Source organism: Vagococcus coleopterorum (assembly GCF_011303955.1).
Lineage (GTDB): Bacteria > Bacillota > Bacilli > Lactobacillales > Vagococcaceae > Vagococcus_D > Vagococcus_D coleopterorum.
In genome coordinates this window covers 403,037-460,707 of record NZ_CP049886.1, presented here as the reverse complement: position 1 = coordinate 460,707, position 57,671 = coordinate 403,037, and the positions used below count along the sequence as shown (strand labels likewise).

General features: G+C 35.2%; 54 protein-coding genes and 1 other annotated feature (2 of these 55 running past the window's edge). Of the genes, 33 read left to right on the top strand and 21 right to left on the bottom strand.

The window, feature by feature from the left end:
• Both G7081_RS02295 and serS read left to right on the top strand, forming a co-directional pair.
• Nucleotides 1–1,246: the 3' portion of a serine hydrolase gene (locus G7081_RS02295; RefSeq protein ID WP_166007072.1), read on the top strand. The gene continues 35 nt to the left of window position 1, outside the view; only the last 1,246 of its 1,281 coding nucleotides appear in the window; the start codon falls outside the window, past its left edge; it ends in the stop codon at nucleotides 1,244–1,246.
• 45 nt (nucleotides 1,247–1,291) lie between these two features.
• Nucleotides 1,292–1,507 (top strand) — a binding site (T-box leader).
• 63 nt (nucleotides 1,508–1,570) lie between these two features.
• Nucleotides 1,571–2,848 (top strand): serine--tRNA ligase, encoded by a 1,278-nt coding sequence (serS, locus tag G7081_RS02290; RefSeq protein WP_166007070.1) that lies wholly within the window; start codon nucleotides 1,571–1,573, stop codon nucleotides 2,846–2,848.
• 38 nt (nucleotides 2,849–2,886) lie between these two features.
• On the opposite strand, the gene guaB is transcribed toward serS, so the two are convergent.
• From guaB to rpmH, 14 genes are all read right to left on the bottom strand, one after another.
• Nucleotides 2,887–4,371: an IMP dehydrogenase gene (gene guaB / locus G7081_RS02285; RefSeq protein WP_166007068.1), complete on the bottom strand. Its 1,485-nt coding sequence runs from the start codon at nucleotides 4,369–4,371 to the stop codon at nucleotides 2,887–2,889.
• A 137-nt stretch (nucleotides 4,372–4,508) separates the two neighbouring features.
• Entirely contained in the window at nucleotides 4,509–5,204 is a 696-nt protein-coding gene (locus G7081_RS02280) for a DUF1129 domain-containing protein (protein WP_238786654.1), read from the bottom strand.
• 39 nt (nucleotides 5,205–5,243) lie between these two features.
• Nucleotides 5,244–6,344, bottom strand: coding sequence for a redox-regulated ATPase YchF (ychF, locus tag G7081_RS02275; protein WP_166007064.1), 1,101 nt, complete (start codon nucleotides 6,342–6,344; stop codon nucleotides 5,244–5,246).
• 41 nt (nucleotides 6,345–6,385) lie between these two features.
• Complete coding sequence (locus tag G7081_RS02270; RefSeq protein WP_166007062.1) at nucleotides 6,386–6,571, bottom strand: DUF951 domain-containing protein; 186 nt, start codon at nucleotides 6,569–6,571, stop codon at nucleotides 6,386–6,388.
• Between the two features lie 21 nt (nucleotides 6,572–6,592).
• Complete coding sequence (locus tag G7081_RS02265; protein WP_166008368.1) at nucleotides 6,593–7,480, bottom strand: ParB/RepB/Spo0J family partition protein; 888 nt, start codon at nucleotides 7,478–7,480, stop codon at nucleotides 6,593–6,595.
• On the bottom strand, nucleotides 7,470–8,237 hold the full coding sequence (locus G7081_RS02260; RefSeq protein WP_166007060.1) for a ParA family protein: 768 nt from the start codon (nucleotides 8,235–8,237) through the stop codon (nucleotides 7,470–7,472). The genes G7081_RS02265 and G7081_RS02260 overlap by 11 nt, the downstream gene beginning before the upstream one ends.
• A 119-nt stretch (nucleotides 8,238–8,356) precedes the next feature.
• Entirely contained in the window at nucleotides 8,357–9,076 is a 720-nt protein-coding gene (gene rsmG, locus G7081_RS02255) for a 16S rRNA (guanine(527)-N(7))-methyltransferase RsmG (RefSeq protein ID WP_166007058.1), read from the bottom strand.
• Nucleotides 9,077–9,086: 10 nt separating this feature from the next.
• Complete coding sequence (gene mnmG, locus G7081_RS02250) at nucleotides 9,087–10,985, bottom strand: tRNA uridine-5-carboxymethylaminomethyl(34) synthesis enzyme MnmG (RefSeq protein WP_166007056.1); 1,899 nt, start codon at nucleotides 10,983–10,985, stop codon at nucleotides 9,087–9,089.
• Nucleotides 10,986–10,995: 10 nt separating this feature from the next.
• The gene (mnmE, locus tag G7081_RS02245) at nucleotides 10,996–12,384 is read right to left on the bottom strand and encodes a tRNA uridine-5-carboxymethylaminomethyl(34) synthesis GTPase MnmE (protein ID WP_166008367.1); all 1,389 of its coding nucleotides are present in this window, start codon (nucleotides 12,382–12,384) and stop codon (nucleotides 10,996–10,998) included.
• 208 nt (nucleotides 12,385–12,592) lie between these two features.
• Nucleotides 12,593–13,747 (bottom strand): NAD(P)-dependent malic enzyme, encoded by a 1,155-nt coding sequence (locus tag G7081_RS02240; protein ID WP_166007054.1) that lies wholly within the window; start codon nucleotides 13,745–13,747, stop codon nucleotides 12,593–12,595.
• 188 nt (nucleotides 13,748–13,935) lie between these two features.
• Nucleotides 13,936–14,637, bottom strand: coding sequence for an RNA-binding cell elongation regulator Jag/EloR (jag, locus tag G7081_RS02235; protein ID WP_166007052.1), 702 nt, complete (start codon nucleotides 14,635–14,637; stop codon nucleotides 13,936–13,938).
• Between the two features lie 40 nt (nucleotides 14,638–14,677).
• Nucleotides 14,678–15,505, bottom strand: a complete 828-nt coding sequence (locus G7081_RS02230; protein ID WP_166007050.1) for a YidC/Oxa1 family membrane protein insertase — start codon at nucleotides 15,503–15,505, stop codon at nucleotides 14,678–14,680.
• Nucleotides 15,506–15,518: 13 nt separating this feature from the next.
• Nucleotides 15,519–15,863, bottom strand: coding sequence for a ribonuclease P protein component (gene rnpA, locus G7081_RS02225; RefSeq protein WP_166007048.1), 345 nt, complete (start codon nucleotides 15,861–15,863; stop codon nucleotides 15,519–15,521).
• A gap of 123 nt (nucleotides 15,864–15,986) precedes the next feature.
• The gene (gene rpmH / locus G7081_RS02220; protein ID WP_166007046.1) at nucleotides 15,987–16,121 is read right to left on the bottom strand and encodes a 50S ribosomal protein L34; all 135 of its coding nucleotides are present in this window, start codon (nucleotides 16,119–16,121) and stop codon (nucleotides 15,987–15,989) included.
• Between the two features lie 482 nt (nucleotides 16,122–16,603).
• Here rpmH and dnaA point away from each other — a divergent pair, with 482 nt between their 5' ends.
• The 12 genes from dnaA to G7081_RS02160 all read left to right on the top strand — a co-directional run bounded on the left by dnaA (nucleotide 16,604) and on the right by G7081_RS02160 (nucleotide 29,973).
• On the top strand, nucleotides 16,604–17,953 hold the full coding sequence (dnaA, locus tag G7081_RS02215) for a chromosomal replication initiator protein DnaA (protein WP_166007044.1): 1,350 nt from the start codon (nucleotides 16,604–16,606) through the stop codon (nucleotides 17,951–17,953).
• 168 nt (nucleotides 17,954–18,121) lie between these two features.
• Nucleotides 18,122–19,252: a DNA polymerase III subunit beta gene (gene dnaN / locus G7081_RS02210; RefSeq protein ID WP_166007042.1), complete on the top strand. Its 1,131-nt coding sequence runs from the start codon at nucleotides 18,122–18,124 to the stop codon at nucleotides 19,250–19,252.
• Between the two features lie 206 nt (nucleotides 19,253–19,458).
• Nucleotides 19,459–19,719 (top strand): S4 domain-containing protein YaaA, encoded by a 261-nt coding sequence (gene yaaA, locus G7081_RS02205; protein WP_166007040.1) that lies wholly within the window; start codon nucleotides 19,459–19,461, stop codon nucleotides 19,717–19,719.
• Nucleotides 19,706–20,830, top strand: a complete 1,125-nt coding sequence (recF, locus tag G7081_RS02200; RefSeq protein WP_166007038.1) for a DNA replication/repair protein RecF — start codon at nucleotides 19,706–19,708, stop codon at nucleotides 20,828–20,830. The genes yaaA and recF overlap by 14 nt, the downstream gene beginning before the upstream one ends.
• A complete protein-coding gene (gyrB, locus tag G7081_RS02195; RefSeq protein WP_166007036.1) occupies nucleotides 20,830–22,782 on the top strand; it encodes a DNA topoisomerase (ATP-hydrolyzing) subunit B in 1,953 nt (650 codons plus the stop codon). The genes recF and gyrB overlap by 1 nt, the downstream gene beginning before the upstream one ends.
• A 19-nt stretch (nucleotides 22,783–22,801) precedes the next feature.
• Complete coding sequence (gene gyrA / locus G7081_RS02190; RefSeq protein WP_166007034.1) at nucleotides 22,802–25,297, top strand: DNA gyrase subunit A; 2,496 nt, start codon at nucleotides 22,802–22,804, stop codon at nucleotides 25,295–25,297.
• 130 nt (nucleotides 25,298–25,427) lie between these two features.
• Nucleotides 25,428–25,727 carry a 30S ribosomal protein S6 gene (gene rpsF / locus G7081_RS02185; RefSeq protein ID WP_166007032.1) on the top strand — a complete coding sequence of 100 codons (300 nt, stop codon included), beginning with the start codon at nucleotides 25,428–25,430 and terminating at the stop codon, nucleotides 25,725–25,727.
• Nucleotides 25,728–25,769: 42 nt separating this feature from the next.
• Entirely contained in the window at nucleotides 25,770–26,291 is a 522-nt protein-coding gene (gene ssb, locus G7081_RS02180; RefSeq protein WP_166007030.1) for a single-stranded DNA-binding protein, read from the top strand.
• Between the two features lie 21 nt (nucleotides 26,292–26,312).
• The gene (rpsR, locus tag G7081_RS02175; RefSeq protein WP_166007028.1) at nucleotides 26,313–26,558 is read left to right on the top strand and encodes a 30S ribosomal protein S18; all 246 of its coding nucleotides are present in this window, start codon (nucleotides 26,313–26,315) and stop codon (nucleotides 26,556–26,558) included.
• 151 nt (nucleotides 26,559–26,709) lie between these two features.
• Nucleotides 26,710–27,162, top strand: a complete 453-nt coding sequence (gene rplI / locus G7081_RS02170; RefSeq protein WP_166007026.1) for a 50S ribosomal protein L9 — start codon at nucleotides 26,710–26,712, stop codon at nucleotides 27,160–27,162.
• Between the two features lie 30 nt (nucleotides 27,163–27,192).
• The gene (gene dnaB / locus G7081_RS02165) at nucleotides 27,193–28,557 is read left to right on the top strand and encodes a replicative DNA helicase (protein WP_166007024.1); all 1,365 of its coding nucleotides are present in this window, start codon (nucleotides 27,193–27,195) and stop codon (nucleotides 28,555–28,557) included.
• 123 nt (nucleotides 28,558–28,680) lie between these two features.
• Entirely contained in the window at nucleotides 28,681–29,973 is a 1,293-nt protein-coding gene (locus G7081_RS02160; RefSeq protein ID WP_166007022.1) for an adenylosuccinate synthase, read from the top strand.
• A gap of 37 nt (nucleotides 29,974–30,010) precedes the next feature.
• On the opposite strand, the gene G7081_RS02155 is transcribed toward G7081_RS02160, so the two are convergent.
• Nucleotides 30,011–31,639: an ABC-F family ATP-binding cassette domain-containing protein gene (locus tag G7081_RS02155; protein ID WP_166007019.1), complete on the bottom strand. Its 1,629-nt coding sequence runs from the start codon at nucleotides 31,637–31,639 to the stop codon at nucleotides 30,011–30,013.
• A gap of 144 nt (nucleotides 31,640–31,783) precedes the next feature.
• On the opposite strand from G7081_RS02155, the gene yidA reads away from it, so the two are divergent.
• Entirely contained in the window at nucleotides 31,784–32,590 is an 807-nt protein-coding gene (gene yidA / locus G7081_RS02150; protein WP_166007017.1) for a sugar-phosphatase, read from the top strand.
• A gap of 25 nt (nucleotides 32,591–32,615) precedes the next feature.
• Here yidA and G7081_RS02145 read toward each other — a convergent pair whose 3' ends face one another.
• From G7081_RS02145 to G7081_RS02135, 3 genes are all read right to left on the bottom strand, one after another.
• The gene (locus G7081_RS02145; RefSeq protein WP_166007015.1) at nucleotides 32,616–33,599 is read right to left on the bottom strand and encodes a polyprenyl synthetase family protein; all 984 of its coding nucleotides are present in this window, start codon (nucleotides 33,597–33,599) and stop codon (nucleotides 32,616–32,618) included.
• 38 nt (nucleotides 33,600–33,637) lie between these two features.
• On the bottom strand, nucleotides 33,638–34,168 hold the full coding sequence (locus G7081_RS02140; protein WP_166007013.1) for a Gx transporter family protein: 531 nt from the start codon (nucleotides 34,166–34,168) through the stop codon (nucleotides 33,638–33,640).
• A 99-nt stretch (nucleotides 34,169–34,267) separates the two neighbouring features.
• Complete coding sequence (locus G7081_RS02135) at nucleotides 34,268–36,187, bottom strand: NAD(P)/FAD-dependent oxidoreductase (protein ID WP_166007011.1); 1,920 nt, start codon at nucleotides 36,185–36,187, stop codon at nucleotides 34,268–34,270.
• A 311-nt stretch (nucleotides 36,188–36,498) separates the two neighbouring features.
• On the opposite strand from G7081_RS02135, the gene pplA reads away from it, so the two are divergent.
• The 15 genes from pplA to G7081_RS02060 all read left to right on the top strand — a co-directional run bounded on the left by pplA (nucleotide 36,499) and on the right by G7081_RS02060 (nucleotide 52,068).
• Entirely contained in the window at nucleotides 36,499–37,437 is a 939-nt protein-coding gene (gene pplA, locus G7081_RS02130) for an extracellular electron transfer flavoprotein PplA (RefSeq protein WP_166007009.1), read from the top strand.
• A gap of 140 nt (nucleotides 37,438–37,577) precedes the next feature.
• Nucleotides 37,578–38,639, top strand: a complete 1,062-nt coding sequence (locus G7081_RS02125; protein WP_166007007.1) for an FAD:protein FMN transferase — start codon at nucleotides 37,578–37,580, stop codon at nucleotides 38,637–38,639.
• 15 nt (nucleotides 38,640–38,654) lie between these two features.
• Complete coding sequence (gene menA, locus G7081_RS02120) at nucleotides 38,655–39,596, top strand: 1,4-dihydroxy-2-naphthoate polyprenyltransferase (RefSeq protein ID WP_166007005.1); 942 nt, start codon at nucleotides 38,655–38,657, stop codon at nucleotides 39,594–39,596.
• 118 nt (nucleotides 39,597–39,714) lie between these two features.
• Nucleotides 39,715–40,743, top strand: a complete 1,029-nt coding sequence (locus G7081_RS02115) for a LacI family DNA-binding transcriptional regulator (protein ID WP_166007003.1) — start codon at nucleotides 39,715–39,717, stop codon at nucleotides 40,741–40,743.
• Nucleotides 40,744–40,868: 125 nt separating this feature from the next.
• Entirely contained in the window at nucleotides 40,869–42,170 is a 1,302-nt protein-coding gene (locus G7081_RS02110) for a pyrimidine-nucleoside phosphorylase (RefSeq protein ID WP_166007001.1), read from the top strand.
• An 18-nt stretch (nucleotides 42,171–42,188) separates the two neighbouring features.
• Nucleotides 42,189–42,836, top strand: coding sequence for a deoxyribose-phosphate aldolase (gene deoC, locus G7081_RS02105; protein WP_166006999.1), 648 nt, complete (start codon nucleotides 42,189–42,191; stop codon nucleotides 42,834–42,836).
• A gap of 8 nt (nucleotides 42,837–42,844) precedes the next feature.
• Nucleotides 42,845–43,240 carry a cytidine deaminase gene (locus G7081_RS02100; protein ID WP_166006997.1) on the top strand — a complete coding sequence of 132 codons (396 nt, stop codon included), beginning with the start codon at nucleotides 42,845–42,847 and terminating at the stop codon, nucleotides 43,238–43,240.
• Nucleotides 43,241–43,300: 60 nt separating this feature from the next.
• Nucleotides 43,301–44,353 (top strand): BMP family lipoprotein, encoded by a 1,053-nt coding sequence (locus G7081_RS02095; protein WP_166006995.1) that lies wholly within the window; start codon nucleotides 43,301–43,303, stop codon nucleotides 44,351–44,353.
• Between the two features lie 70 nt (nucleotides 44,354–44,423).
• On the top strand, nucleotides 44,424–45,974 hold the full coding sequence (locus tag G7081_RS02090; RefSeq protein ID WP_166008366.1) for an ABC transporter ATP-binding protein: 1,551 nt from the start codon (nucleotides 44,424–44,426) through the stop codon (nucleotides 45,972–45,974).
• The gene (locus G7081_RS02085; RefSeq protein WP_166006993.1) at nucleotides 45,967–47,025 is read left to right on the top strand and encodes an ABC transporter permease; all 1,059 of its coding nucleotides are present in this window, start codon (nucleotides 45,967–45,969) and stop codon (nucleotides 47,023–47,025) included. Before G7081_RS02090 ends, G7081_RS02085 begins: the two co-directional genes overlap by 8 nt.
• Before the next feature lies 1 nt (nucleotide 47,026).
• Complete coding sequence (locus G7081_RS02080; RefSeq protein WP_166006991.1) at nucleotides 47,027–47,980, top strand: ABC transporter permease; 954 nt, start codon at nucleotides 47,027–47,029, stop codon at nucleotides 47,978–47,980.
• Between the two features lie 70 nt (nucleotides 47,981–48,050).
• Nucleotides 48,051–49,217, top strand: a complete 1,167-nt coding sequence (deoB, locus tag G7081_RS02075) for a phosphopentomutase (RefSeq protein WP_166006989.1) — start codon at nucleotides 48,051–48,053, stop codon at nucleotides 49,215–49,217.
• Nucleotides 49,218–49,241: 24 nt separating this feature from the next.
• Nucleotides 49,242–50,063 (top strand): purine-nucleoside phosphorylase, encoded by an 822-nt coding sequence (locus tag G7081_RS02070; protein WP_166006987.1) that lies wholly within the window; start codon nucleotides 49,242–49,244, stop codon nucleotides 50,061–50,063.
• A 30-nt stretch (nucleotides 50,064–50,093) separates the two neighbouring features.
• Nucleotides 50,094–50,798: a purine-nucleoside phosphorylase gene (gene deoD / locus G7081_RS02065; RefSeq protein ID WP_166006985.1), complete on the top strand. Its 705-nt coding sequence runs from the start codon at nucleotides 50,094–50,096 to the stop codon at nucleotides 50,796–50,798.
• Between the two features lie 97 nt (nucleotides 50,799–50,895).
• Nucleotides 50,896–52,068 carry an iron-containing alcohol dehydrogenase gene (locus G7081_RS02060; protein ID WP_166006983.1) on the top strand — a complete coding sequence of 391 codons (1,173 nt, stop codon included), beginning with the start codon at nucleotides 50,896–50,898 and terminating at the stop codon, nucleotides 52,066–52,068.
• A 27-nt stretch (nucleotides 52,069–52,095) separates the two neighbouring features.
• Here the strand turns inward: G7081_RS02060 and gpmA are convergent, their stop codons facing one another.
• From gpmA to rpiA, 3 genes are all read right to left on the bottom strand, one after another.
• Nucleotides 52,096–52,782: a 2,3-diphosphoglycerate-dependent phosphoglycerate mutase gene (gpmA, locus tag G7081_RS02055; RefSeq protein WP_166006981.1), complete on the bottom strand. Its 687-nt coding sequence runs from the start codon at nucleotides 52,780–52,782 to the stop codon at nucleotides 52,096–52,098.
• 76 nt (nucleotides 52,783–52,858) lie between these two features.
• Nucleotides 52,859–53,623 carry a formate/nitrite transporter family protein gene (locus G7081_RS02050; protein ID WP_166006979.1) on the bottom strand — a complete coding sequence of 255 codons (765 nt, stop codon included), beginning with the start codon at nucleotides 53,621–53,623 and terminating at the stop codon, nucleotides 52,859–52,861.
• A 114-nt stretch (nucleotides 53,624–53,737) separates the two neighbouring features.
• Complete coding sequence (rpiA, locus tag G7081_RS02045) at nucleotides 53,738–54,424, bottom strand: ribose-5-phosphate isomerase RpiA (RefSeq protein ID WP_166006977.1); 687 nt, start codon at nucleotides 54,422–54,424, stop codon at nucleotides 53,738–53,740.
• Nucleotides 54,425–54,710: 286 nt separating this feature from the next.
• Here rpiA and rpsL point away from each other — a divergent pair, with 286 nt between their 5' ends.
• The 3 genes from rpsL to fusA form a co-directional block, all read left to right on the top strand.
• Nucleotides 54,711–55,133 carry a 30S ribosomal protein S12 gene (gene rpsL / locus G7081_RS02040; RefSeq protein WP_166006975.1) on the top strand — a complete coding sequence of 141 codons (423 nt, stop codon included), beginning with the start codon at nucleotides 54,711–54,713 and terminating at the stop codon, nucleotides 55,131–55,133.
• Nucleotides 55,134–55,179: 46 nt separating this feature from the next.
• Nucleotides 55,180–55,650, top strand: a complete 471-nt coding sequence (gene rpsG / locus G7081_RS02035; protein WP_166006973.1) for a 30S ribosomal protein S7 — start codon at nucleotides 55,180–55,182, stop codon at nucleotides 55,648–55,650.
• An 89-nt stretch (nucleotides 55,651–55,739) separates the two neighbouring features.
• On the top strand, nucleotides 55,740–57,671 hold the 5' portion of the coding sequence (gene fusA / locus G7081_RS02030) for an elongation factor G (protein ID WP_166006971.1). The gene runs 153 nt beyond the window's last position; 1,932 of the gene's 2,085 nt are visible here — the first part of the coding sequence; its start codon is at nucleotides 55,740–55,742; its stop codon lies beyond the right edge, outside the window.

Sequence of the window (57,671 nt, the reverse complement as noted above, 5' to 3'; positions counted from 1 at the left end):
TGCAGTTTTTGTTATTTCTGCAACATCACTCGTACCTTTTATTAGTTTTGCCGAGGAAGATAACTTCAATGTTGAAGCTAAAGCAGCAATCGTAATTGATGCTGATACAGGGAAAATTTTTTACGAAAAAAACTCAGATCAACCTCTTCCAATTGCATCAATGACAAAATTAATAACTCTCTACATTGCTATGGAAGCAATTGAAAATGGGAAATTAAACTGGGATGATCAAATAGAGATTAGTGATCACTTATTAAAAATTAGTCATAATATGGAGCTATCCAACATTGCTTTTACTAAAGGACAAACCTATAGCGTTCGTGACTTGTTTAATGCCAGTGCAATTGTATCTGCCAACGCAGCTGTAACTGCCTTAGCAGAAAAGATCGCAGGGACAGAAAAAGATTTTGTTGATTTAATGAGAAAAAAAATGGCTATTTGGGGAATCACAGATTCCTACTTAATATCTACTTCTGGAATTAACAATGACTCCGCAGAAGGTCGTATTTATCCCGGAAGTAAAGCAGATGAAGAAAATCTTGCCTCTGCAAAAGATATGGCTATTGTTGCAAGACATTTAATAAACGACTTTCCTGAAATTCTAGATATAACTAAAGAGCCACAAGTTGTATTTGCCAAAGATACTGACGATGAAACAATCATGGAAAGTACAAATTGGATGTTGCCGGAAAAACCTAACTACCGACCTGGTGTTGATGGTCTTAAAACCGGTACAACAGACTTAGCTGGCGAGTGTTTTGCTGGAACGTTTACCGATGGCAATACAAGAATCATTACTATTATTATGAATTCTGATAATTCTGAAGAACAGGAAGATGCAAGGTTTATTGAAACAGATAAATTAATTGATTACGTATATAACAATTGGGAATTCAAAGTTTTATACAAAAAAGGAGATGTCGCTGGTTCTCAACATGTTAAGGGTGGCATTGACAGATTAACCCCTGTTCTACTTGATGAAGAGATTTCAAGTTGGGTTAGAATAGGAACAGATAAATCTACCTACCCAATTGAAATAAATAAAACCGAATTAAGTGCCGGCTTAGATAAAGGTAAGTTTGCAGGAACAGCAAGAGTTGATTTAAATGATAACGAATTGGGATCGGTTGAATCACAAAATAATGAAAAAAACTTTAAATTAATTACCAAAGAGCCAGTTGAAAAAGCTCCTTGGTACACACTAGTTGGTCGTTCGATTAGCGATTTCTTTAAAAAGCTAATCTAGCAAATTGACTTTTATTAAATACTTAGGTATTCTTAAGTCAATCAGATATTTCAATTCTTTGAGAATTAGTAATTTGAATTTCTTTTACAGAGAGCTAGCGGTTGGTGTGAGTTAGTATTGAAACCAAATGAATCCATCTCATTATAGTAAACGAAGAAATAATTCGTTTCGGCAAACAACCGTTATCCGTTAATCAAGTGCAATATAAAATATTATATTGAATTTGGGTGGTACCGCGAATAAAGTCTTTTCGTCCCAAGGAAGTAACATTCCTTTTGACGTGAAGACTTTTTTAATACACTTAATTAAATAGGAGGAAATAATATGTTAGATACTAAATTAATTCGCCAAAATCTTGAAACTGTTACACAAAAATTAAAAACTCGTGGGGTTGATGAAGCCGTCTTAACAAACTTTATTGATCTTGATAAAGAACGCAGAAATCTTCTAGTACAAGTAGAAGATAAAAAGAAAACTCGTAATGAAGTTTCTGAGCACATTTCAACATTAAAACGCCAAAAAGAAGATGCTCAACAGTTTATTAACGAAATGAAAACGTTGAGTGAAGAAATTAAAGAAATGGATGCTCGCTTAACCGAACTTGACAAAAAAATTGAAGATATTGCAGCAGGTCTTCCAAACATTCCCCACGATTCAGTTCCTGTTGGTGTCGATGAAGAAGACAATGTTGAAGTACGTAAATGGGGAACACCAAAAGAGTTTCCATTTTTAGCTAAGCCACACTGGGAAATTGCTGAAGAATTAGATATTCTTGATTTTGAACGTGGAGCAAAAGTATCTGGAAGCCGGTTCTTATATTACAAAGGAATGGGTGCTCGCTTAGAACGTGCTATTTATAATTTCATGTTAGATACACACACTAGTGAGCATGGTTATAAAGAAATGTTAACTCCATATATGGTTAATAGTGCTTCAATGTATGGTACTGGGCAATTTCCTAAATTTAAAGAAGATGTATTCCAGCTAGAAAATAGCGACCTTACTTTAATCCCGACGGCAGAAGTCCCATTAACAAACTTTTATCGTGATGAAGTTATTCCAACTGAAGACTTACCTGTTTATTTCACAGCGCTTAGCCCTTCATTCCGTTCAGAAGCTGGTAGTGCTGGTCGTGATACTCGTGGACTAATTAGATTACACCAGTTCAACAAAGTTGAAATGGTTAAGTTCACAGACGCTGACACATCTTATGATGAATTAGAAAAAATGACTGAAAACGCTGAAAATATCCTTAAAAAATTAGACTTACCATACCGTGTGTTAGCACTATGTACTGGCGATATGGGGTTCAGTGCCGCAAAAACTTATGACTTAGAAGTTTGGATTCCGGCTCAAGATACTTATCGCGAAATTAGTTCTTGTTCTAACTGCGTTGATTTCCAAGCTCGTCGTGCTAAAATTCGTTACCGTAACACCGATGGTAAGTTGCAATTAGCACACACACTAAACGGATCTGGATTAGCCGTTGGTAGAACCGTGGCAGCAATTTTAGAAAATTACCAAAATGAAGATGGGTCTGTAACAATTCCTGAAGCTCTTGTTCCATACATGGGCGGCGTAACAAAAATCACTAAAAATTAATACAAAAAAAGCTGACTAATTAAAGTCAGCTTTTTTTATTATGATTCAACAGAATAATTAGGTGCTTCTTTTGTAATATACACATCATGTGGATGAGATTCTTTCAAACCAGCACCACTCATTTGTACGAACTGAGCATCATCACGTAAACTTTGTAAATTAGCCGCTCCAACATAACCCATACCAGATTTTAATCCACCAATTAATTGGAAAATAATATCAGCCACACTTCCTTTATAAGCAACACGACCTTCAATTCCTTCTGGTACTAATTTATTGGCTTCATTTGTACCGCTTTGGAAATAACGGTCACTTGACCCTTTTTCCATAGCACCTAATGAACCCATACCACGGTATGTTTTAAAACGACGTCCTTGATAAATTTCGAACTCACCTGGTGATTCATCAGTTCCAGCTAACATACTACCCAACATTGCAGCATGTCCACCAGCAGCTAAAGCTTTAACTACATCACCAGAATACTTAATACCACCATCAGCAATAATCGTACGATTATACTCACGTGCAACTTCAGCGGCATCATAAATCGCCGTCAATTGTGGCACCCCAACACCTGCAACAACACGTGTTGTACAAATCGAACCTGGTCCGATACCCACTTTAACGACATCTACGCCAACCTCATATAAAGCACGTGTTCCCTCTGCTGTTGCAACATTACCTGCGATTAAAGTAGTATCAGGGAATGTTTCACGGATTTCTTTGATTTTACGAATAACACCAGCACTATGACCATGTGCTGTATCAATGATAATAGCATCTACTCCTGAGTCTATTAATGCTTGAGCACGCTCAAATGTATCTGTTGTGACCCCAACAGCTGCAGCTACTAACAAACGACCATGTTCATCTTTCGCAGCATTTGGAAATTCAATGACTTTTTCAATATCTTTAATTGTAATTAATCCACTTAAACGATTTTGATCGTCAACAATTGGCAATTTTTCAATTTTATGTTTTTGTAGAATTTTTTCAGCATCACGTAAGTTTGTCCCAACTGGTGCAGTTACTAAATTTTCTTTAGTCATGACATCTGCAATCAATTGTTGATAATCAGTAATGAAACGTAAATCACGATTTGTTAAAATACCTACTAATTTACGACTCTCTAAGGATTCTACTACTGGAACACCACTAATTTTGTATTTAGACATTAATTCTTCAGCATCGGCAACTAAATGTGAAGGTGTTAAATAAAAAGGATCAATAATAACGCCACTTTCAGAACGTTTAACTTTTCTAACTTCTTCAGCTTGTTGCTCAATACTCATGTTTTTATGAATAACACCTAACCCACCTTGTCGTGCCATAGCAATTGCCATTTTACTGTCGGTTACTGTATCCATACTCGCACTGATAAACGGAATATTTAAGGTAATGTTTTTCGCTAATTTAATACTCATATCCACTTCATTTGGTAATACATGACTCTCTGCAGGAATTAATAAAACATCATCAAATGTTAGACCTTTTTTAACAAATTTCGTTTCCCAATTAGACATTTACCCATCTACCCCTTTGTTTTTATTTTTAATTAAAAAAATACCAAATTTTTGACCATTAGTCAAGTTGTTTTACTGTTTCTTCTGATTAATAAACGTTATAAAAAAAGTCTCATATTAAATATGAGACATTCAACCTATCTTGTTAGAATACTACCTCTAATACCAAATTTTTTCTTTATTAAATATCTTACTAAAAATACTGCTGCAGCAAGAACAATATAAGCCACATTAGACAGGGTTATATTAATACTTGGTGGAATTAATCCTGCAAACATAAAAATTGTAATCCAGACTAAAAGAATCGCAACCATAATAAACATTGACTTTAATGCTCCTGGGCGACCTGTTTGATCTGCACCTGGACGGTCAAAACGATAAACAAATTTATAAATTAAATAGAACGCATAACCACCTGATATTGAAGCCACTAAAATAGTTAATAAGCCTTGATTTTGACTATTAGCCGGTGTTTTAGAAAACATCGGGATTACTCCTGCCATAAATGTTAAGAAAACAAATAATAGCAAACTATTATCTAACCACATTTCTTTTAAACTTGATTCTTTTTGTGATTTTGGTTTATTGATAATCAAGTCAGACCGCTCAGTAACCGTTCCAAACAACTGGCGAGCCGTTTGACCTGTTCTTTGCCCATTTACTAATTCTGGGAGAATTACATTTAGTTCCTTAGCCAGATCAATTTCTGAAAGATTGGCTGCTATTAGAGCTTTTTTTAAATCAAAAACATATTGTTCATTTCTTTTTGTTAACTGTTTTTCTAACTCTCTATTCTCAGCAACCTGATCTCTAATTTGTTCTATTTCCATCATTTTCCCTCCTGATTCAAATGATTAGCAAATTCATTCAGATTAAACATTAAAACGGAATAACATAACATCGCCATCTTGAACGACATAATCTTTACCTTCAAGACGCACACGTCCAGCTTCTTTGGCTGTTGACATACTTCCATGTTCCTTTAAATCTTCATAAGAAACTGTTTCAGCTCTAATAAACCCTCGTTCAAAATCTGAATGGATAACACCCGCACATTGAGGTGCTTTCATGCCTTTTTTAAAAGTCCAAGCACGAACTTCTTGCACACCAGCTGTAAAATAAGTGGCTAGTCCCAGCAAGTCATATGCAGCACGAATTAGTTGATCCAAACCGGATTCTTCAATTCCTAAAGCTTCTAAAAACTCAGATTTATCTTCATCATCAAGTTCAGCAATTTCTTCTTCGGCTCTTGCACAGACAGTAATGACTTCAGAGTTTTCACTAGCTGCAAACTCTCTTACTGTCTTAACATAATTATTATTTTCAACATCTGAAACTTCATCTTCTGCAACGTTAGCTACGTATAAAACCGGTTTCGTTGTTAAAAGGAATAAGCTACTTACTAATGGTTTTTCATCTTCTGTAAATTCAATGCTGCGTGCTGATTTACCTTCCTCTAAAACTGGTTTAATTTTATCAAGAATCGCTAATTCAGCTAATGCATCTTTATCTTTTGTTCTTGCAATTTTAGATACTCGCGCATGACGTTTTGAAACAGAGTCTAAATCGGCTAAAACTAACTCTAAGTTAATTGTATCGATATCTGCTAGTGGGTCAACACGACCTTCAACGTGAGTGATGTTTTCATCATCAAAACAACGAACAACATGACAAATGGCATCTACTTGGCGAATGTGACTTAAAAACTGATTCCCCAACCCTTCACCTTTACTTGCACCACGGACAATTCCTGCGATATCAGTAAATTCAAATGTTGTTGGCACTGTTTTTTTAGGTTGTACTAATTCTGTCAATTTTTGTAAACGCTCATCTGGTACTTCTACCATTCCAACATTCGGGTCAATTGTTGCAAACGGATAGTTTGCTGCTTCTGCTCCCGCTTTAGTAATTGCGTTAAATAATGTTGACTTTCCAACGTTAGGTAAGCCAACAATTCCTGCTGTTAATGCCATCTGTATTCCCACTCTTTCATTATTTAATCAAAAGGTCCTAACTAATCAGCCTTTTTTTCTAATACTTTTTTTATTTTTTTATCAAAATCACGCCTCGACATCATCACAATATGCTGACATTGAACACATTTGATTTTAATATCCATCCCCATGCGAATAATTTCCCAACGATTTGTTTGGCAGGCATGTGGTTTTCTCATTTCTACAATGTCGCCCAATTGATACACGTTGTATCCTCCACTCACATATTAGTCATCAAAATGAACATCTAAAATATCTAAAATTCTCGTTAAATCATCTGAAGATAAGTATTCAATTTCAATTTTACCTTTACCCGCTTTTTCTTGAATCAATACAGCTGTACCAAACTTATCCATTAATCGCTCTTCGCTTTCACGAATATAATATGGTTTTGGCTTAGCAATTTTAGGTTTATTAGACGCTGGTGCTCCTGCTTCGTCATTCATTCGGGATACTAGTTCTTCTAGTTGTCTAACTGTTAATTCTTCTTTAATCGCTTTGTTTGCTACGACTACAATTTGTTCTCTATTTTTCAGCCCAAGCAAAGTACGCGCTTGTCCCATAGATAAATCTTCTTGTTGCAACATTTTTTTCACTTGATCTGGTAAAGAAATCAAACGTAAATGATTGGCAATATATGGTCGACTTTTACCAAGTTTTTCGGCAAGTTCAGCTTGTGTTAAATTAAGGTTTTTCATTAGCATATCATATGCTTCAGCTTCTTCAAGCGGGTTTAAATCTTCACGTTGTAGATTTTCTAAAACGGCCACTTGCATCATTGACGCTTCATCAAATTCACGAATAATCGCCGGAATCGTTTCTTTACCAGCTAGTTTAGAGGCTCTAAAGCGACGCTCACCAGCAATTATTTCATATCCTTTAACCCCAGATTTTCTAACAATAATCGGTTGAAAGACACCGGTTTGTTTGATTGATTGTGCTAACTCATCCAGAGCGGCTTGGTCAAATGTTTTTCGTGGCTGGTATGGATTTGGACGTAGTTCTGAAATGTTTAATTCCTGAACATTATCTTTTTTCACATCCACATCTTCTAATGCAGAAAAATCTTGAAATAGTGCGTCAATACCCCGACCTAGTCCTTTATTATTTTTCACCATGAGCCAACACTTCCTTTGCTAAAGATTGATAAGCTTCTGCTCCTTTAGAGCGTTCATCATAGTCAATAATTGACAGACCATGACTAGGTGCTTCTGATAACCGGACATTTCTAGGAATCATTGTATCGTAAACTCTTTCAAGAAAATATTTACGAACTTCTTCAATGACCTCGGCACCTAAGTTTGTGCGCGCATCATACATCGTTAATAAAACACCTTCAATTTTTAAGTTTGCATTAAAGTGTTTTTGAACTAAACGTACTGTATTCAATAATTGGCTTAATCCCTCCAATGCATAATACTCGCATTGTACTGGAATCAAAATTGAGTCGCTTGCTGTAAACGCATTTATTGTTAAATGCCCCAAAGATGGTGGACAGTCAATTAAAATAAAATCATATTTATCTTTAATTTCATCAATTGCAGATTTCAACCGTGTTTCACGTGCCATCATTGGTGTTAATTCAATTTCTGCCCCAGCTAATTGAATCGTAGCTGGCACAATATCCAAACCTTCACGAGATGTTGCTTGAATAACCGTTGACATAGGTGTTTCATTAACTAAAACATCATAGACATCTTCATCTACATCTGATTTTTTTACACCAATCCCGCTTGTTGCATTCCCTTGTGCATCGATATCAATAATCAAAACTTTTTTATCATTATGTGCTAAGGCTGCTCCTAAATTAACGGTTGTCGTTGTCTTACCAACACCACCTTTTTGGTTCGCCACTGAAATGATCCGTGCCATACTTTTTCCTCCGATTCTCGCTCAAAAAATATTATAGTTATTTTGTAGTCTTTATTAGGTTAATTGTATCATAAACCCAACCATATTACCTAGTACTCACTAATCAAGAGACTTGTTTTTTAAACAAGTGGTTGTTTGTTAGGCGTTCCGGGTTTACGAGGGTATTTGTTCGGTGTTTCTTTCTTTTTGCTAATGGTAATAATATGTCTTTTATCACCACTAATTGGTAAAGTTACATCTTCTTCACTACTAACTTTTCCACCAAGTAAATCGATTGCTTTACTTGCCTCATTTAATTCTTCTTCACTTTTAGCCGCTTTTAATGCAAAAAATAAGCCACCTTTTTTTACTAATGGTAAACAAAGTTCTAATAAAACATTTAATCTTGCTACAGCTCTAGCTGTAACAAAATCATATTGTTCTCTGTGCATTTTATTCTTTCCAAAGGTTTCTGCTCGATCATGATATAGATTAACCTTATCTAACTCAAGTTGTTCAACTAAATTAGTTAAAAACGTAATCCGTTTGTTCAATGAATCGACAATGGAAATTTCTAAAGTTGGAAATAAAATTTTTAAAGGAACACTAGGAAATCCTGCTCCTGAACCTACATCACATAATTTTAAACCAGGCTTACTAAAATCATAGATCATTCCTAATGTTAAAGAATCATAAAAATGTTTTAAATAGACTTCTTCTTTGTCTGTGATAGCTGTTAAATTCATTTTTTCATTCCACTCAACAAGCAACTTAAAATATATTTCAAATTGTTTCATTTGTTGATCTGATAATTCAAAGCCTTTTTCTAACAATAACTGTTTAAATTCTTCAGGTTTCATACGAGCTCCTTTATTTATCTTTTTTGACAACTCTTCCTTGTTCTAAATAGACCATTAAAATACTAATGTCAGCTGGGTTTACACCACTTATGCGACTCGCTTGAGCAATTGTTTCAGGTTCAATTTTGATGAGCTTTTGTTTCGCTTCAGTCGCTAAACCATTAATTGCTTCATAATCAATATTTTCTGGGATACGCTTAGCTTCCATTCGTTTTAACTTTTCAACTTTATCAAGTGCTTTCTTAATATAGCCTTCATATTTCAGCTGAATTTCAATTTGTTCAATTACTTTGTTAGGCAATACAACATCCGATACAGGAATAAATTGACTCAGTTCTTTGTACGATATTTCGGGACGTCTTAAAAAATCATTCGCAAGAATGCCATCGCGTAAAGGTGGCATCTCTTTTGTTGCAAGGAAAGCTTGAACTTCTTCCGTAGGTTTTAAACGAATTTGCCCAAGTCTTTTCATTTCATCAATAATCAATTGATTTTTAGTAATGTAAGCCTCATATTGATCATCTTTAACAAGTCCTATTTCACGCCCTTTTTCTGTAAGGCGTAAGTCAGCATTATCATGGCGTAAAATTAAGCGGTATTCTGCGCGTGATGTCAATAACCGATAGGGTTCGTTTGTCCCTTTGGTTACTAAATCATCAATCATCACACCGATATAACCATCACTGCGTTGAAGAATTAATGGATCTTTTCCTTGAATCTTCAATGCCGCATTAATTCCTGCGATTAAACCTTGTCCCCCGGCCTCTTCATAACCACTAGTACCATTTGTTTGTCCAGCGGTATATAAATTCTCAACCAATTTAGTTTCTAACGTTGGCCTTAATTGATGTGGTGTCACAACATCATATTCAATTGCATAACCACTTCTCATCATCTCAGCTTTTTCTAATCCCACAACAGACCGTAGCATTTTTTCTTGAACATCTTCTGGCAGGGATGTTGATAAACCTTGAACATAAATTTCATCAGTATGTTCACCTTCTGGTTCAAGGAAAATTTGATGACGTGGTTTATCACTAAAGCGAACAACTTTATCCTCAATAGAAGGACAATAGCGCGCGCCCACACCTTCAACAATCCCTGTAAACATTGGTGCTCTATGTAAGTTCTCACGAATAATTTCATGCGTCCCTTCATTGGAATACGTTAACCAACAGGGAAGTTGTTCCGTGTTATAGGCACTATCTGGTGTAGCAAAACTAAAATGATTAGGTTGTTCATCTCCTGGTTGTATTTCTGTTACAGAGTAATCGATAGAACTTCCTTTAATCCTTGGTGGTGTCCCTGTTTTAAAACGATCAATTTCGAAGCCTAATGATTTCAAACTATCACTTAATTTTAAAGAGGGTTGTGAGTTATTTGGTCCTGATGAATATTTTAACTCCCCAATAATAATTTCTCCACGCAAAGCTGTTCCAGCTGTGATAATTACCGATTTACTCGAGTAATATGCTCCAGTAGATGTGACAACACCTTTACAAGTACCGTCTTCAACCACAATATCATCAACTAACCCTTGTCTTAGTGTTAGGTTTTCTTGCTTTTCAATTATCTTCTTCATCTCTTCAGCGTAGCGGTTTTTATCTGCTTGTGCTCTTAATGCTCGCACGGCTGGTCCTTTACCAGTGTTAAGCATTCTCATTTGAATATATGTCTTATCAATATTATGACCCATTTCTCCACCAAGAGCATCAATTTCACGAACAACCACACCCTTTGCTGGACCACCTAAAGACGGATTACACGGCATAAAGGCAACCATATCCAAGTTAATCGTTAGTAGTAATGTTTTAGCACCCATACGTGCTGAAGCAAGTGCTGCTTCTGACCCTGCATGACCTGCACCAACCACAATTACATCATATTCTTCTGCATGATATCTTTCCATTATTTTCTCCTTACTTTCCTAGACAAAATTGACTAAACAATTGTGTAATTAATTCATCTTGAACACTATCTCCAATGACTTCACCTAAATAATCCCAAGCTCGCGTCATATCAATTTGTACTAAATCAACAGGCATGTCTGCTTCAATCCCATTTATCACTTCAGATAATGCTAATTCTGCTTGTTCTAAAAGAGCGATGTGTCGATTGTTTGAAACGTAAGTCGCATCTTTCTCAGCCGAGCCACCTTCATAAAACATGTCAGCAATTCCTTGTTCTAAAGCATCTAAGCCTTCTGTATTTTGAACTGAAATAGATAAAACTTGGTCGTTTGTTAACTCTGTTAATTCACTTACATCAAGATTTTTATCTAGGTCCGTTTTATTTAATAGAATAATTCGTTTCATGCCTTCCGTCGCTGTTAATAAATCTTTGTCAGCTTGTGTTAAACCTTCATTTTGATTCAATACCAATAAAATTAAATCGGCTTCGGCTAAAGCTTTACGACTTCTTTCAACACCAATTTTTTCTACAATATCTTCCGTTTCACGAATTCCTGCAGTATCTACTAATTTCAGTGGAACACCACGAACATTAACAAATTCTTCAATCACATCGCGTGTCGTTCCTGCGATATCAGTCACGATTGCCTTATCTTCTTGTAAAAGGTAATTTAACAAACTCGATTTTCCAACATTAGGTCGCCCAATAATTGCTGTTGATAAACCTTCACGTAAAATTTTCCCTTGTTTTGCTGTTTGTAACAATTTTTTAATATCTTGTTTAACAAGTGTTGCTTTCTCTAATAATAATTTTGATGTTAGTTCCTCTACATCATCATATTCCGGATAATCAATATTAACTTCTACCTGTGCTAATGTTAATAAAATTTCTTGTCTAAGAGATTTTATTAACTTAGATAAATTCCCATCCAATTGTTTTATCGCAATTGACATTGCTTTGTCTGTTTTAGCCCGAATCACATCCATAACTGCTTCAGCCTGAGATAGATCCACACGACCATTTAAAAAAGCTCTTTTAGTAAATTCCCCTGGTTCAGCTAATCGTGCGCCTTCTCTTAATAATAATTGTAATACTTGGTTAGTAACTACTATTCCACCGTGACAATTGATTTCGACAACATCTTCACGGGTAAATGTTCTAGGTTCTCTCATTACAGAAACCATTACTTCATCAATTATTCGTTTATTTTTCGGATCTTCTACGTGTCCATAGTGAATGGTATGGGAAGGCACATCTGATAAATTTTTATTTGATTTAAATACTTTTTGACTAATATCTAGAGCTTGATCACCACTTAGTCTCACAATACTAATAGCACCTTCTCCTGAAGCGGTTGAAATAGCCGCAATTGTATCAAACTCAGCCGTAATATTCATCTTCATCACACCCTATCTTTTATTTTTAGACATAGAAAAAAGTGCCCACTCCACCCCTTGTCCTTCAAGAAGTAGACTTAGCACTTTGACTGCGTTTATCTAATGTTTAGTTTTTAACTTTCTACCTACACTATTTTACAAGAAAACCTCATCCATATCAAGTTTATAGGGTAAATAAAAACCACTATCTGAAATAGTGGTTAAATTATTATTTAACTGCATTTTTAACGCTATTGGCAACTGTTTCTGAAACACCAGGTTTAAATACATCAGGTAAAATGCGTTCTGGATTTAATTCCTCATCACTCACCATTGCAGCAATACCTTCTGCTGCAGCAATTTGCATTTCGACTGTAATGTCGTTAGCACGTGCATCAATCGCTCCACGGAAAATCCCAGGGAAACATAATACATTATTAATTTGGTTAGGGAAATCACTACGTCCAGTTCCAATAATATACGCTCCAGCAGCTTTAGCTTCATCGGGCATAATTTCTGGTGTTGGATTAGCCATAGCAAATACCATTGATTTTTCTGCCATTGTTGATACCCATTCTGGTTTTAGTGCACCTGGGCCAGAAACTCCAACAAAGACATCTGCTCCCACTAAAGCGTCAGCAGCCGTCCCAGTATCGCGATTTGGATTTGTAATTTCAGCAATTGCTTTATGATGATCAGGTAAATCTGGGTTATCAGCACAAATGATGCCTGTACGATCTAATACTTGAACATTTTTTGCTCCGGCTGATAAGAATAAGCGTGCAATTGCTAATCCGGCAGCACCTGCTCCCATAATAACAATTTTAATATCTTCAATCTTTTTATCTGTTAAACGTAGCCCATTTAATAATGCTGCTAATACAACGATAGCTGTACCATGTTGATCATCATGGAATACAGGGATATCTAACATTTCTTTTAAGCGTGTTTCAATTTCAAAACAGCGTGGAGCACCAATATCTTCTAAATTAATACCTGCAAATGAAGGAGCAATCGCAGCTACAGCTTGAATAATTTCTTCAGTATCTTGAGTGTTTAATGAAATCGGTATAGCATCGACATCAGCAAAGCGTTTAAATAATGTTGCTTTACCTTCCATAACTGGAATAGCAGCTTCCGGTCCTATATTACCTAATCCAAGTACCGCTGAACCATCAGTTACAACTGCAACCATATTTTTTTTAGTAGTGTATTCATAAGCTTTTTCTTTATCTTCGGCGATTTCCATACACACTGCACCAACACCTGGTGTATAAGCAATTGCTAAATCCTCCATCGTATCGATTGCTACTTTTGATACAATTTCCATTTTACCACCATGTTTACGAGCTTGTTCAATTGCTAATTCTTTTACATCTGTCATGTTGAAACACTCCTTCAAGTAATTTTATATTATTTAAGGTTTATTAAACCTTCTGACTATATCAGTTTACCACTAACTAAAAATAATATCTCTGATAACCGTTAAAATGAATTGTTTCCATAGTAGACTTTTATGTTGCTCATATACTCATCACATTATTCTCTAATAAAAGAAAAAACTCTCAAAAATTAGAGAGTTTTTTCTTTATTATATTCAACTACTAAATATCTAAATGGCTCATCACCTTCTGAATGAGTTTTCACTTCATCAAATTCAGATAAAAAGGCATGAATAAATTTTCGTTCAAATGCAGGCATCGGATCTAAGAAAACAGGTTGTTTGTATTCACGAACTTCTTTTAATGTTTCATTAGCAATACGAGATAATTTTTTCTCTCTTCTTTGTCGATAATCGCCAACATCGACTACTACAGAAATACGCTCTTCCGAAACACGATGCATATATACTTGAGAAATATATTGAAGTGCATTTAAAACTCTGCCGTGCTTACCTATAATTAAACCTGGATTTGTAACTGCAATATCTAAAATCACTTTATTATTTTCTTTATTAACATTGATTTTTGCGTCTTCACCTAGTCCCGTAATAATTTCTTCTATGTAGGTAACTAAATTGTTTATTGCAGTGTTTTCTTCATTTTTTATTAATTTAGATTCTGATACATTCGATTCAGACGTTGTTTTAGACGTTACTTCTAAATCTAGTTGTTTCTCCGTTATATCAACAACTGCTTGTTGTTTTCCTATGCCTAAAAAACCTTTTTTAGCATCCTGAATAACAACAACCTCTGCTGTTTCATCCGAAAGATTTAATTCCTTAAGCCCTTTTGAAATTGCTTGTTCTACTGTGATCCCATCAAATTTGGTCATTGAACTAGCCCCCTTAAAATAATTAAACAGCAACGATCAACTATTTTTTGTTACGTTTTTTCTTAGATTTATGTGCTTTCGCAACGGCTCTTTCTAAATCCCGTTTTCGCTTAGCTTCTTCTTCACGTTCTTTACGAATTTTAAACGGGTTATTAATCATTAATGTTTGAATAACTTGGAACGCATTTCCTACTACCCAGTATAATGATAACGCACTTGGGAAGTTTAATGCCATGAAGAAAATCATAACTGGCATAAAATAAGTCATGGCTGTCATTGCAGGGTTCGATTCAACCTGACTCATGCTTGATAATTTTGTACTTAAAAATGTAAATAAAGCAGCTAAAATTGGTAAAATAATATACGGATCTGGTTCAGCCAATTTCATCCATAAGAATGAACCTGTTTTTAATCCATCTACTCGTGAAATAGCTTGGTAAAGCGCCATTAAAATTGGCATTTGAATTAACAATGGTAAACAACCGGCAAATGGATTCACACCATGTTCACTATAAAGTCGTTGTGTTTCTTCTTGCAATTTACGGCGTGTTTCTGGATCTTTTGCCGCATATTTTTCTTGTAACACTTTAATTTTAGGCTGTAACTCTTGTGTTTTTCGCATTGATTTCATTTGATAGTTCATCAACGGGAATAAAATCACTCTGACAATAAGTGTAAATAAAATAATCCCCAAACCTGCACTCGCAGAAAATGATAATGCTTTAATAGCACGACCAAAATTATAAACAATATAATGATCCCAAATTCCTGTTGAGCTACTTGTAATTTCACTCGTACCACAACCTGTTAATACAAGAGTGATAGTTAATAATGATAACGTTAATAAAAGTTTTTTCTTGTTTTTCAATTTCAAATCTCCTTTATTCCACTTTTTTTAATATGTTAGCTAATTTAAATACATGTAGTAAATTTTTTTTAATTTCTTCAAATGATAAATTTACAATGTTAGGTCTAGCAATAATGATTACATTATAATTTTGGTTAATTTGGCTATCTAATTGATTTAAATTATTTCTTATAACACGTTTAATATAATTTCTTGTTACAGCATTGCCAATTTTTTTACCCACAGATAAACCAACACGAAAATGCTTTTGATCAAAAGGTTCTATATAGATAACAAAATTTCTGTTAGCAAACGTGTTTTTAAGTTGCATTATCTTTTGAAATTCAGTTTCTTTTTTTATACGATAAGACTTTTTCACTGTTTACTCCCTTCAGATTGTTAAACACATCAATACTGTGTTTAATTCTAACATAAAATTCATATATTTATTAACCGCTTGCAAAAAAAAAATCAAAAAAAAACCACTGAACAGGTCAGCGGCTTATGAGCATAAAACTTTTCTTCCTTTACGACGTCTTGAAGCTAAAACGCGACGACCGTTTTTAGTGCTCATGCGTTTACGGAAACCATGAACTTTAGCATGTTTACGATTATTTGGTTGGAATGTTCTTTTCATATTGTGGCACCTCCTATAAATATCAGTGTTATCTACTTAATAGTTAGACAGACTCCAATAGTATACGAAAGACTGGCTGTTCTGTCAACCTTTCATCAAATATATTTATTACCAGTTATCCACAATTTTTGCTGATGTTAAGTGAGTCTTTTTGTTTATACTTTTTTAAAGAAAATTATGAATCATTTTTAAAGACGGTGTTATCAACAATTACACACACTGTTAATTATTATCCACAATTTAAAAACATTTGTGGATAAAGCATAACAAACCTTACTATCATTAACTTTTTAGTTCATTGTGTTATGTGAATAACTTTTTTAAATCCAAGTTATTCACATTTTTTAAAATTATTGTTGATAACTTTATGCCTGTCTGTTCATTTTTTTTCCACAACACACAATAATCAGTGGAAAACTTTTTTTTTTAATGATAAAATAAAGTCTAATTGGTATTTTATATCAGCAAAAGGAGGAGTATCGATGCCAGATATTGCATATATATGGTCTGAATTAGTTTCTACTTATAAGGCAATTATGACTACACCTAGTTTTAATGCCTGGATTGAACAAGCTAAGCCAATCGAATTAACTGATGGTCAATTAACTATTGAAGTGCCATCTAGTTTACATAAAGAGTATTGGGAAAAGAATTTATCAACAAAGATTGTTGAAACTGGTTTTCGTTTAACTGGCTCTGAAATCACTCCTAGATTTATTATAAAAAGTGATGTTAAAGAAGAGTTAATTGATCAAGTTGAAACTAAAAAAATAGAAAAAAGTTCCACACTTTCTAAAGAGAATAGTCGTAAAGCTTTATTGAATCCTAAATATAGTTTTGATACTTTTGTTATTGGAAAAGGGAACCAAATGGCTCATGCAGCTGCACTAGTTGTTGCTGAAGATCCTGGTTCGACTTATAACCCATTATTTTTCTATGGTGGTGTCGGTTTAGGTAAAACCCATTTGATGCATGCTATCGGCCACCAAATGCTACTAAATAATCCAAATGCTAAAGTAAAGTATGTCAGTAGTGAAACATTCGCAAATGATTATATTAATTCTATTCAAAATAAAATGTCTGAAGAATTTAGACAAGAATATCGTAATGTCGATTTATTATTAGTAGATGATATTCAATTTTTTGCTAATAAAGAAGGTACACAGGAAGAATTCTTCCATACTTTTAATGCCCTTTATAATGATGGTCGACAAATTGTTTTAACAAGTGATCGATTACCTAATGAAATTCCAAAACTTGAGGAACGATTAGTATCACGTTTTGCTTGGGGGCTTTCTGTTGACATCACACCACCTGATTTAGAAACTAGAATTGCAATTCTTCGGAAAAAAGCTGACGCTGAGCGTCTTGAAATTCCTGATGATACATTAAGTTATATTGCAGGCCAAATTGATTCAAATATTCGTGAACTAGAAGGGGCACTTGTGCGTGTACAAGCCTATGCAACTATGAATAGTCAAGATATTACAACAAGCCTAGCAGCTGATTCTTTAAAAACTCTTCGTTCTGCAAGTACTAACAGCCAACTTTCAATCCTAAAAATCCAAGAATCTGTATGCAATTTCTATCATATTCAATTAAAAGATTTAAAAGGAAAAAAACGTGTTAAAACGATTGTTTTACCACGACAAATTGCAATGTATTTAGCTAGAGAATTGACTGAAAATTCGCTTCCAAAGATTGGTGCTGAATTCGGGGGGAAAGATCATACTACTGTGATACACTCTCACGAAAAAATTCAACAACTAATTGAAACTGATCCAACAATCCAAAAAGAAGTCAATGAAATTAAACAAAACCTTATTTCTTAGATGTGGATAAGTATTTAAAAATGATTACTTTATCCACAGTTTATTAACAGGTGTGTAACTCTTGATAAATAACAGCTTATATCTAATATCCACATTAATAACAGGACCTACTACTACTATTATTTTATTAATAATATAATTATATATACTTGAAAGGACTCAACTCTAATGAAAATTACAATAAATAGAAATTCTTTTTTAAATGAACTAGCAACTGTTCAACGTGCTATTTCTTCAAAAACAACTATTCCAATATTGACAGGTGTTAAAATTAATCTAACCGATGAAGGTTTAACTTTAACGGGAAGTAATGCTGACATTTCTATTGAAACTTTTTTGTCCGTTAAAGATGAAAAAGCACAAATGTTAATTGAAGAAACAGGAGCAATTGTTTTACAAGCTCGCTTCTTTAATGAAATTATTCGTAAATTACCAGAACCTACTGTTACATTAGAAGTAATGGATAATAATCAAGTTGCTATTACTTCTGGAGCAGCAGAATTTATTGTAAATGGTCTTGATGCAGAAAATTATCCTCATTTACCTGTTGTTGATGAAAAAAAACAATTAGAAATTCCAGTACGTGTATTAACTAAATTAATTAATGAAACAGGTTTTGCTATATCTAGTCAAGAAAGTCGTCCAATTTTAACTGGAGTTCATTTTGTTTTAGAAAATCAAACTCTTAAAGCTGTTGCAACAGATAGTCATCGATTAAGTCAAAGAGTTATTAATCTAGAAAATTCAAATAATGATTTTGATATTGTTGTACCAGGAAAAAGTCTACAAGAACTATCTAAATCGTTCCAAGATGAAGAAGAAATGGTTTCTATTAGCATCATGGAAAATCAAGTCTTATTTAAAACTAGCAACATGTATTTCTATTCAAGATTGTTAGAAGGTAAATATCCTGATACTAATCGTTTAATCCCAACAGAGTTTACAAGTGAAATTACTTTTAATGTAGCAAAATTATCAGCAGCCATTGATCGTGCATCATTACTATCACACGAAGGCCGTAATAATATTGTTAAATTATCATTAGCAGATAATAAAGCAATAATTTTTGGTAATTCGCCTGAAATTGGAAATGTTCAAGAAGAATTAACCTATGAATCAATAACTGGAGAACCATTGGAAATATCATTCAATCCAGACTATATGAAACATGCTTTGAAAGCTTTTGGAAATATAGATGTTGTAATTAAATTTATTTCACCTATCAGACCATTTACTTTAGAACCAACAGATTCTGATATTTCATTTATTCAATTAATTACTCCTGTTAGAACTAACTAATTAAACTAAAACAGCCATATATAATGTATGGCTGTTTTTTTATTTCTTAAATTTAACGTGTTTTAAGCCTTTTTTAAGAAAATAGACAAATCTATCGAAAATATTATCAAATATCTTAAACGATTAAATATTGTGGTTTATTTGTTTTTTAGCCTAAAAAAAGGTATAATAATTAATGATATTATGTTCTAAAAGAAGGTGAAAATTTGAAAGAAAAATTTATTTTAAAAACTGAATTTATTACATTAGGACAATTTCTAAAAGAAATCACTATTATCAGTAGTGGTGGTCAGGCAAAATGGTATTTACGCGAAAATGTTGTGTTTGTCGATGGAGAAGAAGAAACTAGAAGAGGTCGAAAACTTTACGCTGGAATGATGATTGAAATTCCAGGTGAAGGTACTTATTTTATGGAAGAATCAAATGGAAACTTAACCGATGAGGTTGTTACTGATGAGATTAACTAAACTATCTTTATTAAATTTTAGAAATTATAAAGAATTATCTTTAAAATTTGATAATTCTTTAGTTATTTTTTTAGGTGAAAATGCACAAGGTAAGACAAATTTGTTAGAAAGTATTTATGTTTTGGCAATGACGAGAAGTCACCGGACAACCACTGATAAAGAATTAATTGGTTGGTCAGATGATTTTGGCCGAATTGAAGGCGATATTTTAAAACATAATAAACAACTTACCTTAGAGATGGTTGTAAGTAATAAGGGAAAAAAAACAAAAGTAAATCATTTAGAAAAGAAACGTTTAAGTGAATATGTTGGTGAATTAAATGTTGTTTTATTTGCTCCTGAAGATCTTTATTTGATAAAAGGTGCACCGCAATTAAGAAGACGTTTTATCGATATGGAATTAGGGCAAATTAATCCACATTATCTGTATCATTTAACTATCTATCAAAAAGTATTAAAACAAAGAAATAAATATTTGAAACAGCTTGCTAGTGATAAAAAAAATAGTGATCAATATTTAGATGTTTTGACAGAACAATTGGCAAACTCGGGTAGTTATGTATTATATTTGCGATATCAATATCTAATAAAGTTAGAAAAGTGGTCACAAGAGATACACGATGGTATTACTAATGGCCGTGAAATACTTGAAATAAAATATGAAACAAAGCTAGATATTAATTCTAGTATGGAAAGACCAGAGTTTGAAGAATATTTGTTAGCTGAGTTAAAGAAAAATTATAATAAAGATATTTTTAAACAATCAACTAGTGTTGGCCCTCATAGAGATGATTTGAGTTTTTACATTGATAAAAATAATGTGCAAAATTTTGGTTCTCAAGGTCAACAACGAACAACAGCTTTAAGTTTAAAATTAGCCGAAATTGAATTAATAAAAGAAGAAACAGGGGAATACCCAGTACTTTTATTAGATGATGTTATGAGTGAATTAGATGATGATCGTCAAATTCATTTATTAAAAACTATCGAAAATAAGGTGCAAACATTTATAACAACAACAACTTTAAAACATTTAGAAGATCGAATGTTGAGTCAACCTGAAATTTATCAGGTACGAAACGGTCAAGTAGAGAGGAAGAGTGATTCATAGTGACAGAAGAAAAGAAAAAATATTCTGATGATAAGGCTAATGAATATGATGCCAGTCAGATACAAGTACTAGAAGGTTTAGAAGCAGTCCGAAAACGTCCAGGAATGTACATTGGTTCAACAAGCGGACAAGGTTTACATCATTTAGTTTGGGAAATCGTTGATAATTCAATCGATGAGGCATTAGCTGGATTTTGTACAGAAATTAATGTTGAAATTGAAAAAAATGGCAGTATTACTGTAATTGATGATGGTCGTGGTATTCCAGTTGGAATTCAAGAAAAAACGGGACGTCCCGCAGTTGAGACCGTTTTTACTGTTCTTCATGCTGGTGGTAAATTTGGTGGTGGAGGTTATAAAGTTTCCGGTGGACTCCATGGTGTTGGTTCATCAGTAGTTAACGCTCTATCTACACAGTTAGATGTTAAAGTTTATAAAGATGGTAAAATTCATTACCAAGAGTTTAAACAAGGAAAAGTAGGCGATGATTTAAAAGTCATTGGTGAAACAGACCGACATGGTACAACTGTGCATTTCACTCCAGATCCAGAAATTTTTACAGAAACAGTCGTTTATGAATTTGAAAAATTAGCAACACGTATGCGTGAATTAGCCTTCCTAAATCGTGGTTTAAAATTAACGATTGAAGATAAACGTGATGGAATGGAAGAAAAACGAGATTTCTTCTATGAAGGCGGAATTAAAAGCTACGTAGAACATTTAAATACGAATAAAACTGTGCTTTTTGATGATCCAATTTATACAGAAGGCGAACAACAAGATATTATGGTTGAAGTAGCTATTCAATATACAGATGGGTACCACTCGAATATTTTAAGTTTTGCCAATAATATCCACACATATGAAGGTGGAACTCATGAATTTGGTTTTAGAACAGCTTTAACACGTGTAATTAATGATTATGGTCGTAAACAAAAAATCATTAAAGAAAATGAAGAAAATTTAAGTGGTGAAGATGTTCGTGAAGGAATTACTGCAGTTATTTCTATTAAACATCCTGATCCACAATTTGAAGGACAAACTAAAACTAAACTTGGTAACTCTGAAGTCAGAACGGTTACTGATCGTTTATTCTCAGAAGCTTTCAATAAGTTTTTATTGGAAAATCCAACAGTCGCTCGTAAAGTGATTGAAAAAGGTGTTCTAGCTGCAAAAGCCAGAATGGCTGCTAAACGAGCAAGAGAAGTAACGCGTCGTAAAGGTGCTTTAGAAATCAGTAATTTACCTGGTAAATTAGCAGATTGTTCAAGTAAAAATCCTGAAGTTTCTGAATTATTTATCGTTGAGGGTGATTCTGCCGGTGGATCTGCAAAACAAGGACGTGACCGTGAAACACAAGCTATCTTACCAATCCGTGGTAAAATTTTGAACGTTGAAAAAGCAAGCATGGATAAAATTCTTGAAAATACAGAAATTCGTTCGTTATTTACTGCTATGGGTACAGGTTTTGGAGACGAATTTGATATTTCAAAAGCTCGTTATCATAAATTAGTAATCATGACTGATGCTGATGTCGATGGAGCTCATATTCGTACATTATTATTAACATTATTCTATCGTTTCATGCGACCTGTTGTTGAAGCAGGCTATGTTTATATTGCTCAACCGCCATTATATGGTATTAAACAAGGTAAAAATATTACATATATTCAACCTGGGAAAAATGCTGATGAGGATTTAGCAAATGCTATGAAAGAATTGCCTGCGACACCTAAGCCGAATATTCAACGTTATAAGGGTCTTGGGGAGATGGATGATCATCAGCTATGGGAAACAACAATGGACCCTGAGAGACGCATGATGTTGCGTGTAACAGTGGATGATGCAATTAAAGCCGATCAAGTATTTGAAATGTTGATGGGTGATAAAGTTGAACCACGCCGTAATTTTATTGAAGAAAATGCTAGATACGTTAAGAATTTAGATATCTAATAAAGAAGGAGATACATTCATGTCTGAGGAATTAAATAAAAATGTAAAAGACGTTGATTTAACCAATGAAATGCAAGACTCATTTATAGACTATGCAATGAGTGTTATTGTCTCACGTGCCTTGCCTGATGTTAGAGATGGTTTAAAACCCGTTCATCGTCGTATTTTATACGGAATGAACGATCTTGGCGTGACGCCAGATAAACCACATAAAAAATCAGCTCGTATTGTTGGTGATGTCATGGGTAAATATCACCCACATGGTGATAGTGCGATTTATGAATCAATGGTTCGTATGGCACAACCATTTAGTTATCGCCAAATGTTAGTTGATGGTCATGGTAACTTTGGTTCTGTTGATGGTGACGGAGCAGCTGCTATGCGTTATACAGAAGCAAGAATGAGTAAAATAGCATTAGAAATGTTACGTGATATAAATAAAGATACAGTTGATTTTGGTTTTAACTATGATGAAACAGAAAAAGAACCGTTAGTATTACCAGCAAGATTTCCTAACTTACTAGTAAATGGTACAACAGGGATTGCTGTTGGGATGGCAACAAACATTCCACCACATAATCTGGGAGAAGTTATTGAAGCAACTAAGTTATTGATGGATAACCCAGAAGTTACAACAATGGAGTTAATGGAAGCTTTACCAGGACCAGATTTCCCAACTGGCGGATTAGTCATGGGTAAATCAGGTATCCGTAAAGCCTATGAAACAGGTAAAGGTTCTATCACTGTTCGTGCTAAAGTTGATATTGAAGAAATGAAAAACGGTAAGGAAAGAATTATCGTTACTGAATTACCTTATATGGTCAATAAAGCAAAATTAATTGAAAGAATTGCTGAATTAGGAAGAGAAAAACGTGTTGAAGGTATGACTGATTTACGTGATGAGTCTTCACGTGAAGGTATGCGTATCGTGATTGAAGTCCGTCGAGATGTGAGTGCTTCAGTTATTTTGAACAACTTATATAAAATGACTGCGTTACAAACATCGTTTGGCTTCAATATGTTAGCAATTGTTGATGGCGAACCTAAAATTTTAAGCCTAAAATCAATTCTTAGTCACTATATAGCTCACCAAGAAGAAGTGATTAGACGTCGTACAGAATTCGATAAGAATAAGGCTGAAGCTCGTGCTCATATCCTAGAAGGGTTGCGAATTGCTTTAGATCACATTGATGAAATCATTAAATTAATTCGTTCATCTGAATCTGATGATGTTGCGAAAGCTGGATTAATGGATAAATTTGAATTATCTGATCGTCAAGCACAAGCTATCTTAGATATGCGTCTTCGTCGTTTAACAGGTCTAGAACGAGATAAAATTGAAAAAGAATATCAAGAATTACTTGAATTGATTGCTGACTTAAAAGATATTCTTGCAAATCATCATCGTGTTGTTGAAATTATCAAAACAGAATTACAAGAAGTAGAAGATAAATTTAACGATCCAAGACGAACTGAATTATTAGTAGGTGAAGTTTTAAGCCTAGAAGATGAAGATTTAATTGAAGAAGAAGATATTGTTATTACCTTAACGCACAATGGGTACATTAAACGTGTTGCGAACACAGAATTTAGAGCGCAAAAACGTGGTGGACGTGGTGTTCAAGGTATGGGTATGCATGATGATGACTTTGTTGAGAACTTAGTTTCATGCTCAACTCATGATAATTTATTATTCTTTACTAATAATGGTAAAGTTTATCAAGCTAAGGGATATGAAATTCCTGAATATAGCCGTACAGCAAAAGGTATTCCTATTATTAACTTACTAGGTATTGACTCATCGGAAAGAATTGAAGCTATTATTAGTGTGGATGGCAAAGCTGAAGACGATAACTACCTATTCTTTACAACTAGAAAAGGAATCGTTAAACGGACAACAACTAAAGCGTTTGCGAATATTAGAAGTAATGGTTTGATTGCTATTGGCTTACGTGAAGACGATGAGTTAATTAACGTATGTGTAACGGATGGCTCTAAAAATATTATTATCGGTACACACTTAGGTTATTCTGTAACCTTCTCTGAAACAGCCGTTCGAGATATGGGTAGAACAGCAACTGGTGTACGTGGTGTCAAATTGCGTGACGATGATTTTGTTGTTGGTATGTCAATATTAGGGGCAGAAGATGAAGTTCTTATTATTACAGAAAATGGTTATGGTAAACGGACTTCCGCAGCCGAATACCCAGTTAAGGGTCGTGGTGGTAAAGGAATTAAAACAGCTAACATCACAGATAAAAATGGTCCGTTAGCAGGACTTACAACTGTAAACGGAGAAGAAGATATTCTTTTAGTTACTAATAAAGGTGTTATTATTCGTTTTAATGTGGATTCTGTTTCTCAAACAGGTCGAGCAACTCAAGGGGTTCGTTTAATTAGATTAGAGAGCGGTGCTAATGTTTCAACTATGGCTAAAGTCGAACCTGAAGAAAAAGATGATGACTCTGAAGTAAAAGAATCAACAAATGATTCTAATGAAGAAAAATCAGAATAGATTAGTCTAAAAATATATTGCTTTCATTTTAAAATAAGAGTATAATAGCAAGATGTGAGTGGTCTATTTAGAACACTCTCCTTGCTCTACATATGTGAGAGCCTAAAGTCCATAAGGAGGTGAAATATCAATGAACAAATCAACGAATTACGAAATCATGTACATTATTCGTCCGAACATTGATGAAGAAGCTAAAACTACATTAGTTGCTCGTTTTGATGCTATTTTAAAAGACAACGGTGTTGAAGTTTTAGAATCAAAAGATTGGGAAAAACGTCGCTTAGCGTACGAAATTAAAGATAACCGTGAAGGTATCTACCACATCGTGAAAGTTTCTTCAACAAATGCTGATGGTATCAATGAATTTGATCGTTTAGCTAAAATCAATGATGACATCTTACGTCACATGATCGTTAAAGAAGAAAACTAAAATGTTTCACATGAAACATTTTTCTGAGAGGAGATGAAGATAATGATTAACAATGTTGTACTTGTCGGTCGATTAACAAAAGATCCTGACTTAAGATACACACCAAGTGGTGCAGCGGTTGCGAGATTCAGTTTAGCTGTCAATCGTAGTTTTAAAAACCAAAATGGTGATTATGATGCTGATTTTATTAACTGTGTTATTTGGAGACAATCTGCTGAGGCTTTAGCGAATTTCACTAGAAAAGGTTCGTTAATTGGTGTTACAGGTCGTATTCAAACAGGCAGTTATGAAAAAGATGGTCAAAGAGTGTATACAACAGAAGTTGTAGCTGAAAACTTCCAAATGTTAGAATCAAAAAATGCTAATCAACAAAGAACCCAAGGGACTCCTTCAGATACTGGTTCAAACCAAACTCAAGGATATCAACAACAAAACAATCAAGGGTTTTCTCAAAACCCATCGACATCATCCAACCAAAATGATATGCCACAATTTACACGTGAAGCTGATCCATTTGGATCGGCATCTCAAATTGACATATCTGATGATGATTTACCATTCTAAAATCGAACAGGAGGCAAAACGATGGCTCAACAAAGAAGAGGCGGCGGCAGAAAAAGACGTAAAGTTTGTTATTTCTGTTCAAACCACGTAGATCACGTAGATTATAAAGAAACTGATTTATTAAAAGCTAAATTCATTTCTGAAAGAGGTAAAATTTTACCTCGCCGTGTTACAGGTACTTGTGCTAAACACCAACGTACATTAACAGTGGCAATCAAACGTGCACGTATTATGGCTTTATTACCTTTCGTAGGTGAAGAACAATAATATATTTAAACGATATCGAGATTTCTCGATATCGTTTTTTTGTTTCACGTGAAACAATCGTATAAAGATATGCTATATCAGTTATAGAAAGAGGTACTTTGTGTTAAAATATATAGAGATAGTATACAAGTAAAGGGAGTGGACATTGTCTATGAAAGTTATCTTCGTAAAAGATTTAAAAGGCCAAGGTAAAAAAGGTGATATTAAAGAAGTTGCTGTTGGTTATGGACAAAATTTTTTGATAAAAAACGGTTACGCTAAAGAAGCAACAGCTAGTGCAGTTAGCGAATTGAAGGGTCAGAAAAAAGCTGAACAAAAAGCTGAAGATATTGTTAAGAGGGAAGCAGAAAAACTAAAAGAAACCCTTGAAACAGAAGGCTTTGAAGTTGTGATTAAGGCTAAAGCTGGGGAAGACTCAAGGTTGTTTGGATCAGTTCCTTCAAAACAAGTTACAGATGCTTTGAAAAAACAACATGATATCAAAATAGATAAAAGAAAATTAGATTTACCAAATCCAATCCGCGTACTAGGTTATACGGATGTCAAAGTGAAACTACACTCTAAGGTTAACGCAACACTTAGGGTACATTTGATAAAAGAATAAATAGATAAATAAGTTTATAGGAGATAAATTATGAGTGAGGTTTTACAAGATAGAGTTCCGCCTCAAAATATTGAAGCAGAGCAAGCAGTTTTAGGATCAGTTTTACTTGATTCTGAATCGTTAGTTGAGGCAATGGAATATATACAGGCAAAGGATTTTTATAAACGTTCACATCAAACTATTTTTGATGCCATGATAAAGCTAAATGATAGCAGTGAAGCTATTGATGTTATCACGCTGAAGGATCGTTTAGAAAGCTTGAATTTACTAGAGGATATTGGCGGACTAGCCTATTTATCTGAATTAGCTATGATTGTGCCAACTGCAGCAAATGTGGTCCACTATGCGAAAATTGTTGAGCAGAAATCATTATTAAGAAACCTCATTCATGTTGCTACAGATATTGTCACAACAGGATTTGAACAAGGTGAAGAAGTAGGGACGATTCTAGATGAGGCGGAAAGAAGAATTCTTGAAGTTTCTGAAAAAAGAAATAGAAGTGGTTTTTTAGCTATTTCAGATGTTTTAAACAATACATTTGCGGAAATTGATCGTCTATCACAACAAGATGAAGAGATTACAGGCTTGCCAACTGGTTATCATGCACTAGATAAGATGACTGCTGGCTTGCAGCCAGAAGAACTTATCATTTTAGCAGCTCGTCCTGCCGTAGGTAAAACAGCATTTGCCTTGAATATTGCTCAAAATATTGGAACAAAAACTGATCAAGCAGTTGCAATATTTAGTTTAGAGATGGGTGCATCATCATTAGTAAATCGAATGTTATGTGCTGAGGGGACTATTGAAGCGAGTCATTTAAGAACGGGTCAATTAACTGAAGATGAATGGCAGAATTTAATAATGGCGATGGGCAGTTTATCCAAAGCTAATATCTTTATTGATGATACACCAGGTATCAAGATTACTGAAATTCGTGCTAAATGTCGTAAACTAGCTCAAGAACGCGGTGATTTAGGATTGATTTTAATCGATTACTTGCAGCTGATTGAAGGAACGGGTAAAGAAAATAGACAACAAGAAGTATCGGATATTTCTAGACAATTAAAAAAATTAGCTAAGGAATTGAAAGTACCAGTTATCGCTTTATCTCAATTGTCACGTGGAGTTGAGCAGAGACAAGATAAAAGACCAGTTTTAAGTGATATTCGTGAATCTGGTTCGATTGAACAAGATGCTGATATCGTTGCTTTCCTTTATCGTGATGATTATTATCGTGATGAAGAGGGAGACGATAGCGGTGAAGAAAAAGAAGATAATAATATTGTAGAAGTAATTATTGAAAAAAATAGAAGTGGCGCTCGAGGAACTGTTGAATTATTATTTATTAAAGAATATAACAAGTTTTCCTCTCTAGCTACTCGCCCAGAGTTTTAATGTTCGTGTTTTGCTAAAAAATCTTTATATTCGAAAGTTAACGTTCGAATTTGATTGATTTTTTAGTTTTTTTTTGGTAAAATTAGTAGTAAACTATCATAATGGAAAGAATGAGGTGTTCATATGTCATCAGTAGTAGTAGTAGGTACTCAATGGGGCGATGAAGGTAAAGGAAAAATTACCGATTTTTTAAGTGAAAGTGCAGAAGTTATTTCTCGTTATCAAGGTGGAGATAATGCTGGTCATACAATTAAATTCGATGGTGAAACATTTAAATTACAGTTAATTCCATCTGGTATTTTTTATAAAGATAAAATTAGTGTTATTGGAAATGGGGTTGTTGTTAACCCTAAATCATTAGTGACAGAGTTGAAATATCTACATGATAAAGGTATTACGACAGATAATTTACGAATTTCTGATCGCGCTCATGTTATCTTGCCATATCATATCCAATTAGATACATATCAAGAAGAATCAAAAGGCGATAACAAAATTGGTACGACTAATAAAGGGATTGGCCCAGCTTATATGGACAAAGCAGCACGTGTTGGTATTCGTATGGCAGATCTCATGGATAAAGATATTTTTGAAGCACGTTTACGCATCAATTTAGAAGAAAAAAATCGTATGTTTACTAAAATGTATGATGGTGAAGCACTTAATTTTGACGATATTTTTGAAGAATATTATGAATATGGTCAACAAATTAAACAATATGTTACTGATACTTCATACTTAGTTAATGAAGCTTTAGATAACAATAAAAATGTATTATTTGAAGGCGCTCAAGGTGTCATGCTTGATATCGACCACGGTACGTACCCTTTCGTCACATCATCTAATCCAATTGCTGGAGGAACAACAGTTGGTGGTGGTGTTGGTCCAGCAAAAATCAATAAAGTAATTGGTGTTTGTAAAGCTTATACGTCACGTGTAGGTGACGGTCCTTTCCCAACAGAACTATTTGATGAGGTTGGAGAACAAATCCGCACAATAGGAAGAGAGTTTGGTACAGTAACAGGTCGCCCACGTCGTGTGGGTTGGTTTGATGCAGTTGTTATGAATCACTCTAAACGGGTATCTGGTATTACTAATTTATCGCTTAACTCAATTGATGTTTTAAGTGGTTTAGAAACAGTAAAAATTTGTACAGCTTATGAATTAGATGGTAAAGAAATTAACCATTATCCAGCAAGCTTGAAAGAATTAGAACGTTGTAAACCAATTTTTGAAGAAATGCCTGGTTGGTCTGAAGATGTAACAGGATGTAAGACACTTGAAGAACTTCCTGAAACAGCTCGTCACTATATCAAACGCGTTTCTGAGCTTGTAGGAGTCCGTATTTCTACATTTTCTGTTGGTCCTGACAGAACGCAAACAAACGTCTTAGAAGACATTTGGGAGCAAATTTAAAGGATAAAAAAAGCACCCCTCAATTGAGGGGTGCTTTTTAATTTGTAAATAACTCTTTAACTCTGCTTTGAACTTCTTTATTATCAAGGAATTCATCGTAAGTTGTTTCAGCACGGTCGACTACACCTTTATCAGAAATCGCAACAATGCGGTTAGCGATTGTTTGAATAAACTGGTGATCATGTGATGTGAATAAAATAGAACCTTTAAATCCAATTAAGCCATCATTTAAAGCAGTGATTGATTCTAAGTCTAAGTGATTTGTTGGATCATCTAACACTAAAACATTTGCTTTAGATAACATCATTTTTGATAACATACAGCGAACTTTTTCGCCACCAGATAGAACATTAACAGGTTTCATAACTTCTTCACCTGAAAACAGCATTCTACCTAAGAAACTACGTAAGAAGGTATTATCGTCTTCGTCTTTACCAGCATATTGACGTAACCAATCAACAATCGGTTGTTCATTGCCATCAAATTCATCAGAATTATCTTTTGGTAAGTAAGCTTGAGAAGTCGTAACACCCCACTTAACAGAACCAGTATCTGGTTCCATCTCGCCCATAATAATTTTAAACAATACGGTTGTAACAATATCGTTATTTCCTAAGAAAGCAACTTTATCATCTTTATTTAAAGTAAATGAGATATTATCAAGTACTTTTTTACCATCAATTGTTTTTGAAACATTTTCAACCGTTAATAAATCGTTACCGATTTCACGTTCAGGGCTAAATCCTACGAAAGGATAGCGACGTGATGAGGGTTGAATATCATCAATCGTAATTTTTTCTAACATTTTTTTACGTGATGTCGCTTGTTTAGATTTTGATGCATTGGCACTAAATCTTGCAATAAAGTCTTGTAGTTCTTTAACTTTTTCTTCTTTTTTAGAATTTTGATCAGCTTGTAATTTAGAAGCTAATTGACTTGATTCTAACCAGAAATCGTAGTTACCAACATAAAGTTGAATTTTACCGAAGTCTAAATCTGCCATGTGAGTACAAACTTTGTTTAAGAAATGACGGTCATGGGATACGACAATAACGGTATTATCAAAGTTAATTAAAAACTCTTCTAACCAGGCAATTGATTGTGTATCTAAACCATTGGTTGGCTCATCTAATAGAAGAACGTCAGGTTTTCCAAAAAGTGCTTGAGCAAGTAAAACTTTAACTTTTTGTCCCGCTGATAATTCAGCCATTTTTAAGTCATGTAATTCATCAGGAATATTCAGACCTTGAAGCATCATAGCAGCTTCAGATTCAGCTTCCCAACCATTTAATTCAGCAAATTCGCCTTCAAGTTCAGCAGCTTTAATTCCATCTTCATCTGAAAAGTCAGGCTTCATATAGATAGCATCTTTTTCTTGCATAACTTCGTATAAACGTTTATGACCCATCATAACTGTGGCAATCACAGTCTCTTCTTCATAGTCAAAGTGGTTTTGTTTTAATGTTGCCAGACGTTCATCTGGTCCCATCGTTACAGATCCAGTAGTTGGTTCAATTGTGCCGTCTAGGACTTTAAGAAACGTTGACTTACCAGCACCATTTGCACCGATTAAACCATAACAGTTTCCGGGAGTAAATTTAATATTAACATCTTCAAATAATTTTCTATCAGAAAGTAATAAACTGACATTTGATACAGTAATCATAATATACCTCTATTCTTTTCTCGTTTTAATAGACCTCTTTGAATTATAACTAGGAATTTAAGTATTTACAAGGGCTATAACTATAAGACGTGATATAATAGTGAGGATAAAATGAATAGCTTATGATTCAAAGGAGAGAATGAGATGAATTTAAAATTAGTTGCGATTGATATTGATGGTACCTTACTTAATTCTAAAAAAGAAATAACAGATCGAACAAAAAAAACATTAGCAAAAGCTAAAGCAAATGGAATTAAGGTGGTCCTTTGTACCGGCCGTCCCTATGCAGGGGTTGAACCTTTACTTAAAGAACTTAATTTAGAAGAGGCAGGGGATTACGTTGCAACATATAATGGGTCTGTTGTCCAAAAAGCCGATACAAAAGAAGCAATTGCAGAGCTTGGTTTAAGTCATGATGATTATATCTCAATAGAGAGCATGGCTAGAAGAGTATCTGTGCCGGTTCATGCATTAGATAATGATAACATTTATACAGCGAACCAAAATATTAGTCCATATACGGTTCATGAATCAGTCTTGACGAGTTTACCGATTAAATATCGAACGACTGATCAAATGTCAGATAACATTTCTATTATTAAAATGATGATGATTGACCAGGAAGAAAAATTAGACTTGGCCATTTCGAAATTACCCAAAGAATTTTTAGCTGACTATACGTGTGTTAAGAGTGCCCCTTTCTATTATGAAATCTTAAATAAAAAAGCGGACAAAGGCTTTGCTCTAAAAGCGTTAGGGAAGCATTTAAATATTGATTTTAAAGATATGATGGCAATTGGTGACAATGAAAATGATTTGGCAATGATTGAGTTTGCTGGACTGGGTATCGCGATGGGAAATGCTGTTCCAAAATTGAAAGCTATTTCTGATGAAGAGACACTTTCAAATGATGAAGATGGTGTTGCAGCGATTATTGAAAAATATTTATAAAAAAAGACACGCAAACGCGTGTCTTTTATTGTGTTCTTTGTAATAAATATTCTGTTAAATCATATAGGGTTTTCGCCGTTTTAGGTTCTACTTTTTCTAAGGTTTTAATAGCGGCTAAAGCATTATTTGTGTAATCTTTAGCTACTTTTTTGGCTTTATCGACAGCCCCTTCTTGTTGCACAATTTGATAGACTTTTTCAGCATCCGCATCAGTCATATTCTCACGTTTATTTAACAGAGGTAAGAGCGCTGATCTGTTGCTTTGTAAGGCATAAAGTAGGGGTAAACTATAAACCCCTTGTTTCACGTCTTCTAAAACGGGCTTGCCAATAGTTGTGCTAGTTTGGGAATAATCAAGAATATCATCCATTATTTGGAAAGCCATTCCGATAGAGTGGCCAATTTTTTTACATTTATTAGAAAAAAGTAGAGAACAATCAGATTCATAGGCACCGACAAACGCACTAAGGGCGAATAATTCAGCCGTCTTACCTGAAATGTTTTCAAGGTAGTCATCAACCGTAACGTCAGTTTTATATCTTTTAGACATTTGACCTAATTCGCCAGATAGAATAGCATCCATACTTTTAGCGTTGTATTGAATACTTTTAAGCGAAGAGGCATAGTTAGCTAATAGCTTGAAACTAGAAACAAAAAGATAGTCACCTGCATAAACAGCAACATCTTTACCAAAGCGATGTTGTAATGTAGGGGTGCTTCTTCTCAGTTCTGCTTCATCAACAATATCATCATGAACCAACGTTGCTGTATGAAGTGATTCCATGGCAGCTGCCAATGCTGTAATTTTCTTTTTATCCGGTTTTCCGAATCTTGAAAAAAGAATAAGGTAGGCCGGGCGTAATAATTTACCGCCAGAAGAAATCATTTCAATGATAGCATCTTCGACATCTTGGTTAGAAATGCTAATTGATTTTTCCATTAAGTTTAAAGTTTTTTGTAGATCTTTAGATAAAGTTGGATAGTGTTTCCACAAATCATGAATTTTCATAAATAAACTCCCTTAAGGTTATCGTGCATAGTAGTATCTTATTTTGCTTCGTGTACTTTTTTAAAATATTGTAATGTTTTAACGTGTTCCATTAAATAATTAGCTGCGATTCCTACTGCAATTCCTGCTAAAATACCAATTATAGATAAGACTGGTAGGTAGAGCATAACGCTCCATGATCGGGCTATAAAACTTGCAGTGAATAATTGCCCAACATTATGTAGGAAACCACCAGCTGCACTGATACCAATAATACTTACGCGTTTTGGGCCAAGTTGTTTTATTAAAAGCATGCCTAAATAGCTTAATAATGCACCTGTCGCACTATACATCAAGGTTGATATTGTTCCACCTAATAATGTGGTTAAAACAAGGCGTAGACAAACAAGGAAAAAACTTTCTCGTTTAGTCATTGTGAAAAGAGAAATAATAGTAATCAGATTTGCTAAACCTAGTTTAGCACCAGGTGCAATTGCAAATGGGAAAGGAATCATGTTCTCAAGCAAACCAATAATAACCCCTTGGGCGACTAAAAGAGAAATATAGATTAATTTCTTATTCTTATTCAAAATTAGAGCCTCCTGTTTTATATTATTGATTTGATTGAAAAATGATAAAAAATAAAGTTCTAGGAAATATGCCCTAGAACTTTATCTAATAAAGAGGGCTTATTTTTCTTGCCCGTACATTGATTTAACGTCTCCGTACCACCATTTACCAAGTTTGCGTTGTAACCATGGCACAACCCATTTATCAAGACCGATAGATCTACCTGAACCATTCATTAAAGCGAAGGCAACAGGGATAAACCAGATGTTTACCCAGTAGAACATTCCTGATAAACAGAAAGCAGCAACTAAAGCGATAGTTGTAGCACTTGATAACCAAGTGAATAAACCAGCGATTAAAGCTAAAGCAATTAAGACTTCAAAAATAGTCATGAATTTTTGCATAAATAATGCAACTTCTTTATTTGGCATCATGAATTCCATCAATGATGAGAACCATTTTGGCATGTGATCAAAGACTAGCATTGGTTCTTCACCGTATGCATAGCTTAAACCAAATTGAGCAGCATCAGCAACTGCACCAGCATCAGTTCCAGCTGCGGCATCACCGGCAGCTGAAGCACCAGTTGCAGCATCAGCATCTTTCAACCATTCGAATGGGAAAGCAACTGTGTCTGAGAACCATGAACCTTCACCAAACCATGTAGATGGTTTCAAGTATTCGCCACCACCAACGACTTTCTTCATAGCTTCAACTAACCAAACTAATCCGTAGAAAATTCGTAATGGTACTGACCATAATACGTTACTGTTACGTGAAGAGTGACCATGAGTTACATTACGTTCGTCCTCGACGCGGAAGAATTCATGCATCATGTATTGGAAAGCGTAATATCCAGAGCGAATATCAAAGAAATATTTCAAGTTAACAATGTGTTTCATCGCGATTGCTAAGAAACCACTTAAATGGATTTTATCGAATAGACAAGCTACTCCATATTTAGATCCGATTGATACCATGAATCCTTGATAGTTACCTTTATAAGCTTCTTTTTCTTGACCATTAATTTCAGCTACAATATTTTTAGCAGCACAGTGACCTGTACCTTCAGCAGCTTGAACGATTTGAGGAGTAGGGGTATTTTCGAACTCTTCGTAATAAACTAAGTCTCCGACAACGTAAACACCTTTATCTTCAAAACCTTTAGCTTGCATAAACTCATTAGCAACTAAACGGTTAGCACGAGCAGATTCCATACCAAATTCTTTGGCATCGCTATTTGCTTGTACACCAGCAGTCCAGATTAATGTGTGTGTTGGAATCACATCGCCACTCTTAAGAGTGATAGTTTCTGAACCAACTTCAACGATTGCTGAACTCTTAATAATTTTAACGCCTTTTTTCTCTAAGTAACGTTCTGCTTTACCAGCATCGTTACGATCTAACATGTTTAAGATTGTTGGAGCAGCTTCAACAACTAATAGAGAAATTTCATCAGCTGAGATTTTGTTATCTTTAGCTAAACGAGCTTTCCAGTCAATTAATTCTCCGACCATCTCAATACCTGTGAATCCTGAACCACAAACAACAAAAGTTAACATTGCTTTACGTTTTTCAGCATCAGGTTCTAAAGCAGCTTTTTTCACAGTATCTTGGATGTGGTGACGTAATTTAATTGCGTCATCCATTGACCAAAGAGTGAAACCATTTTCTTTAACACCGGGAGTACCGAAGTCATTAGGCTCTCCACCCATACCTAGCATTACGTAATCAAATGGGTATTCACCATTTTCTGTAATTACTACTTTGTTTTCCTTGTCAATTGACGTTACGTTATCTGTAACCAATTTAACATTTTTACGTTTACAGAATAAACGTTGTAAATCATATTGAATTGCTGTTTCCTCAACACGACCACCAGCAACTTCGTGTAATTCTGTCATCATTGTTTGATATGTATGACGATCAATAAGTGTAATTTCTACGTCTGGATTTTTTTTAAGTTTCTTTGAAAGTGTTTTTGTTCCAAAGACACCAGCATATCCAGCACCGACTACGACGATTTTAGTCTTTGCCATAGTTTACCATCTCCTCTGTCTATTAAAATAATTGAATGAATAATTGCTTGAAAAAACTTACACAATCTACTATATTATATATCCTTACCAGCCAGATGTCTAACTAAAATTAGCTATTTTAATAATAAACGTTAAATAAAAACAGCTACGATAATTGAAAACGCCTAACTTTGTATATTTTACAATAGAATTTGATTTTTTTATGACAAATTTGTTGATTTTATATAGCCAATGAGCTAAAATGAGTATGTAAAAACTTTCACAAGCTAAACAGCAAGTGAAAAATATAATTCATAAAAGGTGGAGACAAAATGAAAGCAAAAAAATTTTTAACAGGCTTCTCTGTATTAATGATGGCATCGCTAGTAATGGTAGCATGTACACCAGATAAGAAAGAAGAAACTAAAGAAGAAGCAAAAACTGAACAAGTTAAGGTTGCGGGTGCTGAACTTCAAGATGGAACTTATACATTAGAAGAAGCTCAAGAAGCAAACGGATATAAAGCTACGTTTACTATGGTAGTAAAAGATGGGAAAATTGCTGAAGGAACTGTTTACGATAACGTAAACGCTGAAGGTAAATCTAAAAAAGAAGATGCTGACTACAACAAAAAAATGTTAGAGTTTGGTGGGGATGTAACTAACCCAGAAGCATTTATCCCAGCACTAAATGAATCATTATTAGAAACAGGATCTGCTGACGGTGTTGAAGTTGTAACAGGAGCTACTCACTCTTCAATGTCATTCAAAAACTACGCGCAACAATTAGTTCAAGCTGCCCAAGCTGGTAACACTGAAAAAATCGTTATTGAAAATGGAAAAGATTTACAAGATGGCGAGTACAAATTAGAAGAAAAAAATGATTCAAATGGCTATCACACAGTATTCTCAATCGTTGTAAAAGATGGTAAATTAGTTGAGTCTAAATACGATAACGTAAATGCTGAAGGTAAATCTAAACAAGAAGATGCTGAATATAACAAAAACATGTTAGAATTCGGTGGCGATGTGACTAATCCAGAAAAATTCATTCCAGAATTAAACAAAAAATTAGTAGAAGCTAATGAAACAGCTGCTAAAGAAGCAACTGAAGAAAAACCATATGCTGCAACTGCTGGTATCGATGTTGTGACTGGTGCAACTCACTCAAGTCATTCATTTGAAATGTATGCTGAACAACTAATCAATGCTGCTCAAAAAGGTAACACTGATACAATTGTTGTAGATAACATTGTTATGGAAGATAAATAATTTTCAATCTTAACTTTTAAGCAGGTCCAGAGTGGGCCTGCTTTTTTTTTATTTTCATTATTCATTAGTAGAAAGATTATTTTGAAAAATAGGATAAAAGGCTGTAAAATAAGGTGTTGAACAAAAAGGAGTGGATATAAATGAGAAAATCAAAGTATTTAATTAGTTTACTATTACTGCCAATCGTTCTTTTAGTCGCATGTGGTTCTAAAGGAGCTAGTTTGAATCAACAGCCATATAGTGAGCAACAGTTTTTGATGGGAACTTATGTCAGAGTTCAAATTTATGACAATGATAAAGAGGACGTTTTAAAGAAAGCGTTTGACCGAGTGAAAGAATTGGCTGATAAAATCACTGTCAGTGAACCTGGCTCTGAAATAGATAAAGTTAATGACAATGCTGGTATTAAATCTGTTGAATTATCAGATGATGTTTACCCATTGGTGAAACGTGCTTATGAATATAGTGAAGAATATGAGACTGGATTCGATATGACAATTGGTCCAATTACTAAAATGTGGCACATTGGTTTTGATGACGCTCGAAAACCAGCTCAGTCTGAAATAGATGCCGCATTACCACTTGTTGATCACAAAGATGTGGAACTAGATGATGAGAAACAAACTATTTTCTTGAAAAAAAAGGGAATGGAATTAGATCTTGGTGCGATTGCAAAAGGTTATATTACAGATGAAGTTGTCAAATTGTTACAAAAAAATGATGTCACAACGGCAATTGTTGATTTAGGTGGAAATGTCTATGTGTTAGGAGACAGTCCAAAAGAAGGAAAAGAATATTGGAAAGTTGGTATTCAAGATCCTAATCAAGCTCGTAACACGGTTGTTGGTTCAGTCACTTCAAAAAATCAATCTCTAGTAACTTCAGGCATTTATGAACGGAATTTGACTGTTAATGGCGAAACGTTCCACCATTTGTTTAATCCTAAAACAGGATACCCGTTTGATAATAAGATTGCGGGAGTTTCAATTATTTCTCAAAAATCGATTGATGGTGATGGACTATCAACTTCAATCTTTTCGATGGGACTTAAAGAAGGATTGGATCATATCGAAGGGTTGAAAGATGTGGAAGCTATTTTTGTGACGTTAGACAATAAAATTTATATTAGTAGTGGGTTAGTCGATAATTTTAAAATAAACAAAGAATCTGGTTATTCTTTAGGAAATAATTCAGATTTATAGAAAGGAATTAATACTATGACGGTTTCAAACTTTTTAAAGCTAGTTGAAATTCAAACGAAACTTGCCAGTCTATTTCCTTTTCTAATTGGTGTCTTGTTTTCAATCTCTTACTTTGGACAAATCCATTGGGGTTATACAGTAATCTTTTTTATTGGTATGTTAGTTTTCGATATGACAACAACTGCAATCAATAATTATATGGATTATAAAAAAGCAAAAGACGATGAGTATAAACATCAAGTTAATATTATTGGGGAAGCAAATATTAGCGAAAAGTTGGTAGTTACTCTTATTTGGACAATGTTAGCTATTTCGGCCATTGCCGGATTTTATTTAAGTTATAAAACGGGTTGGATTTTATTTGTTTTTGGTGGGTTATGTTGTTTAATTGGTGTGTTTTACACCTTTGGACCAGTTCCATTATCTAGAATGCCCTTAGGAGAAGTTTTTAGCGGTGTAACAATGGGGTTTGGAATTTTTCTAATTACGATCTATATTAATGCGTTTGATGCAAATTTTTTGAAATTGGACATAATCAACTGGCAATTTTTTATGGTTGGCGATTTGAAGAAATTATTGGCTATTTTATTGGCTTCTTTACCAATGGTCTTTACTATTTCTAATATTATGTTAGCTAATAATTTGTGTGATCTAGATCAAGATATCAAGAATCACCGTTATACATTACCGTATTATATTGGAAAAGAAACAGGCGTTAAACTATTTAATGTATTAATGTATGGTTGTTACGCTGTGGTATTAATCGGCTTATTTTTCGGTATTTATCACTGGTCGATTTTAATCATATTTGCAACTTTACCTCTCGTCATAAAGAATCTAAAAGAATTTAATCGTGAACAAGTAAAGAGTAAAACGTTTGTTGTATCGATTAAGAATTTAATTATATTTAATAGTGTGTTAATCATCGGATTATTACTGGGTATTATTTTAAAATAAAAAAATTAAAGCCAACCTCAACAGGTTGGCTTTTTAAAGTAGCACTTACCTTTATGTAGGCGCTTAATTTTGTTAATATTGATTTGGTATGGGATGTGGAAGCAAGAAAGGTGATTGTATGAAAATAACAATTAAAGATATTGCAAAAGAGGCAGGGGTCAGCATTACGACAGTATCGCAAATCTTAAATAATAAAGGCCATCGATTTAGCGAAAAAACACGACAAAAAGTTTTGGAAGTTGTTGCTGACCATGACTATAAACCGGATGTTGTTGCACAAAGCATGATTACTAAAAGGTCAAAGACAATTGGTATGATTGTACCGGATGTCACAGATTTCTTTTTTTCAAAATTGATAGAAGGTGTTGAGTCATATCTAAATTCACTAGGCTATGTTTTGGTACTTTGTAATTCTAAACATGATAAATTGCTAGAAAAAAAGTGTTTTATCGAATTAGTTAGTAGATCTGTCGAAGGTATAATTATTGCTACGCCCAATATTTTAGATGAATCAATTATTTCTGTAACAAATGCCAAAAAGAAGAAAATTCCAATTATTTTAATTGATATGGGCAAAAATATTAGATCAGAAGGAAAATTAATTGTAGAAGAGTATAAGGGTGTTTATGAAGCTATGACTTTTTTAGTTAATTCTGGACACAGGGATATTGGTTTTATCCAAGAGTTGGGGGATTATTACCAATTGTCTGAGCGGATTACAGCATATACTAATTGTCTAGAAGATCACAAAATAACATTTAATCAAAATTTTATTGTAGAGAGCGAATTGACTATAGAGGGTGGCTATCGTGGTGCTACTGAATTACTATCTAGAAAAGATGTTCATATAACAGCAATCGTTTGTAGCAATGACCAAATGGCTATGGGAGCCTATCAAGCTATTTATGAAGCGAATTTAAGGATTCCGGAAGACGTTTCTGTTGTAGGTTTTGATGGATTAGAAATAGGTAAATATTTAGCGCCGGCCTTGACGACTATTCATCAACCTATATTTGAAATTGGGTTTGAAGCAGCAAAATTCACAGTTGATGCGATAGAAAACCCGTATCAACGTATTCCTAATAAAATTTTTGAAACTACGTTAATTGTAAGAGATAGTATCGCTAGGTTGACGAACCCAACCTAGGATGGTAATATCAAAATGTAAGCGCTTGATTTTTTGTTTTTCAAGTAAAACGTTTTACCAATAAACCTTTTACCGTGGCGCATTTGTTCGTTATAATATTATATGAAAGCAGGAGGCAAATAAACATGAGAATGATCGACTTAATTGAGAAAAAAAGAGATGGTGGTCAATTAACTAAAGAAGAAATTAATTTCTTTGTTGAAGGCTACACAGACGGTAGCATTCCAGATTACCAGGCGAGTGCTTTTTTAATGACTATTTTCTATAAAGACATGACGGATGAAGAGATTACTAACTTAACATTAGCAATGGCTAATTCAGGTGATGTTATTGATTTAAGCTCTATTGACGGTGTTAAAGTTGATAAACATTCTACAGGTGGTGTGGGTGACACAACTACAATTGTACTAGCGCCATTAGTTGCAAGTGTTGGTGTTCCGGTTGCAAAGATGTCCGGCCGTGGGTTAGGTCATACAGGTGGAACAATTGACAAACTTGAAGCGATTCCTGGATTTCAAGTTGAAATAGAAAACGATAACTTTATTAAGTTGGTTAACGAATCTCAAGTTGCAGTAACTGGTCAATCGGGCAATCTAGCGCCAGCTGACAAAAAATTATATGCATTGAGAGATGTGACGGCAACAGTTGATTCAATTCCGTTGATTGCAAGCTCGATTATGAGTAAAAAAATTGCGTCTGGTGCTGATGCGATTGTACTTGATGTTACAACAGGTGATGGCGCATTTATGAAAAATATTGAAGACGCTCGTCGCTTAGCGAAAACAATGGTTCGAATTGGTAATATGGCTGGTAGAAATACAATGGCTGTTATATCTGATATGTCTCAACCATTAGGGGAAGCGATTGGTAACTCAATTGAAATTGAAGAAGCAATTGAAACTCTAAAAGGAAATGGACCAGAAGATTTAACAGAAATGGTTTATGTCCTAGGAAGTCAAATGGTTGTTTTGGCTGGTAAAGCAAGTTCTTTAGAAGAGGCTCGTGAGATGCTAGTTGAAGCCTTGGAGTCAGGTAAAGCTTTGGAAACATTTAAAGTAATGATTGCAAACCAAGGTGGTAATCCAGATATTGTTGATGACCCATCGAAAATGGATCAAGCTAAATATGTCGTAGATATCCCAGCGAAAGAAACGGGTTGGGTTAATGAGATTCATGCTGAAAACGTTGGTATTGCGGCAATGATTTTAGGAGCTGGACGTAAAACTAAAGAAGATAGTATTGATTACAGTGTAGGTGTTAAACTTCATAAAAAAGTTGGCATGAAGGTAGAAGCTGGTGAAACTTTAGTGACTATTTATGCGAATACTGAAGATTTAGATGCTGTGACAAACATGTTATACGACAATATTTCGATTGGTTCAGAAGTTGAAGAACCAGCGTTAGTTAGAGATATTATTACTGAATAAAAAAGGGAGCGATTTGAAATGGAGTTAAATAGAAAAATTGACCACACAATACTAAAGGCAGATGCTACAAAAGAGAGTGTTGAATCATTGATTAATGTTGCGATTAAAAACCAATTTTATTCAGTTTGTGTTAACCCAACATGGGTTAAACTTGCTGCAGAAATGTTAGCTAATGAACCAGTTGCTGTTTGTACAGTGATTGGCTTCCCGTTAGGAGCTAATACACCAGAGGTTAAAGCTTTTGAAACGACAGACGCAATTAAAAATGGGGCGAATGAAGTGGATATGGTAATTAATATTGGAGCTTTAAAATCAGGTAATACAGATTTAGTAAAAGAAGATATCTCAGCAGTTGTAAATGCTGCGAAAGATAAAGCGTTAGTAAAAGTAATTATTGAAACAAGCTTACTAACAGCTGAAGAAATTAAAGTGGTTAGTGCCATTGCGAAAGATGCAGGAGCTGACTATGTTAAAACATCAACTGGTTTTTCAACTGCTGGTGCAAAAGTTGAAAATGTTAAACTTATGCGCGAAACAGTTGGTCCAGAGATGGGTGTTAAAGCATCAGGTGGTATTCATACCAGAGCTGAAGCCGAAGCTATGGTGGATGCTGGTGCCACTAGATTAGGTACTAGTGCTAGTGTTGCTATTATTAGCGAAGGGTAGTGAGTCAATTGTCTAACAAAGAAAAATGGATTGATTTGGCAAAAGAAAGTTACAGCAAAGCATATGTTCCGTACTCGAAATTCCCTGTAGGAGCCTGTTTAGTCACTAAAACAGGTGAAGTTTTTACAGGTGTTAATATTGAAAATGCATCATATGGATTAACGAATTGTGCAGAAAGAACAGCTATATTCAAAGCTGTTTCAGAAGGGCACTTAGAATTCCAACACCTAGTTGTAGCAGGTGAAACGGATGAACCTATTTCTCCGTGTGGTGCTTGCCGGCAAGTTCTTGTAGAATTTTGCAAAGCGGATATGCCTGTTACTCTAGTTTCAAAAACTGGCGATTTAAAAGAAACAACAATCGCCGAATTATTACCGTATTCATTTACGGATGAACAACTTTAATCTGTTTTAACCAGCCGTCAAAAGCTGTTAAAAAAATATATCTTTATAGGAGGCTTTAAAATGAAAGTAACTAAGAAATTAGGAATGGCAGTTTTAGCTTTAGGATTAACGACAACATTAGTAGCATGTGGCGGGGGTAGTAAAGATAAAAAAGATAACGCACAAGGTGATCATTCAGTAGCGTTAGTAACTGACTTAGGTGGGGTTGATGATAAATCATTTAACCAATCTGCTTGGGAAGGATTACAAGCATGGGGTAAAGACCATGATATGAAAAAAGGAAATGGTGGTTTTAACTACTACCAATCAAACTCAGATTCAGAATTTGATACAAATATTAATACAGCAATGAACGATGGATTTAATACAGTATTCGGTATTGGTTTTAAATTAAAACCAGCAATTGAATCAGCAGCAGCAGCAAATGCTGATAAAAACTTTGTATTAATTGATGACCAAATTGAAGGAAAAGATAACGTTGCATCAGTAATCTTTAAAGATCATGAAGCAGCATATTTAGCAGGTATTGCGGCAGCGATGACTACGGAATCTAATAAAATTGGCTTCGTTGGTGGACAAGAAGGCGATGTAATTGGTCGTTTTGAAGCTGGATTTAATGCCGGAGCTAAATCAGTAAATAAAGATATTGAAATTACAAATACTTACGTAGGATCATTTGGTGATGCTCCTAAAGGTAAAGCAACAGCTGAAGCTATGTATGGCTCAGGAGTTGATGTAATTTATCACGCATCAGGCGATACAGGAAATGGCGTTTTCACAGCAGCTAAAGATATTGTTAAAGCTGACAAAGATAAAAAAGTTTGGGTAATTGGGGTAGATAGAGACCAAGAAGCTGAAGGTAAAGAAGGCGATTTAAATGTCACTTTAACTTCAACTCTAAAAGGTGTTTCAAAAGTTGTTCAAGATTTATCAACACAAGCTTTTGATGGAAAATTCCCTGGTGGAGAACAATTAGTATATGGACTTAAAGAAGACGGTGTTGACTTATCTAAAGGTCAATTAAATGAAGAAATTACTGCAGCAGTAGAAAAAGCTAAAGAAGAAATTAAAGCAGGAACTATCGAAGTGCCTGCAGTACCAGAAAAAAAATAAGTCATAAGACTTAATTATCCGAAACAGTAAGGACGTGAACACAGTGGATAAATCACAATCAGTGATTGAGATGAAGAATATAACAAAAGCCTTTGGATCGTTCAAAGCGAATGATAATATTAACTTAACGGTTAAAAAAGGTGAAATCCATGCGCTATTAGGTGAAAATGGAGCAGGAAAATCAACATTAATGAACGTTTTATCAGGTTTATTACAACCAACTTCAGGTGAAATTCATATTAATGGTAAGCATGAAGTTATTTCTGGCCCCACAGTAGCAAGCAATCTAGGTATTGGTATGGTTCATCAACATTTTATGTTGATTGATAATTTTACCGTTGCTGAAAATATTATCTTAGGTAGCGAACCGGTTAAAGGGGCTACAATTGATAAGAAAAAAGCATACAAAGATATCCAAGCTGTTTCGGATCGATACGGGTTTAATATTGATTTAGATGCCTTAGTTTCAGATATTTCAATCGGAATGCAACAACGTGTTGAAATTTTGAAGACATTGTATCGCGGGGCTGAAATTCTAATATTTGATGAACCGACTGCCGTATTAACCCCTCAAGAAATTGAGGAGTTAATTGGCATTATGCATGGTTTAGTTAAAGAAGGAAAATCTCTAATCATTATTACTCATAAATTAGATGAGATAAAGGCAGTTGCTGATCGTTGTACAATCATCCGTCGTGGTAAGAGTATTGATACTGTAAATGTCGATGATGTTTCATCTCAAGAATTAGCAGATTTAATGGTAGGACGTTCGGTGTCATTTAAGACACCGAAGGTACCTTCTATTCCTAAAGAACCAGTTTTGAAAGTTCAAAACTTAGTTGTAAAAGAAAATCGTGGGTTAGATGCTGTTAAAAATTTAGATTTAGAGGTTCGAGCAGGTGAAATTATAGGTATTGCCGGTATTGACGGCAATGGACAAAGTGAACTTATCCAGGCAATTACGGGTATGCGTAAAGTGGAAAGTGGTACTATTGAAATCAATGGTAAAGATATGACAAATCATAAACCTCGTCAAATTACTGAAAACAGTGTTGGTCATGTGCCAGAAGACCGTCATAAATTTGGTCTGGTTTTACCTATGACTTTAGCTGAGAATATTGCGTTACAAACGTATTATAAAGAACCAAATAGTAAATATGGCATCTTAGATTATAAATATATCAATGCTCATGCTAATGAATTGATAGAAGAATTTGATGTCCGTACACCAAGCGAAATAGTTCCCGCAGCAGCACTTTCGGGAGGAAATCAACAAAAAGCAATTATTGCTAGAGAAATTGATCGTGATCCAGATTTACTAATTGTGTCACAACCAACACGTGGGTTGGATGTGGGTGCGATTGAATACATCCATAAACGTTTGATTGAGCAACGTGACAACGGAAAAGCAGTCTTATGCGTTAGCTTTGAATTGGATGAAATTCTAAACGTTTCTGATCGTATCGTTGTTATGTTTGAAGGAACGATTACAGGTATCGTTGATCCTAAAGAAACAAGTGAACAAGAGCTAGGTATGTTGATGGCAGGTATGACAATTGATCAAGCCCGCGCAACACTTCAACAACAAAATGCTGAGGAAGGAGCGAGCTTAGATGAATAAAGGCCTTTTAAAAAACCTCGCTGTTCCAGTTATTTCAGTAGTGTTCGGACTGTTACTTGGAGCAATTGTTATGTTGGTATCAGGATATGATCCGATAGAAGGTTACAGCGCTATGTTAAATGGTGCTTTCGGTCGTCCTTATAATGTTGGTGAAGTGTTCCGGTTAGCCTCACCTTTAGTTCTTACGGCATTAGGATTTTCAGTCGCTTATACGGCTGGCTTCTTTAATATCGGTCTTGCCGGTCAAGCTTTGTGTGGTTGGGTAATGGCAATTACACTAGCTCAGTCATTTCCGGATTTACCAAAATTCTTATTGTTAACAATTTGTATTTTAGGAGGAGCGTTAGCTGGAGGTGTATACGCTGGTATCGCAGGCTTCTTAAGAGCAAAATTTGGGACAAGCGAAGTTATTGTTACAATTATGTTGAACTATGTAATTTTATATGTCAGCAATCATATGGTACGTAATGTTTTAACAGAAGATAAAGATGCCACAGAAATGATTACGCAAAATGCTAGTTTGCGAGTTCCTTTTCTACAAGAAATTACAGGGGGCTCCCGTTTAAATGGTGGTATTTTTATAGCTCTTGCAGCAATTGTAATTATTTGGATTTTAATGAAGAAAACAACAGCTGGATTTGAATTACGTTCAGTAGGTATTAACCCTGATGCATCTGAGTATGCAGGGATGAGTTCAAGTAAGAATATTGTGTTAGCGATGGTCATCGCAGGGGCCCTGGCGGGATTAGGTGGAGTTCTTGAAGCGTTAGGAACGTTCCAAAACTTATATGTTATGAATGCTGTTCCTGAAATTGGGTTTGATGGTATGGCAGTATCTTTATTAGGAAACGGACATCCACTAGGCATTCTTGTTTCAGCAATTTTATTCGGCGTTCTAAAAGTTGGTGGGTTGAGTATGCCGGGTGCCGGCATTCCAAAAGAAATTGTTGAAATAGTTATTGCTTCGATTATTTTCTTTGTGGGTGCAAGTTATGTTATTCGTTACTTAATTAGTAGAGTTAAAAAAGATTCACAGAAAGGAGAGATGTAATATGTTACAGTTATTAGTAATCGTAGTCTCTTCTACATTGGTTTATTCAGCACCATTAATATTTACAGCGCTTGGCGGAACTTTCTCAGAAAGAAGTGGGGTAGTTAACGTTGGTCTGGAAGGTATTATGGTAATGGGTGCTTTCAGTGCTTGTGTATTTAATTTGTTTACAGCAGATGTTTTAGGTGGATTTACGCCATGGGTTGCCTTACTTATTGGTGGATTAACAGGGGTTGTCTTTTCTCTATTCCACGCTTTAGCAACAGTTCATTGGCGTGCAGATCACATTGTCAGTGGTACCGTTATTAACTTAATGGCACCTGGTTTGGCAGTTTTCTTAACACGTTTAATTTTTGATGATCGTGGACAAACAGATATAATTGCGGAACGTTTTGGTAAATTTAGTTTTCCGGTCTTAGAAAAAATCCCTGTGATTGGTGATATCTTTTTTAAAGACACTTCTGCACCAGCGTACGTAGCAATTTTAGTAGCATTTCTTTCATATTTCGTTATTTTCAAAACGAAATTCGGATTGCGTTTACGTGCGGTTGGTGAGAATCCGCAGGCTGCAGATACTTTAGGTATTAATGTTTACCGTATGAAGTACGCAGGAGTATTAATTTCAGGATTTTTAGGTGGTATTGGGGGAGCAGTATTAGTACAATCTGTTTCATCACAATTTTCAAGAGCAACTATCACAGGCCAAGGTTTTATTGCGATGGCAGCGATGATTTTTGGGAAATGGAATCCGATTGGTGCTATGGTCGCTGCCTTATTCTTTGGCTTAGCTCAAAGTTTAGGAGTTATTGGACCACAAATTCCAGGTTTAGAAAATGTGCCATCAGTTTATTGGCAAGTGGCACCATATTTATTAACTGTTATTGTTCTAGTGTTATTCATTGGAACATCAAAAGCACCGAAAGCGATTGGAAAAACTTATATCAAATCAAAATAAAAAGTTTACTCAAACGTGTCGGACAATTGTCGGGCACGTTTGTGCTTTTAAAAAGAAATGAGGGAATGTCATGTTTAAAAGAGTACATTTAGTAGTATTAGATTCAGTTGGTATTGGGGAAGCGCCAGATGCTGAAAAATTTGGTGATGTTGGTAGCCATACACTTGGTCATATCGCTGAGCAAGTAGGTCTAAATATTCCAGAAATGGAAAATTTAGGATTAGGAACAATTGAACCGCTCGTAGGAGTAAAAGAAGTGTCTGACCATAAAGGTTATGCGACAAAATTAGAAGAAATATCAGTGGGTAAAGATACAATGACAGGTCACTGGGAAATTATGGGTCTGAATATTCAAACGCCATTCCGTGTATTCCCTGAAGGGTTTCCGCAAGATTTATTAGATAAAATTTCTGAATTTTCTGGCCGTGGTATTGTTTGTAATAAACCATATAGTGGAACAGCTGTTATTGATGATTATGGCAAACACCAAATGGAAACAGGTGACTTAATTGTCTACACTTCGGCAGATCCGGTTTTACAAATTGCAGCTCATGAAGAGGTTATCCCATTAGATGAACTATACCGTATCTGTGAGTATATTCGTGAGATTACCAAAGATGATCCTTATATGATTGGCCGTATTATTGCTCGTCCTTATTTAGGGGAACCAGGAAACTTTACACGTACAGCTAATCGTCATGACTATGCTTTAGACCCTTTTGGTCACACGGTTTTAGATTCGCTAAAAGAAGCGGGTAAAGATGTTATTGCTGTGGGTAAAATTAATGATATTTTCAATGGTCAAGGAATCACCGAGTCTGTTAGAACTAAATCTAATATGGATGGTGTTGATCAATTATTAAATGTCATGAAGAAAGATTTTACTGGTTTAAGTTTTACTAATTTAGTTGATTTTGATGCTTTATTTGGCCACAGAAGAGATGTCCCAGGATATGGGAAAGCATTAGAAGATTTTGATGGAAGGTTACAAGAAATCTACGATGCTATGGCAGAAGATGACTTATTATTAATTACAGCTGACCATGGTAATGACCCAAGTTTCCCAGGAACGGATCATACCCGAGAATATGTGCCGCTGCTAGCTTACAGTAAAAAAATGGCTGGCCAAGGTAGTATTCCACAAGGTTTTTATTCTGATATTGCTGCAACAATTGCGGACAATTTCAATGTTCCTGCTACAGAAAACGGCAAAAGCTTTTTAAAAGAACTTAAATAATTTTATTTTAGAGGAGACAAGCAAATGACTAAAAAATTGAGTGAACAATTACAGGAAACAGCAAGTTATATTCAAAGTAAAGGTGTAAAGGATGTTGATTTTGGTTTAATTTTAGGTTCAGGTTTAGGTGAATTAGGTAATGAAATCGAAAATCCAATTGTGATTCCATATGAAGAAATCCCTAATTTCCCAGTATCAACAGTTGTTGGTCATGCTGGCCAATTAGTTTATGGTGATATGTCAGGTAAAAAAGTATTAGCTATGCAAGGTCGCTTCCATTTTTATGAAGGAAATACGATGCAAGTCGTGACATTCCCTGTTCGTGTTATGAAAGCTTTAGGAGCTCACTCGATGGTTGTAACAAACGCTGCGGGTGGAGTAAATACGTCATTCACACCGGGTAATTTAATGTTGATTACTGACCAAATTAACTTTACTGGAACAAATCCATTAATCGGTGAAAATGATGAAGATTTGGGACCACGTTTCCCTGATATGTCAGAACCTTATGATAAAGAATATGGGAAAGTCGCTCATAAAGTAGCTGCTGACCTTAAGATTACTCTGCAACAAGGTGTTTATATGGGTTATACAGGACCTACATATGAAACCCCAGCTGAAATTCGTATGTCACGTATGATGGGTGCGGATGCTGTTGGTATGTCAACAGTTCCAGAAGTTATCGTTGCGCGTCATATGGGTATGCGTGTTTTAGGTATTACGTGTGTGACTAACTTAGCTGCCGGAATGCAAGCTAATTTAAATCATGACGAAGTGGTTGAAACAACAGAACGTGTTAAAGCGGACTTCAAAACATTGATTAAAGAAACGCTTAAAAACATTTAGTCATAAAACTAATTTAAGGAGTGTGACATCGTGAGTATTCATATTGGTGCTGCAAAAAATCAGGTTTCAGATAAAATCTTATTACCAGGAGATCCATTACGGGCAAAATATATTGCTGAAAATTTTTTAGAAGATGCAGTTTTATATAATGAAGTTCGTGGGATGTACGGTTACACTGGCACTTATAAAGGTCAGAAAGTTTCAGTTCAAGGAACGGGTATGGGTATGCCTTCTGCTGCTATTTATGTGACTGAGTTAGTTAAAGAGTACGATGTTAAGAAAATGATTCGTGTCGGAACGTGTGGTTCTATTCAAAAAGATGTTCACGTAAGAGATATTGTTTTGGCCCAAGCAGCAGCAACAACATCTGCTATTATCAGAAATGATTTTCCTAAGCATGATTTTCCGCAAATCGCTGATTTTGATTTATTGTTAAAATCGTATACAGCAGCTAAAGAAAATGGTTTTAACGTTCATGTTGGGAATGTCTTATCGGATGACGTTTTTTATAAAGATAGTTTAGAGGACACTTTTAAACTTGGAGAACATGGTGTTTTAGCAGTGGAAATGGAAGCAGCTGTTATTTACTACGTGGCTGCTAAATATGGTGTTGACGCCTTATGTATGATGACGGTTAGTGACCATATGTTAACAGGTGAAGAAACAAGTTCTGAGGAACGTCAAACAACCTTTGATGATATGATGATTGTGGCACTTGATACATTGATTAGTTAAAAAAAGACAGCTTATGCTGTCTTTTTTGAGTTTAATTACTATGCAAAAGTTGTTAAAAGTTCTATTCTAAAAAGACAATAAAGAAAGAAGGGTTACGATGGAAAATTTTAATTTTTATGTCCCCACACATGTTTGTTTTGGTGAAGGCCAGATTAAGCAACTAACAACAGTCTTAAAACCGTATGGCAAGAAAGTATTGATGGTATATGGTGGAGGAAGTATTAAAAAGAACGGCATCTATGATGATGCCGTTTCAAGGATGAAGGCAGATAACTTTGAAATTATTGAATTAGCAGGCGTGGAACCTAATCCTAGAATTGATACAGTTCGAAGAGGGGTTGAAATGTGTCGAGAAAATAATATTGAAGTGATCCTTGCTGTGGGTGGAGGTTCAACAATTGATTGTTCTAAAGCAATTGCTGCTGGAGTGAAATATGAAGGTGATCCTTGGGATTTTACAAAAGATCGTAGCTTAGTAAAAGATGCTTTACCTTTGGTAACCATTTTAACGATGGCCGCTACCGGTTCAGAAATGAATATGGGGTCAGTGATCACTAACCTTGAAACGAATGAAAAATTAGCTACTGGTGGAGTGGCGATGATTCCAAAAGCATCAATTTTAGATCCGACCTATACGTATACGGTCAACAAATGGCAGACTGCAGCAGGTTCTGCTGATATTTTGAGTCATTTATTTGAATGCTACTTTACGGTTAATGAAGGAGCTGCTGTTCAAAATAGAATAGCGGAAGGATTGATGAAAACAGTTTTAGAGTATGCGCCAATTGCTTTAACAGACCCTACGAACTATGAAGCGCGATCTAATTTAATGTGGTCAAGTTCCCTTGCTTTAAACGGACTGACTAGGCTAGGTAAAAAAGGCGTGTGGTCATGTCACCCAATTGAACATGAGTTAAGTGCCTTTTATGACATTACACATGGTATTGGTTTAGCAATTATTACACCGAGTTGGATGAGATATATTTTATCTGAACAAACTGTTGAAAAATTTGTTTCCTTTGCTGAAAATGTTTGGGACATTGACTCAAATAATCGTGATCCTTTTGATGTTGCTAATGAAGGGATTGATAAATTAGTTGAGAGTTTTAAATCATGGGGAATTCCAATGACGTTAGCTGAAGTGGGGATTGATCATGAAAAAATTAGATTGATGTCTGAGCTAGCGGTTAAACATAGTACCATTTCAGAAGATGCATTTGTAGCATTGAATGCAGATGATGTTGAAAAAATATTATTAGCTTGTATGTAAAAAAGCCATCCTTAGGGATGGCTTTTTCTATAAATAATACTTTTCTTTGACTAATAAATCATCACTCAATTCATAAACTAACGGTTGTCCAGTTGGAATTTCCAAGCCCATAATTTCTTCATCAGAGATGCCTTCTACATGCTTGGCTAGAGCTCTTAAAGAATTACCATGAGCAGCGATTAAAATAGTTTCGCCTTTTAATAATTTTGGAGCAACTTCATCTTGCCAAAATGGAATAACGCGTTCAAGCGTGACTTTAAGATTCTCTCCCCCAGGTATAGATCGTTTCTCTAAGTTTTGATAACGACGATCGTTTGTGGCTGAACCGGGATCTTTTTCATCAAGCAAAGGGGGTAGGGTATCGTAAGATCTGCGCCATAAATTGACTTGTTCGTCCCCGTATTTATCAGCGGTTTCCTGTTTGTTAAGACCTTGTAAAGCACCGTAATGACGTTCGTTAAGCCGCCAAGACTTAGTTTCAGACACCCAAAGTTGATCAGCGTTTTCTAGGGCGTAGTGGCAAGTTTTAATGGCCCGTTTTAAAACAGAAGTAAACACGTGATCAAATTCAATATTAGCAGCTTTGATTTTATTGCCGGCAGCTTTGGCTTCAGCGACACCTTTATCTGTCAAATCAACATCAACCCACCCAGTAAATTGATTTAAGGCATTCCATTCACTTTGACCATGTCGTATAAATACAAGTTTTGGCATAAATCTTCCTCCTCTTTTGTTCTATCTTTATTTTATTCTCAATCCTAAAAATTAGCTAATAAAAAACACCACGATATTAATCGTGATGTTTAAGAGCTAGATAATATAAGCCGCCAACCATAATAGCACCACCCACAACATTCCCGGCATAAACAGGAATAACGTTTTGAATAAAGTCTAACCATGTAGCGTTACCTTCGAAAATAGCCGCAGGGATAACAAACATATTTGCCACGCTATGTTGGAATCCAATTGCAACGAATGTCATGACTGGGAACCAGATTGCTAGAATTTTACCGGCACCATCTTTTGCACCGTAACACAGCCAAAGTGATAAGCCAACAAACCAGTTACAACCAATTCCAGAAACAAACGCTTGCAAAGGTGTTGCGGCAATTTTTGATTGTGCAACAGTAGCTGTTTCAATCAAATAAGCTCCATCAGTCGTTAATCCAGTAACATGGCCAAAGAAATAAGCAACAAATAATGCCCCGGCGAAGTTTGCTAAAGTAATGATAGCCCAGTTAGAGACTAAGTCTTTACCACTAACTTTTTTATCAAACCAAGCAATCGCGACTGCCATCATATTTCCGGTGATTAGTTCTCCTCCGCCAAGCAGAATTACGATCAAACCGATTGGGAAGACACATGCTCCAATGAAACTCGCAAAACTGCCCCATTCATGTGCGATTGAAGCAATGACTCTGATATAAGCAAGGTAACCAAGAGAAATCATAGCCCCACCAATAAATCCAAGGATTAATTTAGTAAGTAAGGGTTTAGCAACTTTTTTAGCTCCCATCTTAATACTAATATCCGTTATTTCCTCTGGTGAATACATAAAAACAGCTCCTTTAATCTTTGTGAATTTATTATCTATCTAAGTATAATACAAAAATAGGCATAAGAAAAGAACTCTTGAGAAAAGCATTTTCAAGAGTTCTGCTAAAGGTTGTTAACCACGGCGAATAGCGCCGATTGTTTCAGGTCCTTTCTCACGACCAACAATAACAGTGTCAACGATATCAAGGAATAATCCGTGTTCGACCACACCTGGTAAAGCGTTCAACCAACTGCTTAAAGGTTTTAATGCAGAATCATCAATTGATTCTAAGTGTAAATCAATAATATAATTTCCGCTATCGGTTTTAATGGATTCGCCGTCAATCAGGCGTAATTTTGGCTGCAACTCATTTTCTTCAAATAAGTTCAATAATTGTTGAGAACCGTAAGGAATGACTTCCACTGGCAATGGGAAAGCGCCAAGATTTTCAACAAGTTTTGATTCATCAACAATCCAAATGTTTTTGTTAGAATTACTGGCAACAATTTTTTCAAATAAAAGTGCTGCTCCTCCGCCTTTGATCCCCTGGAAGTTACTGCTAATTTCATCCGCCCCATCAATGGTTAAGTCAACATGGCTTACTTCATCAACGCTTTTTAACGGGATGTTTAAAGCGCGTGCCTGTTGTTCTGTTGCATTCGAAGTGGTAACACCAATGATATCTAATTGTTCTTCTTTTACACGGCGACCTAATTCTTCCACCATGTAATAGGCAGTGGATCCTGTTCCAAGGCCAACAATCATTCCGTCAGTGACATGTTTTGCTGCCTCAATTCCAACCATTTGCTTTAAATTCATTATTTACCTCCTATAATATAGAACCTTTTCTTCTATATTATTATACTCAATTTAGGTGAGACTTTAAAGGTGTAATCTTCATTTAAGAAAAATTGAAATACTGTTGACACTAAAAGGTTAATCATGATATTATTTAACAGGTGCTTAAAGTACAGTTGTCACATTGTTGATAATGTCCAGCTAGCATTTAGCGAAGAGCAAGTCAGACTTGCTTATTTTTATCGCAAAAAATGAACCACCTGGATGTGTGGTACTAGAAAACCCTTTAGGGAAGGAGGAAATTAAAATGCCAACGATTAATCAATTGATTCGCAAATCTCGTAAATCAAAAGAAACAAAATCAGGTTCACCAGCATTAGGTAAAGGTTACAACAGCCTTAAAAAAGCTCACACAAATTCAAATGCTCCTCATAAGCGTGGAGTTTGTACTCGTGTAGGAACAATGACACCTCGTAAACCTAACTCGGCTTTACGTAAATATGCTCGTGTACGTTTATCAAACAACCTTGAGGTTACAGCGTATATCCCAGGTATCGGACACAACCTACAAGAACACAGTGTTGTACTTATCCGTGGAGGACGCGTAAAAGATTTAGCAGGAGTTCGTTACCATATCGTTCGTGGTGCTTTAGATACAGCAGGTGTTGCTGATCGTAAACAAAGCCGTTCGAAATATGGTGCTAAACGCCCTAAACCACAAAAAGACTAAAATAAATTTTAAACTTAAAAACTAGAATCGGAAGGAGGAATTTGGAATGTCAAGAAAAGGTCCAGCTCAGAAACGTGAAGTTTTACCTGATCCAATTTTCCAATCAAAAGATGTCACTCGTTTAATCAACCGTATTATGATTGATGGTAAACGTGGGACTGCTGCGAACATTATCTATAACGCATTTGATATCATCAAAGAAGCTACAGGTAATGAACCAATCGAAGTTTTCAATCAAGCGATGGAAAACATCAAACCTGTATTAGAAGTTAAAGCTCGTCGTGTGGGTGGTTCAAACTACCAAGTGCCAGTTGAAGTTCGTCCAGAACGTCAAATGACATTAGCACTACGTTGGTTAGCTAACTATGCTCGTTTACGTGGTGAACACACTATGGAACAACGTTTAGCTAAAGAAATCATGGATGCTGCTAACAATACTGGTGCTTCAGTTAAAAAACGTGAAGACACACACAAAATGGCAGATGCCAACAGAGCTTTCGCTCACTACCGTTGGTAAGATTATCCTCTTTATTACACAGCGACTTTCAGTCGTTGTTGATAAAATGGTTAACCAAGATTTATTTATGATAAGAGAGGAGAAATATTATGCCAAGAGAATTTACCTTAGACAAAACTCGTAATATCGGTATCATGGCTCACATCGATGCTGGTAAAACGACTACAACTGAACGTATTTTATACTATACTGGTAAAATTCATAAAATTGGAGAAACTCATGATGGAGCTTCTCAAATGGACTGGATGGAGCAAGAACAAGAACGTGGTATTACGATCACTTCAGCCGCTACTACAGCAGCATGGAAAGGTCACCGCGTCAACATTATCGATACTCCTGGTCACGTGGATTTCACAGTTGAAGTTGAACGTTCATTACGTGTATTAGATGGTGCTGTTACAGTACTAGATGCTCAATCAGGTGTTGAGCCTCAAACAGAAACAGTTTGGCGTCAAGCAACTACTTACGGTGTACCTCGTACTGTATTCATTAACAAAATGGATAAAATTGGTGCGGACTTCTTATACTCAGTAAGTACGTTACATGATCGTTTACAAGCTAATGCAGTTCCAGTTCAATTACCAATCGGTGCAGAAGATGAATTCAGCGGGATTATCGACTTAATCACGATGAAAGCTGAAATGTACACTAACGATTTAGGTACAGATATCCGTGAAGAAGAGATTCCAGCGGAATACATGGAATTAGCTACTGAATGGCGTGAAAAATTAGTTGAAGCAGTTGCTGAAACTAATGAAGATTTAACAATGAAATACCTAGAAGGTGAAGAAATTACTGAAGCGGAATTACGTGAGGCTATTCGTCTTGCTACTATCGCTGTAGAATTATTCCCAGTTTACTGTGGATCAGCCTTCAAAAACAAAGGTGTTCAATTAATGCTTGATGGTGTTATTGATTACTTACCAGCTCCAACTGACGTTGCAGCTATTACAGGTATTAACCCAGATACTGACGAAGAAGTTGAAGTTCCATCAACTGATGAAGCTCCATTCGCTGCGTTAGCATTTAAAGTTATGACTGACCCATTCGTAGGTCGTTTAACATTCTTCCGTGTTTACTCAGGTGTTTTACAATCTGGTTCATACGTGAAAAATGCTTCTAAAGGGAAACGTGAACGTGTAGGACGTATCTTACAAATGCACGCTAACTCTCGTGAAGAAATTTCAGAAGTATATGCAGGGGATATCGCTGCTGCTGTTGGTCTTAAAGATACAACAACAGGTGATACTCTATGTGATGAGAAAAACCTAGTTATTCTTGAATCAATGGAATTCCCAGAACCAGTTATCGAAGTTGCGATTGAACCTAAATCAAAAGCTGACCAAGATAAAATGGGTACTGCTTTACAAAAATTATCAGAAGAAGATCCAACTTTCCGTGCGTCAACAAACACTGAAACTGGTGAAACAATTATCGCTGGTATGGGTGAGCTTCACTTAGACGTCCTTGTTGACCGTATGCGTCGCGAGTTCAAAGTTGAAGCTAACGTAGGTGCTCCTCAAGTTTCTTACCGTGAAACTTTCCGTGCTCCTGTTACTCAAGCTGAAGGTAAATTTGTTCGTCAGTCTGGTGGTAAAGGTCAATTCGGACATGTTTGGGTTGAATTCACACCAAATGAAGAGGGTGCAGGATTTGCATTCGAAAACGCTATCGTTGGTGGGGTAGTTCCACGTGAATACATCCCAGCAGTTGAAGCGGGACTTAAAGCTTCTATGGAAAACGGTGTATTAGCCGGCTATCCATTAGTAGATATTAAGTGTAAACTTTATGATGGTTCATACCATGATGTCGATTCTAACGAAACTGCTTTCCGTGTTGCGGCATCACTTGCTTTAAAAGCAGCTGCTAAAAAAGCACAACCAGCAATCTTAGAACCAATTATGGGTATTGAAATTGTTATCCCTGAAGATTACTTAGGTGATATCATGGGACACGTAACTGCTCGTCGTGGCCGCGTTGAAGGTATGGAAGCTCGTGGGAACTCTCAAGTAGTTCGTGCT

Bases quoted from the DNA above. Each gene is read 5' to 3' on its own strand.
- serS (WP_166007070.1), top strand. From the start codon at position 1,571: ATGTTAGATACTAAATTAATTCGCCAAAATCTTGAAACTGTTACACAA.
- guaB (WP_166007068.1), bottom strand. From the start codon at position 4,371: ATGTCTAATTGGGAAACGAAATTTGTTAAAAAAGGTCTAACATTTGAT.
- G7081_RS02280 (WP_238786654.1), bottom strand. From the start codon at position 5,204: ATGATGGAAATAGAACAAATTAGAGATCAGGTTGCTGAGAATAGAGAG.
- ychF (WP_166007064.1), bottom strand. From the start codon at position 6,344: ATGGCATTAACAGCAGGAATTGTTGGCTTACCTAACGTTGGAAAGTCA.
- G7081_RS02260 (WP_166007060.1), bottom strand. From the start codon at position 8,237: ATGGCACGGATCATTTCAGTGGCGAACCAAAAAGGTGGTGTTGGTAAG.
- rsmG (WP_166007058.1), bottom strand. From the start codon at position 9,076: ATGAAACCTGAAGAATTTAAACAGTTATTGTTAGAAAAAGGCTTTGAA.
- mnmG (WP_166007056.1), bottom strand. From the start codon at position 10,985: ATGGAAAGATATCATGCAGAAGAATATGATGTAATTGTGGTTGGTGCA.
- mnmE (WP_166008367.1), bottom strand. From the start codon at position 12,384: ATGAATATTACGGCTGAGTTTGATACAATTGCGGCTATTTCAACCGCT.
- G7081_RS02240 (WP_166007054.1), bottom strand. From the start codon at position 13,747: ATGACAGATGTAAAAGAATTAGCAATTGAACAAGCTCGTAAACATGGT.
- jag (WP_166007052.1), bottom strand. From the start codon at position 14,637: ATGACCAAATTTGATGGGATCACAGTAGAACAAGCAATTTCAAAAGGG.
- rpmH (WP_166007046.1), bottom strand. From the start codon at position 16,121: ATGAAAAGAACATTCCAACCAAATAATCGTAAACATGCTAAAGTTCAT.
- dnaA (WP_166007044.1), top strand. From the start codon at position 16,604: ATGCCAGATATTGCATATATATGGTCTGAATTAGTTTCTACTTATAAG.
- dnaN (WP_166007042.1), top strand. From the start codon at position 18,122: ATGAAAATTACAATAAATAGAAATTCTTTTTTAAATGAACTAGCAACT.
- recF (WP_166007038.1), top strand. From the start codon at position 19,706: ATGAGATTAACTAAACTATCTTTATTAAATTTTAGAAATTATAAAGAA.
- gyrA (WP_166007034.1), top strand. From the start codon at position 22,802: ATGTCTGAGGAATTAAATAAAAATGTAAAAGACGTTGATTTAACCAAT.
- rpsF (WP_166007032.1), top strand. From the start codon at position 25,428: ATGAACAAATCAACGAATTACGAAATCATGTACATTATTCGTCCGAAC.
- ssb (WP_166007030.1), top strand. From the start codon at position 25,770: ATGATTAACAATGTTGTACTTGTCGGTCGATTAACAAAAGATCCTGAC.
- rpsR (WP_166007028.1), top strand. From the start codon at position 26,313: ATGGCTCAACAAAGAAGAGGCGGCGGCAGAAAAAGACGTAAAGTTTGT.
- rplI (WP_166007026.1), top strand. From the start codon at position 26,710: ATGAAAGTTATCTTCGTAAAAGATTTAAAAGGCCAAGGTAAAAAAGGT.
- dnaB (WP_166007024.1), top strand. From the start codon at position 27,193: ATGAGTGAGGTTTTACAAGATAGAGTTCCGCCTCAAAATATTGAAGCA.
- G7081_RS02160 (WP_166007022.1), top strand. From the start codon at position 28,681: ATGTCATCAGTAGTAGTAGTAGGTACTCAATGGGGCGATGAAGGTAAA.
- G7081_RS02155 (WP_166007019.1), bottom strand. From the start codon at position 31,639: ATGATTACTGTATCAAATGTCAGTTTATTACTTTCTGATAGAAAATTA.
- yidA (WP_166007017.1), top strand. From the start codon at position 31,784: ATGAATTTAAAATTAGTTGCGATTGATATTGATGGTACCTTACTTAAT.
- G7081_RS02145 (WP_166007015.1), bottom strand. From the start codon at position 33,599: ATGAAAATTCATGATTTGTGGAAACACTATCCAACTTTATCTAAAGAT.
- G7081_RS02135 (WP_166007011.1), bottom strand. From the start codon at position 36,187: ATGGCAAAGACTAAAATCGTCGTAGTCGGTGCTGGATATGCTGGTGTC.
- pplA (WP_166007009.1), top strand. From the start codon at position 36,499: ATGAAAGCAAAAAAATTTTTAACAGGCTTCTCTGTATTAATGATGGCA.
- G7081_RS02125 (WP_166007007.1), top strand. From the start codon at position 37,578: ATGAGAAAATCAAAGTATTTAATTAGTTTACTATTACTGCCAATCGTT.
- menA (WP_166007005.1), top strand. From the start codon at position 38,655: ATGACGGTTTCAAACTTTTTAAAGCTAGTTGAAATTCAAACGAAACTT.
- G7081_RS02115 (WP_166007003.1), top strand. From the start codon at position 39,715: ATGAAAATAACAATTAAAGATATTGCAAAAGAGGCAGGGGTCAGCATT.
- G7081_RS02110 (WP_166007001.1), top strand. From the start codon at position 40,869: ATGAGAATGATCGACTTAATTGAGAAAAAAAGAGATGGTGGTCAATTA.
- deoC (WP_166006999.1), top strand. From the start codon at position 42,189: ATGGAGTTAAATAGAAAAATTGACCACACAATACTAAAGGCAGATGCT.
- G7081_RS02095 (WP_166006995.1), top strand. From the start codon at position 43,301: ATGAAAGTAACTAAGAAATTAGGAATGGCAGTTTTAGCTTTAGGATTA.
- G7081_RS02090 (WP_166008366.1), top strand. From the start codon at position 44,424: ATGAAGAATATAACAAAAGCCTTTGGATCGTTCAAAGCGAATGATAAT.
- G7081_RS02085 (WP_166006993.1), top strand. From the start codon at position 45,967: ATGAATAAAGGCCTTTTAAAAAACCTCGCTGTTCCAGTTATTTCAGTA.
- G7081_RS02080 (WP_166006991.1), top strand. From the start codon at position 47,027: ATGTTACAGTTATTAGTAATCGTAGTCTCTTCTACATTGGTTTATTCA.
- deoB (WP_166006989.1), top strand. From the start codon at position 48,051: ATGTTTAAAAGAGTACATTTAGTAGTATTAGATTCAGTTGGTATTGGG.
- G7081_RS02070 (WP_166006987.1), top strand. From the start codon at position 49,242: ATGACTAAAAAATTGAGTGAACAATTACAGGAAACAGCAAGTTATATT.
- G7081_RS02060 (WP_166006983.1), top strand. From the start codon at position 50,896: ATGGAAAATTTTAATTTTTATGTCCCCACACATGTTTGTTTTGGTGAA.
- gpmA (WP_166006981.1), bottom strand. From the start codon at position 52,782: ATGCCAAAACTTGTATTTATACGACATGGTCAAAGTGAATGGAATGCC.
- G7081_RS02050 (WP_166006979.1), bottom strand. From the start codon at position 53,623: ATGTATTCACCAGAGGAAATAACGGATATTAGTATTAAGATGGGAGCT.
- rpiA (WP_166006977.1), bottom strand. From the start codon at position 54,424: ATGAATTTAAAGCAAATGGTTGGAATTGAGGCAGCAAAACATGTCACT.
- rpsL (WP_166006975.1), top strand. From the start codon at position 54,711: ATGCCAACGATTAATCAATTGATTCGCAAATCTCGTAAATCAAAAGAA.
- rpsG (WP_166006973.1), top strand. From the start codon at position 55,180: ATGTCAAGAAAAGGTCCAGCTCAGAAACGTGAAGTTTTACCTGATCCA.